Source organism: Gemmobacter aquaticus, assembly GCF_007859075.1.
GTDB classification, from domain to species: domain Bacteria; phylum Pseudomonadota; class Alphaproteobacteria; order Rhodobacterales; family Rhodobacteraceae; genus Gemmobacter; species Gemmobacter aquaticus.
Window position 1 is genome coordinate 1 of sequence record NZ_VOAK01000027.1, and the last position, 56,856, is coordinate 56,856.

Consider the following 56,856-nt stretch of genomic DNA (forward strand, 5'->3'; position numbering starts at 1 on the left):
CCAACACAACGCTGACCGGCGATGACCGCCGCAAGACATGGCTTCTGGCGATCTATCCTTCGCTGCTGATCACGCTGACGCCGGGTTACTTCTGGTATCTGTCGCTGACCCCGGATGGTCCAGGGCATGTGAACGTGCTTTTCGGGATGGGTATGTCTGCCGACTGGATGGCTGACCCTGATGCGCCCGCACATTTGGCCCGCGTGAAGGCGCTGCTCGATGATGTGAACGCCGAGGACAAGGGCTGCACGGAACGTGTCTATCGCGGGCTTCTGTCCGATATGGCAGAGCCGGGCCCCTTGAGCCATCTGGAACGGCCGAACTACGAATTCGCGCAGTATCTCGCGAGCCGTATTCCGGGGTGATCGCGTCGGTGGGGCAGGGCACAACGGCCCGCGATCAAAGGATGCCGGCCGCGCGTATGTCAGTAACCGCAAAGTCGATGAGGGCGCGGATTTTGCGGGGCAGGGTGCGCCCCTCAAGATAGGCGGCGTTGACTGGTCCACTCTCACCGCTAAAGCCGGGTAGAAGCTGGACAAGGCTGCCGCTTTCGATCTCAGCCGTCAGGGCAAATCGTGGGGCGTAGGCAATGCCCTGACCGGCCACTGCCAGCTCAACGGCGGCGCGGGCCGAATTCACGTGGAACCTGCCCTGAACATCGGCCGGAACCTCGGTCCCGGTGTGATAGAACCGCCATCGCCTTGGGGTGCGGCGGTTGGTGTCGATGATGCAGCCATGTGCGTGCAGGTCTTGCGGTGTTGCAGGTGTCCCGAACCTTGCCAGATAGGCGGGGCTCGCCACAGCCAGCGACTGAAACGCGCCCAGCTTTCGGGTCTTGATCGACCGCACCTCGCTGCTGCCAATGCGGAAAGCAAGGTCAATTCCTTCGCCTGCCAGATCGGCGTAGCGGTCGCTTAAGCGAAGATCAAAGGTCAACCCCGGATGCGCGGCGGCAAACCGGCCCAGCATCCCGCCCACATAGATCTCGCCAAAGGTCACCGGCGCCGAAATGCGGATCACCCCGGTCAGCCCGCGCGATCCGGCCGAGGCCTCGGTTATCATCTCGTCCAGATCATCCAGCAAGGCAGGTGCGCGCGCCAGCAGGTCCTGCCCCGCGGGCGTCAGCCCCACTTTGCGCGTTGTGCGCTGAAAAAGCCGGACGCCCAACCGGGCCTCAAGCTCGGCCACGTATTTGGAGGTCAGGCGGTTCGATATGCCAATCTGCGCAGCCCCTGCGGTGAACGAGCCGGTCTGCGCAGTAGCAACGAAGGCGCGAAGTTCGTCGATCAGGTCCATGTGGCCAATTCAGAATGAAGTGTGGATAGTCAATCATCAACTTCGCCATTTTATTCATGGTCGGCAAGTATCATCTTCCGTTCATCAGGCCCGGCTGATCCCATGGGCCCCATCAAAGGATATCGCAGATGACCACTTCCTCCGACTATGCCGCCACGCTGCTGCGCGTCTCGAGCGGCGTTCTCTTCCTCGCCCACGGCCTTCTGAAGGTGAACGTCTTCACCGTCGCAGGCACTGTGGGCTATTTCGAAAGCCTCGGCCTGCCGGGCTTCCTTGCCTATCTGACCATCGCCGCAGAAATCGGCGGCGGCCTTGCGCTGATCCTCGGCGTTGCGACCCGGCTTGTGTCGCTTGGCTTGATCCCGGTGCTGCTTGGTGCAACCTGGGTCCATTCGGGCAATGGCTGGCTCTTTTCGGGCGAGGGCGGTGGCTGGGAATTCCCGCTGTTCTGGGCCGTCGTGCAAGTGGTGATCGCGCTTCTTGGCGCAGGTGCCTATGCTGTCAGGATCCCCGCTCTGCAAAAGGCGCTTGGCCAGTTTGCCTGACTGGCAGAAAGGGGCGGCACCGCGCCGCCCTTTCTCTTACCCCCGGGAGAGTTTGATGATCACCGCCCGCACCTTGGACGACCTGCGCGCCCGTCTGGCCCCCAGTGACCGGATGCCGCTGGTATTTCTGGGCCATGGCAGCCCGATGAACGCGCTGGAGGATACGGCCTACAGCCGGGCCTGGTCTGATCTGGGCCGCAGCCTGCCGCGCCCCAAGGCGATCCTTGTCGTCTCGGCACATTGGATGACACGCGGCACGACGCTGGTCGATGTTTCGGCCCTGCCTCAGACCATCCATGACTTCTACGGCTTCCCCGAGGCGCTGCACCGGGCGCAGTATCCGGCGCCTGGCGATCCCGCCCTTGCGCGAGAGGTTGTCAGCCTTCTGCACAGCCATCACGCGCAAGAGGATGACACCTGGGGGCTGGATCACGGCGCCTGGACGGTTCTGAAGTTCCTCTATCCCGATGCGGATGTGCCGGTCTTTCAGATCTCCATCGATATGACGCGCGGGCTTGCCTACCAGCTTGAGATTGGCCGCACCCTGTCAGAGCTGCGCGACCGGGGTGTGCTGATCCTGGGGTCCGGCAATGTGGTGCACAACCTGCGCGCCATGCGGATGAACGGCCGCCCGCAGGATTTCGCGCTGGAGTTCGATGCCGATTTCACCGACCGGCTTCAGGCCCGCGACTTTGCGGCGCTGGCGGATGCGAACCGTCTGGGTCCGCTGATGCGGATGGCCCACCCGACAGTGGATCACTACATGCCGGCCCTGACCATCGCCGGTGCATCCGACGCATCCGATGCGCTGACCTTCATGACCGATACGATTGACCTCGGGTCGGTGTCGATGCGGTCCTTTGTGTTTCACGCGGCCTGAAAGGAAAGTCAGATGCTTGTCGACGGGAAGTGGGTTGCGAACTGGCAGCCGGTGCAGGCGGCGGATGGCAAGGGGCGGTTCATCCGCCAGACCTCGCAGTTCCGCAACTGGATCACGCCGGATGGCAGCCCCGGACCGACGGGGCAGGGGGGCTTCAAGGCCGAGGCAGGGCGCTATCGGCTCTATGTCGCCCTGATCTGTCCCTGGGCGTCGCGAACCCTGATGGCCCGCAGCCTGAAGGGGCTGGCCGATCTGATCCCGGTGACCGTGGTGAACCCGACGCTGACTGACGAGGGCTGGCAGTTCGGCGGCTATCCCGGCGCGGACGAGGACCCGCTGTTCCAGTCGCGCTACATGCACCAGATCTACACCCGTGCCGACCCGCACTATTCGGGCCGCGCGACGGTTCCGGTACTGTGGGACATGCGGCAGAACGTGATGGTATCGAACGAAAGCGCCGATATCCTGCGGATGCTCGACACCGCTTTCGAACACCTCGCCCCATCGGCAATTCGTCTCTATCCGGCCGAAATCGGGGCCCAGATCGACGCGTTGAACGAGACGATCTACCATCAGCTGAACAATGGCGTCTACAAGGCCGGCTTCGCCTTAAGCCAGCAAGCCTATGACGAGGCGGTGACCGGCGTCTTCCAGATGCTCGACCAGCTTGAGGCGCGCCTGACCGGCGATTTCCTCTTTGGTGCGCGGCTGACCGAGACCGATATCCGCACCTTCGTGACCCTGATCCGCTTTGATGCGGCCTATCACGGGCTCTTCAAGACGAACCTGCGCCAGATTGCCGACTATCCGCGACTCTCGGCCTATATGGCGCGGATTCTGGCCCTGCCGGGTGTGCGCGAGACGGTGAACCTCGACCATATCACGCGAGGCTACTACTCGATCAAGGCTCTGAACCCGACCGGAATCCGGCCAGTGGGGCCTGACCACGTCGCACGGCTTCTGAATGGCCTTCAGGCGGGTTGAACGGACGGGCCGCGAACCGACCACAGGTGCGGATCAGCGTCAAGCCACGTAGCCCGAGAAAGCTATTCTCCGGCAAACGCAGTCTTTGGAAGCATAATCACGACAAACTTGGTAGTGTTATCTCGATGCAGCCCAAGGATGAGGAGCGTGAGAAATGACCAAGACACTGATCGTGCCCGGCCTCGATGGCTCACCTGCGCCGCATTGGCAGCATTGGTGGGCGCAGACCGATCCGAAGGCGCTTATGGTCGATCTGACCGACCCACATCATCCGATGCCCGCCGTTTGGGAGTATGAACTGGCAGGCGTGATCCTGCAGTTTCCCGACAGCATCCTCGTCGGGCACTCGCTGGGCGCGGTGCTGATTGCGCGGCTCTTGACCAACTGGCCGCATCTGCGGGTCGGAGGTGTTCTGTTGGTCGCCCCGGCCGAAACACTCGGCAATGATCGCATTGGCCATTTTGGCCCAATTCCGGAGCAGCCGCTGCATGTGCCGGCGACGGTCGTGGCCAGCCGCAACGATCCCTGGATGCGAATTGAGCGCGCCGCAGAGCTTGCCAACGCCTGGGAGGCCGACCTCGTCGATCTGGGTCATGCGGGTCATATCAACGTTGCTTCGGGCTACGGTCCCTGGCCGCACGGCAAGGCGCTGCGTGATGCATTGGTCCGGCAAGATGTGCCGCAGCTGCCCTTGCGGGAGCCGCGCAGCAAACGTGGGCTCTGGCTGTGATCGCCCGCCTGTTCCGCACCGATGAGCCGCGCCTGTCAGACTATCTCGGCCTTGCCTTGGCCGTGGTGGTCTGGCTGGCCGCAATCGGTCTTTGTCTCGCCCCCTCGCTTGCCCAACCCTGATCCGGCGAAGGAGATCCCCGATGATCGATGGACGTTATGATCCGGACCTGCTGCAGCTCCTCGCCGGGACTGCCGAGGATCGCCCGCCCGCCCGGCCCGGCCGCCTTATGCGTGCGCTGCGAATGTCTTTGGCTTTCGTCTGGCCAGTGTCTCAGGCGACCGGCGACTGATCGGCCTGCGCTAAAGCTCCCGCCTTACGTCGCCAGAACGGCCGCGGGCGTGCCCGTGCGCGCCGTCATTTCGCGTGCCGCGCGCCATGCCCTCAGCCCCGTCGTGCAGGCGAACACCACACGGGCGGCCGCACCCGGCAAAAGGCGCGCCGCCTGATCCGGGGACAGCCGGCACGCACGCGGATGGGCGGGGCAGGGGGCCTCAGCCTCGGCACGCAGGTCGATCACCAGATCGCGGGGCTGAACCTCATCCCGGCCGATCACTGCGGGGCCGGGTGTCTCGGGCTCGGGGGCCGCGTCGAACCGGAAACCCGATTGCCGCCATGTCGCCAGATCGAGCTTCAGGACCTGCCCGAGAGGCGAGGGGTCATGGCCAAGCAGCACTGACAGAGCCATCTGTGCCTGCAGCGCCCCAAGGGCTGCCACGACGGGGCCCATGACGCCTGCCGTGGCGCAGCTTTGCGCGATGGGTGGCAGGTCCGGGAACAGGGCGCGATAGCTGGGCGCCCCGCCGCAGAACCCGCCGACATAGCCTGCCCGCCCCAGAACCGAGGCACTGACCAGCGGCTTCCCCGCCGCATGGCAAAGATCTGACAGGGCATAGGTGACGGCAAAGGCATCGGCCGCATCAACGACCAGATCGCAGCCCGGCAGCTCGACCCGCGCAAGGCCCGGCTCCAGCCGGGCGACACAGGCGCTGACCTGACAGTCAGGGTTCAGCGCGGCCAATTCGCGGGCGGCGACCTCGGCCTTGGGCTGGCCAAGGTCGGCCATACGATAGAGTATCTGGCGGTGCAGGTTCGTCTCTTCGACGCGGTCAGGATCAATGATGCGCAGGTGGCCCACGCCCGCCCCCGCCAGAAGTGGCAGTACGGCGGAGCCAAGCCCGCCCGCGCCGACAACCAGCACGCGTGCGGCGCCAAGGCGTGCCTGACCCTGCGCGCCCACCTCGGGCAGAAGGGTTTGCCGGGCGTATCTCATGCGTGGTTCCGCGTGGCCGCAAGCCATTCCCTGCACCGTGCCTCGGGCGAGGGGGACTGCGCGATATCGGTGACGACAGCGGCGCAATCTGCGCCCGCCGCGAATAGTCCAGGCAGCCGTTCCGGCGTGATGCCCCCGATGCCCACCAGCGGCACGGCGCCCGCGCGCGCCTTCCAGGCGGTGACGCGACCAAGACCCTGCGCCCGCCATTTCATCGGCTTCAGAAGCGTGGGCCAGATCGGCCCAAGCGCGACATAGGCCGGATCGAGCGCCAATGCGCGTTCCAGTTCGGCCTCGTCATGGGTGGATAGGCCAAAAGCCACGCCATGCCGGCGCAGGGCGGCAAAGTCGGCGCTCTCCATGTCTTCCTGCCCCAGATGGACGGCATCGCAGCCCAGATCGATCGCCAGTTGCCAGAAATCATTCACCACAAGCTGCGCGCCGTGGTGGTGGCAGATATCGCGTGCAAGCGTGATCTGACGCCGGGTTTCGGCCTCGGGTTGGTCTTTCAGGCGCAGCTGCACAAGCCGGACGCCAAGCGGTACCAGACGTGCAAGAAGGGGGGCGTCGCCCACGATCAGGTAGAAAGGATCAAAGCGCATCGGCAAGCTCCGCAAGGCCAAACAGGGGGGTTGAGGGCGCGGCCATGTCGCGCGGCGGCATGAGCCCCGCCTTGTGGGCGATCCGTCCGGCGGCGACGGCCTGACCGAAGGCCTGCGCCATGGCCACGGGGTTCAGCGCCTTTGCGACGGCGGTATTGAGCAGAACCGCATCGAAGCCCATCTCCATCGCCTGCAGCGCCTGCGACGGGGCGCCGATGCCGGCATCGATTACCAGCGGCACGTCGGGAAAATGCGCGCGCATCGACCTCAGGCCCTCGATATTCCGCAGACCCTGGCCTGATCCGATCGGGGCGCCCCAAGGCATCAGGACGCGGCACCCGGCCTCGATCAGGCGTTCGCCGACGATCAGGTCCTCGGTGGCATAGGGAAACACCTCGAACCCCTCGGCGCAGAGGATGCGGGCGGCCTCGACCAACGCGAAGGGATCGGGTTGCAGCGTATCGGCATGGCCGATGACCTCCAGCTTGATCCAGCTTGTGCCAAAGACCTCGCGCGCCATCTGCGCGGTGGTCACAGCCTCTCGTGCCGTATGGCAACCGGCGGTATTGGGAAGGATGCGGCAGCCGGATGCGCGCAGGATCTCGCGGAAGGCCGCACCCTCGCCACCCTCGCGGCGCAGCGAGACGGTGATCACCCCGGCGCCCGAGGCGGCAATGGCCTCGCGCAGGATCGCGGGCGAGGGGTAGCCGGCTGTGCCCAGCATTAGGCGGGAGGGAATGTCGATACCGTAGAACATTCAGCCCCCCTGCATCGGCGAAAGCACCTCGACCCGTGCGCCGGGGGTCAAGGGTGTGGCTGCGCGCATCGGGCGCGGGACAAAGGTGCCCTCAAGCGCCGTCGCGACGCTTGAGGGATCGAAGCCCTGTTCCTCGATCAGGTCTTTCAGCGTGGTGGCGCCGGTCGTCAGGGTGTGGCCGTTCAGGTCAATCTGCATGGGCAAACTCGTCTGTCAGGATGTCGGCAAGGTCGGCTGCTAGGGCAGGGGCCATCAGAAACCCGTGCCGGTAGAGGCCGTTCAGATGCAGCCGCGCGCCATCGCGGCGGATCGCGGGGATGTTGTCGGCAAAAGCCGGGCGCAGCCCTGCGCCGGTTGCGATCACCTCGGCCTCGGCAAAGCCGGGGTGGACGGTGTAGGCGGCGGAAAGCAGCTCCATCACCGCCCGCGCCGTGACGCCGCCTGTGCGGGCGCTTTCAACCATCGTGGCGCCGATCATGTAGCGGCCCCCCTCGCGTGGGACGATGTAGCAGGGAAAGCGTGGATGCAGCAGGCGAATGGTCCGCGTCAGGCGCAGATCGGGGACTGACACCTCGATCATCTCGCCCCGCACGGCGCGCAGGTCTGGCAGGTGGGCGGCGGTGCCCATCCCTCGGCAGTCAACGATCCGGCCACGGGGCGGTCCGCCGCGAAAGGGCACGGCGCGCGCTATCAGCGCCCCGCGCAGGGCGCCGAGTGCGGCGCGCGGGTCCATATGCGCCTCGGTCGGGAAATGCAGGCCACGCGCAAAGCGGCCCGCCAATTCAGGCTCTAACACGCCCGGATCTGTGGTGACATGGCCGGCAGTTGCGCGGGCAAAGCGGTCAAGTTCCGCCTGATCGCGCGGCGCGGCCAGAACCAGCGTTCCGCGCCGCACCACGCCCGCAAAGCGCGCCGCCCACCAGTCAGCTGCGCCATGACCACGGGCGACGATCACCGGCGGGGCGCTTTCCCCTTCACAGAACGGCGCAAGCATCCCGCCCGCCAGGTCCGAGGCCGCGGCGGGGGCCGAGGCGGGTGCGATCACCTCGACCGCAAAGCCCCGCTCGGCAAGGGTGGTTGCCGCGCAAAGCCCGGCCACCCCCTGTCCCAGAACCGAGATCATTGCGCAGGTTCCGTGGCCGGTGCGGGGACATAAAGCGCGCCCCCCTCGCGGAACTTCTCGGCCATGCTGGCCATGCCCTGCTGGCGCTCGGCCTCGGCGCGGATGTCATGACTGATCCGCATCGAGCAGAACTTCGGCCCGCACATCGAGCAGAAATGCGCCACCTTATGCGCCTCGGCGGGCATCGTCTCGTCATGCATGGCGCGTGCGGTGTCGGGATCGAGGCCGAGGTTGAACTGATCTTCCCAGCGGAACTCGAACCGCGCGCGGCTTAGCGCATCGTCGCGGCGCTGTGCGCCCGGATGGCCCTTGGCAAGATCGGCGGCATGTGCGGCCAGCTTGTAGGTGATGACCCCGGTTTTCACATCATCGCGGTCGGGCAGGCCAAGGTGTTCCTTCGGCGTGACGTAGCACAGCATCGCCGTGCCGAACCATCCGATCATCGCGGCACCGATGGCGCTGGTGATATGGTCATAGCCCGGCGCGATATCGGTGGTCAGCGGCCCAAGTGTGTAGAAGGGCGCCTCGTGGCAGTGCTTCAGCTGCTCGTCCATATTGGCCTTAATCTTGTGCATCGGCACATGGCCGGGGCCTTCGATCATCACCTGGCAATCTTTGGCCCAGGCGATCCGCGTCAGCTCTCCCAGCGTGCGCAGCTCGGCGAACTGGGCCTCGTCATTGGCATCGGCGATCGAGCCGGGGCGCAGGCCGTCGCCCAGGCTGAAGCTGACGTCATAGGCGCGCATGATGTCGCAGATCTCGTCGAAGCGTTCATAGAGAAAGCTCTCGCGGTGGTGATGCAGGCACCACTTGGCCATGATCGAGCCGCCGCGCGAGACGATCCCGGTGACGCGGCGCGCGGTCATCGGGATCATGTGAAGCCGCACGCCCGCATGGATGGTGAAGTAGTCGACGCCCTGTTCAGCCTGTTCGATCAGCGTGTCGCGGAAGATCTCCCACGTCAGGTCCTCGGCGATGCCGCCGACCTTCTCCAGCGCCTGATAGAGCGGCACGGTACCGATCGGCACGGGCGCGTTGCGGATGATCCAGTCGCGGATGTTGTGGATGTTGCGTCCGGTCGAGAGGTCCATCACCGTATCCGCACCCCAACGGATGGCCCAGACCATCTTCTCTACCTCTTCCTCCATGCTGGAGGTGACGGCCGAGTTGCCAATATTGGCGTTGATCTTCACCTTGAAGTTGCGGCCGATGATCATCGGCTCAAGCTCACGGTGGTTGATGTTGGCCGGGATGATGGCCCGGCCCGCCGCGATTTCGGCCCGCACGAATTCGGGCGTCACAAGATCGGGCAGGGAGGCGCCAAAGGCCTCGCCGTCGCGGATCGGGGCGGCAAGCCGGCCCTCGTTCTCGCGGATGGCCACGAACTCCATCTCAGGCGTGATGATGCCGGCGCGGGCATAGGCAAGCTGGGTGACGGCGCGCCCGCCGGTTGCGCGCAAGGGGTCGCGTTGATGCGGAAACGCGGGTGTCAGCCGCGCGCCGGTGGCAAAGCCGTTGTCGGCGGGCAGAACGGCGCGGCCCGCATAGGGCGCCACATCGCCGCGCGCCAGCGCCCAGGTGCCCCGCACATCGGCCAGACCGCGTGCAATGTCGATGTGCGCCGCAGGATCGGTATAGGGGCCCGAGCTGTCATAGACGGCAAGCGCGGCCTCGTTGGAGACCGCGATCTCGCGCAGGGGCACGCGGATCTCGTGCAGCGTGCCGGGGATGTGGATCTTGCGCGATGCGGGCAGGGCGCCGGTGGTGATCGTGGGGGCGATCTTTTCAGGTTTCGTCATCTGGTCCTTCCTTTCGAAAAGACCCAGAAAGAAACAGAGGCAGAAAGGGGCCAGCGGCCCGCATGATGGGCCGGGTGGCCCGAAAGGACCACCCCATGATCTGGTTGGGGGGAATGCCCTTCGGTCTTCCTACGCCAGTGTCAACTGGGTCAGGTTCAAAGGGTCGCTTCACCGGGGCCTGATTGGATCAGAACCCCTGTCAGCCTCTCAGTCCCCTAGGCGGGACTCCCCTGACGTAGGGGAAGTAGTGCGATATCCGGACGGGCAAAGTCAAGCGCGAAAACACGCCGCGGTTTTGTCGCGGCGGGTTTCGGGCCGAACGGGCGTGCAACGTAAGGGTGCTGCGCGCCATAGGGATCGGCTGGGAGCCTTATCGGGCGACGAGGCTTGCCAGTTCTTCCTTGCGGGTTTCCTGATAGTGGTCAAAGCTGCTTTCAAACCAGGCCGTGCCACGCGTTGCGGCGGCCAGCGCGGCAAAGAGCGCATCCTCGGACGCCATGGGAAGCTGCATCTCGAACACATCCCATCCCGCCGCATCGTCCGACGCCCTGAAGCCCAGAACCTGCCCCTTCAGCCCGGACACCAGAGGCACCAGCGCGCCGGTGAAGATCGATGGCACATGGATGTCGATCTTCATGATCGGCTGCAGCAGGACGGTGCCGACCTCGGCCATGGCCTCGCGCAGGGCGTTCTTGCCTGCGGTACGGAAGGCATGGTCGGAACTGTCGACCGAATGGGCCTTGCCGTCCTTCAGCTCGACCGAAAGGTCAACGACCGGATAGCCCAGCGGGCCTTCCACCAGCGCATCGCGTGCGCCCTCTTCGACCGAGGGGATGTAGTTGCGCGGCACGGCACCGCCCTTCACCGTCTCGGTAAACGAGAACCCCGCCCCCCGTGGTTCGGGTCGCATCGCGATGACCACATCGGCGAACTGACCCGCGCCGCCCGTCTGCTTGCGGTGGCGGTGATGCACCTCGGTCCCGCGCTGAACTGTTTCGCACAGCGTGGGGGGCACCGGGGATTCCGTCACTGCGACGCCGAAATCGGCAGCAATCTTGGACAGGATGCGGCGCAGGTGCAAAGGCCCCTGCGTCGCCAGCACCGGCTGGCCGGTCTTTTCATCGGCGCTGACACGCAGCGCGGGGTCGATCTCTGCCAGACGGTCCAGCGCGGCGAGAAGACGGCTGTCGTCTTTTTCATGCTGGGGCGTGATGATCCGGCGATAGGGGGCGGCGGGCATCTGCGCCCAGTCGGGCAGGGGGGCCGAAGTGTCGCGGCCAAAGACCCGGCCCGCCGATAGATGGTCGGACTTCACCGCCAGTCCGATCTGGCCGGGTGCCAAAGCCGCAATTCCCGTCTTGGCATCCAGATCGGTGATCGAGCCCAGATCGGCCCCACCAAGCCGGGTGCCGCCCGACAGCGACCCGCCCAGCGACCGGATCAGAACGACCTTGCCCAGATGGCGGATCACATCGGCCAGTGCGCCCACCGCCTGTACGTCGGCCCCAAGCCGTTCGCGCGCGCTCTCCACGCCCGGAGCGTCATGGCGCAGCGACTTCATCAGCCGGGTAATGCCATGCACACGGGCCGCCGAGCCAAAGAAGCACGACACCAGATCGTTATGGGCCTGAGTCCGGGCGGCGATTCCATAAACCTCGTCCACCGGGGGTTTCTGATCCTCGATCAGCTCTTCCATCAAGTGTTCATCGAAATCGGCATAGCTTTCCAGAAGCTCGGCCCGCGCCTGTTCCTCACGTTCGCGCACGCTTTCGGGCATCTCGATCAGCACCGAATGCTTGCCCTCTTCAAACTTCCACGCACGCTCGGACACCAGATCGACAAAGCCCACGATGGTGCCACCTTCACGGATCGGCACCTCGCGCAGCACGATGTGGTGGCGCGAATAGGCCTGCAGCGCCGAGACGATTTCAGAGATGCGGTTCTGCGGGCTGTCGATGCGGTTGATGAAGATGACGCACGGCAGGCCCGCCTCCTCGATCTTGCGCAGGAAAGGGGCGGCGAGGACGGCGCCTTCGGCATCGGGCGGCACGCAAAGCACGGCGATATCCGAGGCCGCAAGCGCCGCCCCGACCGAGCCAAGGTTTTCCGCCCCGCCCACGACGTCGATGGCGGCCCAGTCCTGTCCCATGAAGCCAAAGGTGCTGACCGTGGCGACGCCGGGAACCGCGAGCGACTTGCCTCGGCGGTCGTCAAGTCCGACGAGCGCCTGCACAAGGGTGGACTTGCCTGAGTTCGAGGGGCCGAGGACGGTGAAGACACGCATGGCTGTTCTCCTTCACGATGACTGGGTCCAGCTTAGTGCGTTGCTGGCCGCCGGTCTTGCCTGAAATCGTGCCTTCGTGCCCTATTCGGCAGCCTGTGCCACCCGCTCTGCCCGCGCCAGAGGTGCCGGATTGGCCAGCCTGCGCAGTACGTTCAGGTTCTCCAGCCCCGCGCTTACGATGCCGGGGTCCAGCCCGAAATCGACAAGGCTGGCCAGTTCATCGACCCCGATCCGCTCCATCTCCGACACGGTATCGAGGCACTTCTCATACGACCCCATCAGACTGCCCATGTGGAAATACTTCTCGAAACTGGCCTCCAGCGTCGCATCCACCAGATCCGGCGTCAGCGCACCCACGTCGATGCGCGAGGGATCTTTCAGGAAGGGGACCGAGGCCAGATGCGCGGCCGCAAGGCTGAGCGAGGCGCCGAGATAGGTCTTCATCGGATCGCGGGCAATCTCGTGCACCTCGTCGTCGCTGTCGCCGACCAGCGTGTGTAGCATCAAGGTAATGACTCCGCGCCCCTTGTGCCCGGCCCGGGCCCAGGCCTCGCGGTAGAGCACGATCTTGTCGGCCAGTTCATCGACGGTCTGGCCCAGAAGATGGGTCAACACATGGGTGCCCATCTCTCCGGCCTGTCGGAAGGTGTCGGGATTGGCGGCGGCGGTGATCCAGAGCGGCACATCCGCCTGCACCGGGCGGGGCATGATCCGCACATCGACCGGCTCACCCAAGGGGTTCGTCACCTGATGCGGTTCGCCCCGCCACAGCCGTTGCAACGCCAGCGTGTTCTGGTGGAACACGTCCTTGCGGTTGTCGAAATCAGTCTGGTTCTTTGAGATCACGAAGTCATTGGGCACCCAGCCACAGGCGATGCCCAGCCCGACCCGTCCACCCGAGATATTGTCGACCATCGACCATTCTTCGGCCACGCGGATCGGATCGTGCAGCGGCATGACCACGCTGCCGGAACAGATCTGCACCCGTTCGGTGATCGAGGCGATGGCGGCGGCCAGCACCGAGGGGTTGGGCGAGAGCCCGCCAAAGCTGTGGAAATGCCGCTCGGGGATCCAGACGCGTGAAAACCCGTTTCGGTCTGCCCAACGCGCGCCTTTCAGGATCACATCGTATTTCCCATGGTCGCCCGCGGCAGATGCATCATTCGCAAAGAAGAAAAGGCTGAAGTCCATGTCACTCTCCCACACACATGCCCAAACCCATGCCGCCAGCGGCAGGCCGCAGCCATCCTGCGCGCCAGCGCGGTGGCGGCCATGATTCAAGTCAAGTCCGGCGGGAAACAATCGGTGGCAAAAAGACGCCCCCTTGTCGGGGGCGCCTCGGGGGCAGCACTTGGTCCGCCTGTCACAGATCCTTTGTCAGTCTGAGTGCGTCATAGATCGCGGCATGGGTGTTTCTTGCGGCGACGGCGTCGCCGATGCGGAAGAGGCGGAAGCGGCCATTTGGGTTCGGGCTGACCTGTTGGGGCGCGCCGGTGGCCAGCGCCTCGTAATCAACCTCTCCGAGGTTCGACGACTGGGGTTTGAGTTCGAAGTAGAGCTCGTCGAGGGGGCGGGTGCCGTGGTTGACGATCACCTGATCGACCAGCCGCTCGCGCGTGACATCGCCATAATCGCTGCCCAGCGTTGCGCGCAGCCGGTTGCCGTCGCGGGTGACCGAGATCAGCCGCCAGGTGACGGTGAAGGTCGTGTTGCGCTTCTGCAGGTTGCGCATGTAGGGCACGAGGTTCATCGCCATCACCTCGGGCGCGAAACTGCGGTCGGGGGTCACCACCTCGACCGCCGCCCCGGTGGCGCTGATCAGATCGGCCGCCTGCAGCGCCGCGTGGTCGCCCGCATCGTCAAAGATCAGTACGTTTTGCCCCGGCTTCACATCGCCCGACAGGATGTCCCAGGCTGAATGGACCAGATCATTACCAGTGCCCAGCACCTCGGTATGTGGCAGGCCACCGGTTGCGATGATCACCTCATCGGGATCGGTGGCCAGAACATCCGCCGCTTCGGCATAGGTGTTGAAGTTGAAGCTGACGCCGCGCTTTTCGCATTGATCAAAGCGCCAGGCGATGATCGAGCCCATTTCGCGGCGCCGTTCGTCCTGCGCGGTCAGGCGGATCTGGCCGCCGGGCTGGTCGGCGGCCTCGAACACGGTTACCGCATGGCCGCGCTCAGAGGCGACGCGGGCGGCCTCCATGCCCCCGGGGCCCGCGCCGACGATGGTGATGCGCTTCTTCGTGGCGGCGGGCGGGATGCTGTGCGGCATTGTCTCTTCCCGCCCCGTCGCCGCATTGTGCAGGCAGAAGGCCATGCCGCCCTGATAGATCCGGTCGAGGCAGTAGTTCGCGCCGACGCAGGGGCGGATGTCGTCCTCGCGCCCCTCGATGATCTTCCGCACCAGATGCGGGTCGGCCATGTGCGCGCGGGTCATGCCCACCATGTCAAGCTTGCCGCTGGCGATGGCATGGCGCGCGGTCGCCACATCGGGGATCTTGGCCGCGTGGAAGGTTGGAAACCCTGTCGCCGCGCGGATCTCGCCCGCGAAGTCCAGATGCGGGGCGTTCTTCATGCCCTGAATGGGGATCACGTCGGTCAGGCCGGGGTCGGTGTCGATATGGCCGCGCACCACGTTCAGGAAGTCGACAAGCCCGCTGTCCTTCAGCTTGTGGCTGACCTCCATCCCCTCGGCTGGGGTCATGCCACCGGGCAGCACCTGATCGCCGGTATAGCGCAGGCCCACGATGAACTCCGACCCGCAGCGGTCACGGATCGCGCGCAGCACGTCAAAGGTAAAGCGCAGGCGGTTGTCGAGGCTGCCGCCATAGGGCGCCTCAAGATCATTGGTCAGGGGCGACCAAAACTGTTCGAGAAGGTGCCCATAGGCCTCAAGCTCGATCCCGTCGACGCCCGCAGCCTTCATCCGCTCGGCCGCATCGGCGAAGTCGCGGATGATGCGGGTCATGTCCCAGTCTTCCATCCGCTTCGGGAAAGCGCGATGCGCGGCCTCGCGTTCATGACTTGGGGCCAAGACGGGCAGCCAGTCACCCTTGTCCCAGCGGGTGCGGCGGCCAAGATGGGTCAGCTGGATCATCACGGCGGCGCCATGGTCGTGGCATTCGTCGACCATGGCCTTCATCCAGCCCACGACCTCATCCTTCCAGGCGAGGATGTTGTTGAAAACGGGCGGGCTGTCGCGCGCGACCGAGGCGGAACCCGCCGTCATGGTCAGCGCGACCCCGGCCTTGGCGCGTTCGACGTGGTAAGCGCGGTAGCGCCCCTTGGGCATCCCGTCCTCAGGGTAGGCAGGCTCGTGGCTGGTGATCATGATCCGGTTGCGCAGAGTCAGATGCTTCAACCGATAGGGTTGCAGAAGGGGATCATTCGACATCGCGGCCTGCCTGTTGAGGGGGGTGATGCGAAAGGTCTAGGATAAAATGTTCACTTGTGTCAAGTTAAAGGTCTGGGCGGAACATTTTGGGAGCGGCGGTACATGAGGATCGGAATCATCGGGGCCATGGGCTGGATCGGGTCCGCGCTTGGCGCAGCGCTGATCGAAAGCGGCACGGTTGCCCCGCAGAACCTGACGGTGCTCGTGCGGCAGGGGCGGCTGGCCGACTATCTGGGCCATGCGGGGGTGCATTGGGCGGGAACGGTTGCCGAACTGGTCGAGCGGTCGGATATCGTCATCGTCTCGGTCCGGCCGCAGGACTGGCCCGCACTTGAGTTGCGCGCGCCGGGGCGACTGGTCATCTCGGTCATGGCGATGGTGCCGCTGGCGGCGCTGGCCGCGACCGGGGCGCGGATCGTGCGGGTGATGCCCAACGCGCTGGCCGAACAGCGCAGATCTTATTCGCCATGGATGGCCGGTCCGGGTGTCACGCCCGAAGACAAGGCAGCGGTCGCGCGGATACTGCAAAGCATCGGCACGACGGATGAGTTGACCGAGGAGCGCCACCTTGACGTAATGACCGTGCTGCCCGGATCAGGCCCTGCCTATCCTGCACTGATGGCCATGGCGATGTTGGGTTTTGCACGTGCGCAAGGTCTGCCCGAACCCATCGCGCGCCGCGCGGTTGAGGCCGTGATCGTGGATGGTGCAGGCCAGTTGCAGGGCCGGATCGACACGGCGGCCGAGACGGTTGCAGCCTTTCGCGACTACAGGGGTGTCACGGCTGCCGGATTGAACGGCGCGGATGCGGCGGGTTTTTCCCATGCGGTCCAAGCCGGACTTGCTGCGGCATTGCGGGCCTGCGATCCGTCGGGCAAGGAAAGCTGAGGGCGGTTGCGGCGCGGGGAATCTGGGCTATGACGGGTGCGATGAAAAGCGATGAACCGCAAGAAACCGGCTGGCGCGGCTCGCGCGAGGTCTGGCTCGATGGCGCCCTTGCCTTGCTGGTCGAAGGCGGGATCGATGCTGTGCGCATTCAGCCTCTGTCAAAACGGCTCAGGATCGCGCGAACCAGCTTTTACTGGCACTTCAGCGACCGCGAGACGCTTTTGGCCGCGCTGTCCGACCGCTGGGTTGCGCGCACCTCCGATCCGATGATCACGGCCTGCGCCGCCTTTGCCGAGACCGAAACCGAAGCGATGCTGAATCTTATCAGCTGCTTTCTTTCGGATGCCAGCTTTGACAGCCGACTGGAATTCGCGATCCGGTCCTGGGCGCTGCAGGATCCGGCGATGATGGCGCGGCTGAATGACGAAGATGAACGTCGCCTTGCCGCGCTGATTGCGATGTTCCACCGCTGGGGTCATGCCGCGCTCGATGCCGAGACCCGCGCCCGCGCCGTCTATCTGACGCAGATCGGCTATATCGCGATGCAACAGCGCGAGGATCTGGCGATCCGGATGGCGCGCATTCCGGCCTATGTGCAGATCTTTACCGGCACCGCCCCCGAGGCGAGGGAGCTTGCGCGCTTTCACGCCCGCCATGACTTTGTGCCGGGCTGACCGCCATGGAGCCGCTGCGCCGCCTGCTGCCCTCGATCAACAGCCTTGTCGTCTTTGAGGTGGCAGGCCGGCTTTCCAGCTTCAGCGGCGCCGCGCGCGAATTGGGGATGACGCAGGCGGCGGTCTCCTATGCGATCCACAGGCTGGAAAACCAGCTCGGCACCGCGCTCTTTCTGCGCGAACACCGCCGCGTGAGGCTGAGCGAGGCAGGACAGAAGTTCCACGCCGATGTGGCCATCGGGCTTTCGCATATCCAGCGCTCGGCACAGGGGTTGCGGGCGGTGGCGACGGGCGGGCATGTGACGCTGTCCTGTTCAACCGCCTTCGCGGCATTCTGGATGGTGCCCCGCATGGCGCGGTTCCGCGAGGATCTGCCGCAGGTCGATCTGCGGATCCAGACCGCCGACCGTGACCTTGATCTGGTGGGCGAGGGTATTCCCCTTGGCATACGCGGCGGCAATCCGCAGGACTGGCCGCAGTATCATGCCGAAGCGCTGGCGCCGGAAGAGATCTATCCGGTCTGCGCCGCAGCCTGGCAGCCCCCCGCCGGTCGCCCCGGAACAGTGCGCGCGTTGCTGGCCCATCCGCTGATCCATCTGGAAGAGCCGTTCCGGCAGGCCACGACCTGGGCCGAATGGTTCGCCCCCGCCGGGGTCAGCGCCCGCGAGGTCCCCAAGGGGTTGCAGATCAACGACTATGTGCTGGTCGTGCAGTCGGTGCTGGAAAGGCAGGGCATCGCCCTCGGCTGGCGCCACCTGATCGAGGGGCTGGTCCAGAAGGGCGTCCTTGTCCGGCTGACCGATCATGTGCTGACGACAGGCAAGAGCTTTCATGTTGTCTGGCCGAAGGATGCAACATTGTCGCGCGCGGCACAGGACGTGCGCAACTGGCTGCTCGATCAACGGGCGGCGGGCGGCTGACATCCCCGTACTGCCGCGAGGTGGAATTGATTTTGAGGGAATCGCCCAAGAGAGTAGCCTTGGCCAAGGTCATTTATTGGATCGATGGCCATGCACATTTTAGTCTTATTGGTTTTCGCACTCATTCTGGCACCTTCGATCGCCCTTGCGCAGCGTTTTGCGCTGGTCATCGGCATAGACGCCTACACCGCACTTCCCGATCTGCGGAAGGCCACGAACGACGCAAGGTCGGTCGCCGCCTCGCTTGAGGGTCTGGGGCTGGAGGTTTCGCTTCTGGTCGATGCCGACAGGCGACAGATCTCGCGCGCGATGTCGGACATGGTGTCACGCACCGGGCCGGGGGACGAGGTTCTGTTCTACTTCGCCGGCCATGGTATCCAGATCGACGGGCGCAACTTCCTGATCCCGGCCGATGCGCCTGCCGCGGGGCCAGGAGACGAGGCCTTTCTCATGGCCGAAAGCATCGCCGTGGATCAGGTGATGGAGACGCTGAAGTCGCGCGGCGCCGAAACGGCGGTGCTGATCCTTGATGCCTGCCGCGACAACCCGTTTCCGCGCAATGGCACCCGGTCGGTCGGCAGTGGCCGGGGTCTTGCGCCGGTGGCCGCCGTGCAGGGCAGCTTCATCTTATATTCCGCAGGCACCGGGCAAACCGCGCTGGACCGGCTGAGCGATGCGGACGCCGACCCCAACTCGGTCTTTACCCGCAACCTGCTGCCCTACCTGCGCGACCCCGACCGCCCGCTGCAAGAGATTGCGCGTGACCTGCGCGCGCGGGTGGAGGCGCAGGCCGCCTCGATCGGGCACAGCCAGCGACCGGCCTATTACGACGAGCTGACCGGCGACTATCTGCTTGCAGCCGCCAAGCCGCCCGGGGCCGAGGCCGCGCCCGCCGCAGCCGACCCCTGCGCCGCCGCCGCGCGGGATTGGGAGGGGGTTGCCTCGCTGAATGATGCGGGCCTGCTCCGCGCCTTTGCGGTCGCGCATTTCCCCTGTGCCGAGCTGCGCAATGCGGCGCTGGAGCAGGTGGCGCTGCTTGAGAAGGGCACGGTCCAACCCCCGCCTGCCACCCGAGATCCGCCCGCGCCACTGGCGAGCGAAACCGCCACGACTGCGCCGGTGTCGCCTGCGACGACACCGGAACCCGCGCCGCCGCTGGTAACGCCGCCCGCCCTGCTGCCCCCGGTTCCAGAAGGGCCCGACCCCGAAGTTATTCTGGCGGCACAGACCGAGCTGAAGCGGCTTGGCTGCTATCGCGGGGTGATCGATGGGGATTGGGGCAAGGGCTCACGCGCGGCCCTCGCGCGGTTCCGCGAGATTGCCCGCCTGCCAGCGCCCCCTGAGGTCGAGGAGCCCACGCCAGAGACCGTGGCCCTGCTGAGGCGACCGGAGAACGCGAAATGCCCAGCCCCGCCCGCCCCGGTGGCCAAGGCCCGGCCCGCCGCCCGCACGACAACCGGGGCCGCAGCCAAACCTGCAGCCACTGCACCGGGCGAGGCCCCGGCTCCCAAGAAGAAATGCGGCAAGCTGATCCTCTTGCCGTTCCCCGCGCCGATCGACATGTGCTGACCCCCTGAAAGGAACGCGGCATGCGAGCCCTTATCTGCCTGATCTGGACCGGGGTGTTTCTGGCCCACGCGGCCCTTGCGCAAGAACCGTCCGAGCCGCGACACGCGCTGGTCGTTGGCAACGCCGATTACGCCATCGGCAACCTGCGCAACCCGTTGAACGATGCGCGGTCAATGGCGGCGGTTCTGCTGGAGACGGGCTTCAAGGTCACGGTAGTAGAAAATGCCGGGAATGAAGTCTTCGAACAGGCCGTCGAGCAGTTTGCCGCCGGCCTGACCGAAGGATCGGTCGCACTTTTCTACTACGCGGGCCATGCGGTGCAGCGTGACGGGCGCAACTATCTGCTGCCGGTCGATACCAAAGCGGGCAAGGCCGATGCGGTCATCGCGCAGGGCATCAACACGTCCGACATCATTGACCGCATTCACGCACGCGGGGTGGATTTCGGCATCTTCATTCTGGATGCCTGCCGCGACAATCCCTTTGTCACCGATGACAGCGAGCGGGGCAGGGGCCTTGCCTCGATGGAAAGCGAGGGTGGCGAGACGCTGATCGGTTTCGCCACGCAGGCAGGCGAAGTGGCCTTTGACGGCACCGGCGCCAACAGCCCCTACACCGGCGCGCTGGTGACCGAGATGGACAAGCCCGGCCGCGACATCCTCGATGTGTTCCGCGCGGTGCGCCGGTCGGTCCGCATCTGGACCAATGGCCAGCAACGCCCCTTCATCTCGGCCTCGATCGAGCGGAGCTTTGTCTTTCGCCCGGCGAGTTCCGGCGCGGCGCCGGTTCAGGTTGACGCGGGCGAGCTGACGGTTGACCGCGTCCGCCCCGTGGTCGAGCAGATCTGGTGGGCCGCCATCGAAGGCAGTCGCCTGCCCGAAGACTTCCGTGCCTTCGTCAACCGCTTTCCCGAAAGTGCGCGCGTCGCCGATGCGCGCGGCCTTGCCCTGACGCTTGAGCAGGAAGGGGCGCAGGTGCGGGGGCTTGACCTTGTGCAATTCTCGGTGCCCGAGGATCAACGTGATCCGAACGGCCTTTCGGTGGTGATCACCGATTGCGACATCCTGGGCGGTGACCCGGATGACCCCCGGCGGATCACCGATGGCGTGCCATGGGGGTTGGTCAACGTGAAGCGCGCGCTGATTGCCTGTGCGGCGGCGCTTGCCGATGATCCGGCCAACCCGCGCCTTCAGCATCAGATGGGCCGGCTTCTGGATATCCAAGGCCGCTATGACGAGGCGGAATCGTTCTACAAGCTGGCAGGCGGCGCCGATTACAGCGCGGCGCTGGTGAACCTCGGCTTTCTCAGCGTGACGGCGCGCGGGCGCGAGCGCGACTATGCCACGGCGATGAAATTCTATCGCCGCGCCGCCGATCTGGGCAATCTGCGCGCCCGCACCAATATCGGCGAGATGTTCGAGCGGGGTTGGTCGGTCACGCCGAACCTCGACGAGGCGGTGCTCTGGTATCGGCTGGCTGCCCGCAACGGCTGGCCCAATGCGCTGGATACGCTGGGCAACCTTTATCGCAAGGGTCGCGACGACCAGGGGCGGGGACTTGACCGCAACCCGGCCGAGGCGATCCGGCTGTACCGTATCGCCGCCGAGCTCGACAGCACCAATGCGATGAACAACCTGGGCCAGATTTACCTCTCGGACGAGGCCGGACCGCCGCAGGTAGAAGAGGGTCTGCGCTGGCTGACGCTGGCGTCCGAGCGTGGCAACCGTTTTGCCGCCTACAACCTTGGCCGCCATTACCGCGATGGCAAGATCATCAAGGCCGACCCCGCCCTTGCGCTTTTGCTGTTTGAGCGCGCCGCCGATCTGGGCTTTGCGCCCGCGCGCATCGCGATGGGCGATCTTTACCGCACGGGGCAGGGGGTCAAGCGGGATGCGGGCGAGGCTGCGTTCCAATATCTGCTGGCCGAGGCGACCGCCGATGACAAGCGCCCTGAGCAAAAGGAAGAAGCCACCGAAAAGCTGGCCGCGCTAAAGCTGCCCGATGCCGATCTTGCCGCCGCCCGCGCCCGCGCCGAGGAGTGGCTGCGCCTGAACGGCGGCTAGCTTGTCGCCTGAAACTCTACCCGCCGGTTGGCGGCAGATTTCGGGTCTGCCGCATCGGCGGGGAAGCTCTCGCCCAGGCCGATCGCCTCGAGCCGAGTCGGGGCGATGCCGCAATCGGTGGTGAAAAAGCGCACCACCTCATCCGCCCGCAATTGCGACAGCTTCTGGTTATAGGCCGAACTGCCCGAGGTGTCGGTATGGCCGACAATGCGGAACATCTGGATGTCGCTTGCCTTCATCACCTTGCAAAGCTGTTGCAGGCGGGGCTTCTGATCCTCGCGCAGCGCGGCCGAGTCGAAATCAAAGGCGATGCGCATATTGACCTGCATTTCCGGGTCAAGCTTGCCAAAGGATACCGGCTGCGGGGCGGTGTCCGCCGCTGTGCTGGCGGCGATGGCGGTGCCGGGTGCGTCGGCGGGGGTGCTTCCCTCGGGCGTTGCGGTGACCTGCGTGCCTGCGCCCAACGGATCAGGTGTGCCAAGACCGGGGGACGCGCTGTCAACCGCCGGGGGCTGGCCCACCTCATCCACGGTGACCAGTGTCAGGCCGCGGGTCTGGCCGTTCTCAGACATGCGGGCCGCGCGAAAGGCGTCGCGCTGTGCCTGAAAGCGTTGCAGCAACTCGTCATCCGTCAGGTCCTGCGCATGGGCAGGCGATGTAAAGGCAAGACCGGACAGCAAAAGAATGGTGAATGGGCGAAGCATGGGGCGCCCTCCAAAAAGGTCATTAAACGTAGGGTCAGTTTAGGCTATGCTACCCTTGTTTTCAATTCACGCTGTTGGATGGATGCCATTATGCGCGGCCCTTGCGACTTGGGGGGCAGGTCTGGCCGGGGCGCTTTGCGCCCGGTTTCGGCAGGCCCGCGATGACGGCCCCGATTACCGTCGTGCCGATGCCGCGCCCGGCCGCCCCGGTGCCGCAGGGCGCAGGTCTGACCCATCGTGGCCGGGTACGTGATAGAAACGAGGATTCCATCCTGACCGATCCATCGGGCGTGCTTTGGGCGGTGGCCGACGGCATGGGCGGCTATGGCCATGGCGATGTCGCCTCCGATCTGGTGATCGACAGCCTTGCCGCGCTGACCGATGACACCGACCCCGCCGCCGCCCTGATCCGACATCTGGCTCTGGCCAACGATCTGGTGCGCGCCCGCGCGGCCGAGGTTGGCCAGATGGGCGCCACGGTGGTTGCGGCCATCGTGCAGCGCGCCATGGCGCATGTCGTCTGGGCCGGGGATTGCCGGGCCTATCTGATGCGGGGCGGGCGGCTGCGGTTGCTGACCCGCGACCATAGCCTTGTGCAGGACCTGATCGAGCGCGGCGAGATCACCGAGGCCGAGGCCGCCACCCACCCGGAATCGCATGTAGTGACCCGCGCCATCGGCGGCACCCCAAGCCTTGAGGCGGAAAGTGTCAGCGTGCCGCTGCTGGTCGGAGACCGGGTCCTGATGTGTTCCGACGGTCTGCCGCGCTGTGTCTATGATGGCACGATTGCCGCCATTCTGGCGCAGGCCGCCACCCCGTCCGAGACCTGCGAGGCGCTAGTGCGCGAGGCGCTGGAGGCCGGGGCGCCCGACAATGTCTCGGTCATCGTGATCGACATGGGGCAGGGCTAGGCCATGCAGCAGGGCAACCTTGCCGGGCCGATCATCGTTGCCATCGGGGTCGTCGTGGGCGCTATGGCATTCGCGGTGGTGACAACGCTTCTGAATAGCGCCGACAGCGGCACCGAGCTGCGCCTGTCGCGGCTGGAGACCACGCTCAGGGCGGAAAGCGAGGCCCGGATACGCCTGCAGGCCGAGGTGGCGCAGGCCAAGGCCGATCTCGCCCGCCTGCGCGAGGATCTGAGCCTGCTTGCCAACCGCGCCCCTGTGGTAGCAGCGCCCGATCTTGATGCGCCTCCGGTGGACATGCCCACCGCAATGCCCGACGAGGATTTCGAGAACCCCCCGACCGAGGGGCTGACCGAAGAAATGCTGCTGGCCAAGACGCGCTTCAACAAGAACATCACCCAACCCCGCAACCGCGTGATGATGGAGCTTCTCGGTCCGCCGCGTGACAGCTATTCGACCGATTGTCAGCCCGTCACCAACCCGCGCCTCAAGTCGCTGATGGAGACGCGGCAGATCGGCCCGATCAAGGTCACCATGCTGAAGCCCGCGCTCGACAGTCTGGAACGGATTCTGGCGCGGCTGAAGGAAACCGATCCTGATATCCACGCCAAGGTCGGCACCGCCGGGGCGATCTGCGCGCGCTTCATCCGGGGCTCCAACACCTCGGTCTCGAACCATTCCTGGGGTACGGCGATCGACCTGACGCTGGAAGGCCAGCTTGATCCCTTTGCCGATGGTGGAACGCAGTTCGGCCTGTTGATCCTCGCCGAGTACTTCAACGATGAGGGCTGGTATTGGGGCGCGGCCTATAACCGGGAAGACTCGATGCATTTCGAGGTGGGGGAAGAGACGCTGCGTGCCTGGCTGGCCGAAGGGCGGCTTTAGTCATGGCCGCCGCGGGACAGGCGACCTATGCCCGCGCTGCGGAACCCGCCCTTGCCTATGCCGCGCGCCTTGCCGGGGTGCGGGACGAGGATCAGGCGGCGCTCATCCGGCAGGCGGGGGTGCTTCTCGACCGATTTGCCGCCGATCTGGGTCGCGCCGGGGTGCCTGCTGCAGCCATCCCGCCCGCGCGGCTGGCGCTCGGGCTGGTCATCGATCACCGCGCGCGGCAGAACCGGGGACTCGATCCCGGTCTCTGGGCGGCGGGGGCGAACCGGCATCTGTTTGACGGGCGCGAGATGTCACCGGCACAACTGGACGACTTCATCCGCCGCGCCGAAACGGCAGGCACGGACTTTGCGGGGCTTGCGGGTTTTCTGACCACTTGCCGGGCGCAGCTTGAAGGCGGACGCCAGCGGTTCGACCGGCAAACCGAAGGCGGATGGCTGGGCATCGTCGCGGTGCTGGTCGCAGGCTTTGGCCTCGCGGCGCTGGCATGGGCGGGTTGGGTCGAATGGCGCTTTCACCGCGATCTGTCGCGCGTCTTTGCCGCCGAGGCGCTGGAGATCGGCCTTGATCGCCCGACCCCGCCCCCCGATCTTGCCGCCCGGCTGGACCGGTTGCAGGCCGCAGCCGCGCGGGTTGAATCCGAGGGCGCGCGCGTGCCCCTGCGGATGGCTGCGGGGCCGCTTGGCTATGACGCGGCAGAGCTTGCCCGCACAACCTATGCCAGCGCCGTGAACGCCCATTTGCCAGTCGTCCTTGCGGCGGCTCTGGACGAGGCGCTGGCGACCGAGGGCGATCCGGTCGCGGCATGGGATTCGCTGCGCGCGGTCGATGTGCTGAATGGGGGCGGGGGGTGGTCGCGGGCCTGGCTGACGGGGTGGGTCGCCGACCGGCCCGCGCTTCTGCCGAGCCTCGCCCCGCATGTCGCCGTGTTGGACCCGCCGCTGCAGCCCTTGCCAGCCGACCCCGAATTGATCGCGCAGGCGCGCGACATCGCCGCCGAGGCATCCGAGGCTGATCTGGCGTTTCTCGAACTTCGCCGCTCTGATCTGGCAGCCGGGCTTGTCCCCTGGCAGGCCGAGACGCAGGTGCCGGGCCTCTCGGATATCCTGCGCCGCAAGTCGGGTCGGGATATGGCCGATCCTCTGCCGGGCCTCTTCACCCAGGCGGGCTGGACCATGGCCCGCGATACCGGCGCAGGTCTTGCCGTGCAGTCGGCGCGGGAACAGGCTGCGCGGCTGCTGAAAACCCCTCCTAAGAGGCAGAATGATGCGCCCGACCGGGTGATGGTGCAGTTGCAGGCTGAGACGCTGGCCACATGGCGCGACTATCTGGCTGATCTGCGCGTGCGTCCCTTTGCCGACCCCGAAGAGGCGGTGCGAATATCGGGCGCCCTGGCGCGGCGGGATTCAGCCCTGGTCGCGCTGCTGACCGAGGTTTGGCATCAGGCGGGCGGCACCGACCGGCGCCGCAGCCATGCCCAGCAGATTGCGGTCGCGGCCGAATTCGCGCCGATGATCCAGTATGTCGAACAGGGGCGCATGTCCGAGATTGCCGCGCTCTTTGCCGGGCTGAACGTGGCGCTTGGTGCGATGGATCGCGATGCGCCCACGGGGATGCAGCGCCTGATGGGGGTGCAGGGGCGGGCGGCCAGTGTCGCGGCGCTGCGGCAGGCGCCGCTTGTCGTGGTGCAGATCGTCGAGGATGTGCTGGCCCAGACCGGCGCGGCGCAGGCCGATCTCATGTCCAACCCCCTGACCCGCGCCTGGCAGGCCGAGGTTCTGGGCGCCTGTCGCGGCGCGATCGAGGGGCGCTTTCCCTTTGCCGCCGGGCCGGACGCCGATCCCGCGGTCGTCCTGCGCCTGCTTGGCCCCGGCGGGGTGGCGGACCGTTTCATCATGGGGCGGGCGGCGGCCTATCTCGACATGACGACGCAGCCCTGGCGCTGGAAGCCCGAGGCGCGTTTTGCCGGCCTCTCGCCCGACAGCGCCGAGTTCCTGCAGCGTCTGGCGGGGCTGTCGGATCTCTTTGCCAGCGGGCCGGAAACGCGGCTGACCTTCTCGGCGCTGGCTGAACGTGGTGCCGCGACCATCGCCATTGGCGGCGCGGGCGGCCCGGTCGAAACCCGCAGCGCGCCGCTGTCGCTGGCATGGCCCGGCCCCGATCCCGCGCGCGGTGTCGAGGTCAGCTTTCGCACCCCTACGGGCGAGGCCCGCCTGTCCGAGGCCGGTCCCTGGGGCCTTTTGCGCCTGCTTGGCCCGCTGCGCCTGCGCGAGCGCGACGGGGGCAGGCGTTTCCTCGTCGACCTCAGGACCGAGGGCGCACGCCTCTTTGTCGAGATCGAGGTGGACCGGCCCGCGAACCTTCTGTCCCGGCGGATGCTTCTGCGCGATCTGACGTGTGCGCAGGTGCTGTAACCCCCGCCTTGGGCGCGACCAGGCGGGCAAAACCTGCTATGCTGATCCTGTTGTTGAAGGTCATTTCCACACCATTGCCTTGGTTCGCCCCCGAAGGATGCACCCATGCCCCAGGATCGCGAGATTTCCGTTTCCGTGCCCGCGTTTGGCGACGATGTCCGCTTTGCCCAGCTTGAGGGCGAAGACGAGATCAGCCAGCCCTTTCGCTTTGATCTGCTGCTCAGCAGCGACAAGACCGACCTTGCCGCCGATCGGGTGCTTGGCACCGCGCTGACTGTGACAGTCTCGGGCACAGTCTCGGGCGAGCCGAAGCGCCACTTTCATGGCATCGTCGCGGCCTTTGGTCTGGCTGAACTTCGCGACGATCAAGCGATCTACCGGGTGACCGTGGTGCCCTGGCTGTGGCTTTTATCGCTGCACACCGACAACCGCATCTTCCAGAATCTCAGCGTGGTCGAGATCGTGAAGAAGGTGTTTTCGGCCTATCCTGACGCCGCCTTCGAGATGCGCCTGCGCAAGTCCTATCCGCCGCGCGAATACTGCGTGCAGTATGGCGAGAGCGATCTGAACTTTGTGCAGCGCTTGCTGGAGCATGAGGGCATCTTCTATTTGTTCGAACATGAGGACGGCGCCCATCGCATGATCCTTGTCGATGGCAATGCCGCGCTGAAACCAGTGCCGGGGGACGGAAAGCTGCCCTATGAGGGCGACAACCGCATCAGTTTTCGCGAGGGCGATTTCATCACCGGCTGGCGCCCCCTTGCGCATGTGCGACCGGGCGCCTTTACCCAGACCGACTATGATTTCGAGAAACCCTCGGCCGACCTTATGACCAAGGCGGTCGCGCCGATCGGGCACAAGGCCGACCGGGCCGAGCAATATCACTACCCCGGAACCTATGTTGACCTTGGCCGGGGTGACCGCCTGACCGCGATCCGGCTGGAGGAACAGCAGGCCCCCCATATCCGCATCGAGGCGACCGGCACGGCCCGCACGCTCTGGTCCGGGCGCACCTTCGGGCTGGAGCTGTTCCCGCGCGAGGCCGAGAATGACGACTATCTGGTGCTGCGCACGGCCTATCGGCTGTGGGATGACCAGTATCGCAGCGGGCAGGAACGCGCCGATCTGGGCTATGAGGTGTCGGTGACACTCGCCCCCGCCCGCATCGCCTATCGCCCGGAACGGCGCACGCCGCGCCCGGTGATGCGCGGGCCGCAGACAGCGCAGGTGGTGGGGCCAGCCGGAGAAGAGATCTTCACCGACAAATATGCCCGCGTGAAGGTGCAGTTCCACTGGGACCGCGAAGGCAGGCGGGACGAAAACACCACCTGTTTCATCCGCGTCAGCCAGACCTGGGCCGGCGCCGGATGGGGCTTCATCCAGATCCCCCGCATCGGGCAAGAGGTGATCGTCGATTTCCTCGAAGGCGATCCCGATCAGCCGATCATCACCGGCCGTGTCTATAACGCCGCGCAGATGCCGCCCTATGGCCTGCCGGGCAATGCGACGCAATCGGGGTGGAAGTCGAATTCCTCGCCCGGTGGCGGCGGCTGGAACGAGTTGCGCTTCGAGGACAAGGCCGGCTCGGAAGAGGTCTATTTCCAGGCCGAGAAGGACCACAACGAGCTGGTCAAGAACAACGAAAGCCGCACCATCGGCAATGATTTCGCCGAGGATGTCGGCCATGATGCGCAACAATCCGTGGGCAATGACCGCACCGAAAGTGTCGGGCGTGACAAGTCCACGAGTGTCGGCCAGCACCGCACCGTCCAGATCGGGGTCAATGATACCGAAACCGTGGGCGCTGACCGGTCGCTGACGGTGGGTGCCAACGAGACGATCTCCATCGGGTCAAACTCGACCGAGACCATAGGGGCGAACCACACCCAGACCGTCGCCATTGCGCAGGCGGTGACGGTGGGGGCGGCGCGGGTCGATACGGTGGGGGCGTCTGAGACGCGCAGCGTGGGGGCAGTGCAGACGAACACGATCGGCGCCAGTCGCAGCGTGACCGTGGGCGCGGGCCAGACCCATTCCATTGGCGCCGATGATGGCTGGACAGTCGGGGGCGGGCAAACCGTCTCGGTGGGGTCGGATCAGTCGGTCACCATCGGCGCGAAGCAGACGCTGAACGTAGGCGCCGATCAGGCCAATACCATCGGCGGTGCGCAGGCCACCACGGTTGCCAAGGATGCGATGATGCAGGTCGATGGCAATATGGGCGTGAAGGTCGGCAAAAGCCTCGCCTTCGACGTGACTGACGAGATTACCCTGAAATGCGGCTCAGCCCAGATCACCATGAAGAAGGATGGCACGATCATCCTGAAGGGCAAGGACATCACCATTGACGGGTCGGGCAAGATCAACCTCAAGGCCGGGGGGGATATCACGGCCAAGGGGTCGAAGATCAATATGAACTGACGTTCGCCCTAAACCGGCAGAAACTGGTCGAGCGCCGCATCCGGAGCGGCGGGATCAAGGGGCAGGGGCGGCTGGCCCCGCGCCCAGATCAGGAAGGGCGCATCCGTGCCCGCGCCCTCGGGCACCGGCAGCGCCTCAAGCGCATCCCACAGGGTATCTGCGCCCAGGTTTGGGTCCAGTGTGCCCGCGGCATCGCACCAGCCCTCCAACCCCTCAGGGTCCGGCAGCGCCGGGGCAATCAGGATCAGGCTTAGCGGGAAGGCGCGACCCACCCGATCAGCCCCGGGCAGGATCACCCCCGCCGCGATCCGCCCGCCCGAAACCAGACGGAAGCGCAGACCGCCGTCTGGCCATCTGCGGTTCAGCCGCGGTGCGAGATGGCGGGCAACCCATGGGTCCCATTTCAGGCGGAAGCCATCGGGCAGACCCCGCGCGACGAAATCACCCGTGGTCGGCAGCTTGCCGAAGAACCCGGCGAAGGGGGCGGTCAGAACCCCTCGGGGCATCGGAAATTGCCAAACATGCGCAGGTCAAACGGGTTCTCGACCGAGGCCGCCCGCAACTCGAAATCGGCGCTGAAGCCGCCGAAAGCCAGGCGCAGGCGGAACAGTTCGGGCAGATCGGTCCGGCTGAGGCGACCCTTGCGGATCAGCCGCAGGAAGGCCCAGGACCCGGTTTCCGACATCACGGCCTCGGCACTGCCATCCACGGGGGCGAAAGAAAGCGCGATGAGGTTCGTGCCGTCCTTGCCCGGCCAGGTCATCGGTGTCGGACGCACGGCCGAGTTGAAGTAGACGAGGTTCTGCCCATCGAGATTCAGCGTCACCCTCGCGGCATTGGGTGAAAGGTCCTTGGGCTCCAGCGTGAAGGCCATGATCGGACCGGCCCCGCCCGGAAACAGCCCGTCGCGGATGGATCTGGCCTGTTCAAAGGGTTGCAGCCGCGCGGGATCAAGTCCGAAGTCCGCACGCCAGACCCATGGCCGGACGGTCGTATCGACATAGGCCAGCAGATTGTCGGTCACGAACTTGTCGATCATCCCGCCGGGGCCGAAGAGGCGCTGGAAATCCGCCACATTCACGTCGATCGCGCTGTCGGCGACAAAGGGATAGCGCCCTGCGGTGGCCTGCGTGCAGAAGGGCATTACATCGGCCTTCCAGCGCGCATTCAACTGGGCGATCACCGCCTCACGCGTGACGGTGATCGTATCGCCCGCAACGCCGCCCACCCAGTCATCCACCGGGTCGGGCAGGGCCTGCGCCACCACGGCCAGCGCCCCGGTCAGTTGCGGCAGGCCCCCACGCGCCAGAAGTGCGGCCTGCGGATCGGGGCTGGCCGCGACGGTCTGCAACTCGTTTGCCAGCGCGCCGAGCGCAAGTTCGGCGTCTGCGATGCGCGGCGGCACACCGTCAACCTCGTCAATGACCGATTTCAGCGGCGCGAAGTGGCTGGCGATATCGGTGCCCGGCGGATCGGCAGGTGCGCCGCCGCCGTCCTGCCCGGCAAGCTTGGTTCCCTTCTTGATCAGCTTGCCCACCTTGCCCAGCTTCTTGGTGGCCGCATTGATCACGCCCTTCGGCACCTCGCCCCCTTCGGCGCCCGCCTCGGCCGGGCGCGTCAGATCAGTCTCATCGACAATCGCGCGCAAGAGGCGCTTGAGTGTGCTGTCCGGGCTTGCCAGATCCTTGAGGTTCGCCGTCGCCAGTGTCAGGTCGTTCAAGGGCGCAAGCCGCACGTCACGCAGGAAGCCATCCCACTGGGCGATGAAATCGTCGCCGTAGAGCTTCAGGATATCAGCCTCGAGCGTCGCGACCGAGGCGTCAGAGCTTTCGGCGCAGCCCCCCGCAAACACCGCCCGGTCAAGTGCGGCCTGCGCGGCGATCTCGGGGATCAGGGGAAGGACGACATCGTGGAAGCCCGCATAGGTATAGGCGCCGGGCAGCCCCACGCGCAGCGTCTTGCCCGACAGCCGCGTCAGAACGCGGGTGCCGTTGGGCCCCGCCTTTTCTGCCGGAATCCATTCCGGCAGGTCGGTGATCGCCGCCTCTTGCCGCAGCGCGCCATAGGCACGCACGGCAAGGGGGATGGTGCAGATGCTTTCCAGCGCGGTTGCCACAAGGGTCTGGTCAGGGGCGATGCGATCGGGATCGCGTGACATCCGGTCGATCGCGGCCAATTGATGCGCCAGCGCCGCCTCGGTCGGGAAGGGATCGACGGGGGCCTCTGCGGGCAGCGCCTCTTGCCACCAGCGAGCTAGGAAATCACGGTCCGATGGCGCAAGCCCCGTCAGCATGAAATAGGCCTTGAGACCGCCCAGCAGGAAATCGGGGTCACGGATGCTGCGCCAGAGCGTGGCCTCCAGCAGCGCCACCATGCGCGGCTCCAGCACGTTTTTCAGCGTGCGCTCATAGGCGACGGTCTGGGCGCGGGCGATCTCGGCGCTGGCGGTGGGGCCCAGAAGCGTCAGCGCGTTCTGCGGCACTTCGGTTCGCGCGGCCTCGACCGTGGTGGCCGCCTCAAGCGCGAGATCGAGGTCCAGCGGATCGGTCGGTGCCTGACGCGCCGCGACATTTGAGAGCCGCCCCGACAGGTCGGCAAGCAAACGCTCCTGATCGGCGATGCCGCCCGACCAGCGCAGAAAGGCATAGAGGAATGCAAGGCCAAGGGCCGCGGTCAGGAACACCGCCCCCGCCAGCGAGCCGCGCCAGATCCAGCGCCGCCGCCGCTCGGTTGCGGGGTCAAAGACGCCAAGCCCCGCCTCGGGGAAGATCACATCGGTGATCAGGTTGCGCAGAAAATAGGACCGCGTATCCGCATGGGCACGGCGCGGCGGGGGCTCGGCCATCATGCCAAAGGCCGAAGACAACTCGCTCACCAGCCGGTCGATGGGCGAGCCTTCCTGCGTGGCCGAGGTGAGGTAGAAGCCCCTCAGCCAGGGGCTCTCCTCATAGCGGCTTTCCCCGAATACCACGTCGATCAACAGCTTCAGCGGCGCCTCCAGCCGGGCGGTCTGCGCGGGAAAGCGGAAGATCTCGGCGCGGCGGGGCAGGGCTGCATCCTCGGCCATGCGCCCGGCGAGCCGCGCCTCCAGCTGTGCCAGAAGCGTCTGCATCTCATGTTCGATGCTCTGGCCGTCAACGCGGCCGCCGGTTGGCAGTGTGGCGCCCCAGACCTGTTCGCGATCGCGCGAGGTGAGATCGGCGAAGAATGCCTCGAAACCGGGGATCAGGTCGGCCTTGGTGATCAGCAGATAGACAGGCAGATGGATGCCCAGTCTTTCGCGCAACTCGGTCAGCCGCTTGCGGATCTCGCGTCCATGGGCGCGCAACTCGGCCTCTGGCCCCAGCAACTCGCGCGAGGACAGCGCGACGATCACCCCGTTCAACGCGCGCCGCCCCCGGTGCCGTTTCAGCAAGTCCAGAAAGCCGCCCCATTCGCGGGCATCGGCCTCGGGGTCGCTGGCCTGCTGCACATAGCGCCCGGCGGTGTCGATCAGCACGGCGGTTTCCGTAAAGAACCAGTCGCAGTTGCGTGTGCCGCCAACGCCTTGCAGGTCGTCGGTCAGGTCGATGTGGAAATGCAGCCCCGACTGGCGCAGTGCGGTGGTCTTGCCGGTGCCCGGTGGGCCAATCATCAGATACCACGGCATATCGCGCAGAAAGCGGCGGTTGCCGATCTTGGCACGCTTCATCTCGGCCAGCACGTTCTGGAACTTTGACGTGACCTCGGCCATCTGGGCATCGCCGGGCCGTGCCGTGGGGGCTGCAGTGGGTTGGGCAAGCTCGGTCACGAACAGCTGGTTGCGCCGCGCCGCGCGCAGTTGCGTCAGAAGAAGCGAGAACAGCCACAGGATCAGCAGCGCGCCGATGGTGATCCCGCGCGCAAACTCGGACTCCAGCGGAACCAGATCACCGATGGCGAGCAGGGGCCCGAACAGCCAGATCAGTGCGCACAGCAGCAAAAGCCCGATGGCGGTCCATAGCCGCCTCGAAAACAGAAACCGCAGGATCGCCTTCAGGATGCGCATTAAAGCCTCTTCTCGATCCGGATTTCGACGCGACGGTTGCGGGCGCGGCCCTCCTTTGTGTCATTGCCGGCAATCGGCTCGGCGTCGGCATGGCCTTCGTGACGCAGCTTCGCCTCGGGCACGCCGCTTGCGGCCAGCAGGGCCGCGATCCGTTCTGCCCGCGCCTCTGACAGGCCCTGGTTCGAGGCGAAGGGGTTGGAACGCTGCACCGGCACGTTGTCGGTATGGCCGATGACGGTGACGCCGCCGATCAGCTCGTCATTCTCTTTCAGAACCCCGGCGATGGCCGCGATCAGCGGCTGGTATTCGGGGTTCAGATCCGCCTTGGCCGACCGGAACAGCTCGGGTGCGCTGCCTTGCAGGCGAAGGACGACCAGCGCCGGATCTTCGTTCCCGTCGATTGCCTTGGCGGTCTCGGGCGGGGCAGCCGCGGTGATGGCGGGTAGAAGCTCAAAGCTTGTGGGGGCAAGCTCTATCTGCGGCGGCTCGGCGGCGGTATCGCGCACCGGGCGAAAGAGTTCCGCACGCTGTGTCGGGGGCAGGGCGTTTGCAAGGGTGAAAAGCTGCTCGCTTCGGGTGGAAAGCTGCAGGCCAAGCCCTGCATATATCCCGGTGACAAGCGCGGCTGCCGCCACTGCGACCGCCCAGAGGGGGAGGGCAAAACGGCGGGGCTGATCGGGGGCGGCCACGCCCTGCCAATGCGGCGAAAGGGGGGCCTGCTCGCGATCGGGGTTGCGCAACAAACGGGCGGCCTGTCCGCGCAGCGCGAGGATCGCACCATCGGCGGCGGTGCCCTGCACACGGTACTTGCCCCGAAACCCAAGACCCAGACAGAGATAGGCCAGTTCAAGAAGATGCGGATCGCGGTTGGGGTGGCGCAGCAGATCCTCGAAACGCTCAAAGAACCGGGTCCCGGCATCGACCTCACCCGACAGTTGCGTGACAAGGGGCTGGCGCGGCCAGTCGCTGTGCCCGCCCCATGGGGTGTTCAGCGCCAGATCGTCGATCAGCGCGGCCACGCACCACGCCCCCTGATCGGCACGGGCCAGCGGCACCCCCTGGCCCACGGCTGCATCGCGCGCGTCGATCAGCGCATCGAATAGCCGCACGCGCAGGCTTTCGGCCTGTGGCGGGGCGGTCGCCCGCTCAAGCTCGGGGGCGAACTCCATCAGGGGGGCAAAGGCCGCGACCAATGGATTGGCGCCCGCCCGGCTGTGGCGCAACCGGGCGCGGACCCCCGATGCGGCGGGAGCGGGTGCAAAAGCGGCAGGCGGTCCGGACGATGCCCCTTGGGTGACTGCAGGCCGGTCGCTGCGGACCGGGCGAATGCGGGTGCGCCCTGCGTCATTGGAAAGGCCAAAGGGATCGTCGTTTTCGCCCATCACCGGCTCACTGCGTAACAGTCGATCTGCGGCTCGCGCTCAAGCACGCCCGAGACGCCGATGACAAATCCGGGCGCGTCCTGCAGATGCGCCCAATGTTCTGATTTCTGGTCCAGCTCAAGGCAGAGCCTCTCGCCATCAAACGGGATCTCGCGCGGCTGCGAGTAAAGCGGCTTCAGCGGAATGCCTGGCAGGCGCGATTTCCAGAGCTGCTCGAACACATCCGCCGCACCGACCGTCGCCTGATCGACAAAGATCCGGCGCAAGCTTTCGTCCGACATCTCGGACCCCACGCGGATCACGATGCGGCATGTGCGCAGGATTTCCGGGTTGTCGATCCGCACCTTCCAGATGTTCTGGGCGTGGCGCGCGACGGCCATCACCCGCGACTTTGGCTCGACATGGCGCAGCGACAGGATCAGCGAGCGCAAGGTATCGGCGAGTGCGGCATAGGCGGGTTGCGGGTCGGTGTGATCATAGCCGGGCAGTTCGCTCAGCCGGCGCAGGGATGAACCAAAGGTCGCCATCTGCCCGGCAAGGCCCGCCAGCTCCTCATAAAGCTCTGACGGGTGATGCAGGTTCTGCGCCAGAACATGCGCGAGGCGCGGCCGCGCCGAATTGGCCAGATGCAGGATCATCAGGTTCTCGACCGAGGCGCCGCTGCCGCTGACCACCAGACGACCATGCGCATCGGCAATCCGGTCCAGACCTGCGACGATCTCTTGCAAGAGGCTGGCATACCACGCCACCGCCCCCATGGTCAGCGCGGGCGGCAGATGCCCGTCATCCAGTGCCACGGCCCCGTCGGCACGCAACCCCTCCAGCCGCGCGACGGGCAGTGTCACATAGCCTGCGGCCTGTTCGCCGGGCAGAAGAAACCGGGCCGAAAGCCGGGCGGTCTCGATCTCTTCGGCCTCGGCCCCGCCGCGCAGCGCATCGCGTGCCACCTGATAGGTGCCGCGCCAGCGCGCGCCCGACGGTTCGGCATGGGCGGGGTCAATACTGGGGTTTCCGGCCTGTTCGGCAGGGATCGCAAGGCAGGCAAGGCCAGCGGCATTGGCCGCGACCGGAACGGGCGGCGGGGGCAGCATCGTGCCGGGCAGGGTAAAGGGCGTGCCGTCTGGAAATATCCCCTGCGCATCCGAGATCGCCAGACGGCCCCCATCAAGTGCCGCTCGATCAAGCGTCAGCCGGGTGAAACCAAAGCTCTGCCGGGGCAGTGCGGCCAGACCTGCCCGCAAGAGCGCCTCGGCATGGCGATCCTGCTGCTGGAAATGCTGCGCGCGCAGGAACAGCCCTTCGCTCCAGACCACCTTGTTGCTGTCGCTCATCGGGTTCTCCGTTCGTCAGGCAGGCATCAGGCTGATGCCCGAGGGGCCGACATCCACCAGAAAGCCGGGCGAGGAGGTGGGATCGACCCCGACCTTGGCCCGGAACACCTTGCCGCCCGGATCGCGGAAACCCGCGATCACGCCCAGAACACTTGTCGCGGCATCAAAGGCGATCACCTTGGACACGTCGCCGCCCGGCGGCAGGGTGATCACGTCGGCGCGGATGAAATCGACGCCAAGGGCTGCCTGCGGCGATTGCAGCGCAAAGGCATCGGCGCTGTCAAAGGCGCCGCTGCCGCGCATCTGCACCACCTGCAGCGTCACCGGACGGTCGGCGCCATCGGGGCCGGGGTTCATGCCGGCGCGGGCGGTGGCGCGCACCGTGGCGGCGCCGGGGCCTGCGGGGGTGCAGGCGGCAACCGGCAGGGCGGCGGCTGCCAGCAGGAACATGCGTCGGTCGATCATGGGTCTGTCCTCCGGTCTGTTGTGCCTTCATATGCCTCGCGGAAATCGGCGCCGATCTCGCCCAGAAAGCGGCCCTCGGCGGCACGGGCCATCTCGCGATAGCGCGTCTCGTAAAGCTGCCACAGCCGGGCTCCGCGCCCGCCCGAGAGCAGCGACTTCAGAAGTCCGGCCTCGGTCACCTCGGCCTCGAAGGTCGCGGGGTCGAAGCGGTCGATCATCTGGCGCAGCGCGGCCTGCACGCCCATCCATGTGCGGCGCTGATGGTCGGACAGGTCATGGAAAGCGGCCCCGATCGCGGCATCGGGGTCAAGATAGCCCGGCCCGCGCGGGCGTATCAGCGCGGCCAGAATCTCGTCCCGCGTGGCGAGGAACTTTAACGGGTTCACATCGGCGGCGCCGATCACCGTCTGGGCCACGCGGGCGCTGCCCTTTTCCGCTGCGCGGCTGCGCAGAAGCTGCACAAGCCCCTCGACCAGCAGGGCAAAGCGGCGGCCAAGCGCCTCCATCTCGGCCTCGGTCACTGGGGTATCGCCCAGGCCAAGCCCCCGCAGGAAGGCTGCAGTCAGCGCGTCGGATGCGGGCGCTGCCATGGGAGGTGGCGCCACCTGAGGAGGCCGTTCGCGTATCCGCACAGGCTCGGGCTCGGCAGGCGCAACCACGGGCGGCGCGGCGGGTTCAGGGATAGGATCGGGCGTCACCTGACCGAAAAAACTGTCGGCGCCGAAACCCTCGGCCGCTGGCGCGCGCGCGGTCTCCAGTGCGAAGTGGCTGTCCAGCCGCTGCGGCGCGGCTTGCGGGGCGGGGCGGTTGCCAAAGGGTTGGGGCAGGCTTTCGGGGCGGGGCGGGGGCGGCGCGGCCTCGGCCACGGGCCGGGTAAAGAAATCGTCGCGGGAGAAGAAGCCCCCCTCGGTCCGGGCCGGCGGGGTGGGTTCGGTGCGCTGCGCCTCGACAAGCTCGATGCGGATCACCACATCGCCCAGCCGAAGCCGCGTGCCATGTTGCAGCGGCGCCGAGTTGCCCGCACCAAGTGGCCGGTCGGCGCCATCGATGAAGACCCCGCCTCGGCTGGCGTCGGTGACACTGTAGCGGCCATCGCGCACGGTGACGATGCAATGGCGGCGCGAGACATACATCTCGGGGTCGTCAATCTGCCAATCGCAATCCGCCCCCCGCCCGATCGAGAGATCGCCGCCAAGATGGACGCGCTCGGTCTGGGGCTGCGGGCAGGGTGAATGTTCGATCACCAGACGCAGGCTCATGTCGTGCCCTCCGTCATCGCGGTAAAGCTACGCAAGCGCAGGTCGTCGCCCTCGCGCCGCCCTGATGGCGCGATCCAGGCGGTGCGGCCAAGCCGGCTGGCACCGATGCGGGCGGCAGGCACTTCGGGCGCGGCAAGTACCGGGCGCAGGTCGAAGTCGATCTCGCGCCCGGCGGCAAAAACCACCAGATCAGCCAGACGGGCGCGGAACGGCAGATCATCGGCCAGACGCAGAAAGCCGGGCAGATCGATCGGCCCGATGCGCAGCTCGGCGCGGGTCTGGCGCTGATAGCTGCGCGCGCCCGCGACCGCACCCTGGCCAAGGAGGGAATGCGCCTGCCCAAGACGGGTCTGAAGGGGCGCGGGGATCGGCATCCAGTGGCCCACGAACTCGATCAGCCGAACCGGGGAACCGATGAAATCGGCCAGAAGCCGGGTCAGCCGCTCTACCCCCTGAACCGCCTGCCCCAGCGAGGTCGCGTGGCGGCGCTTCAGCGCGGGCGAGGCGCCCTCGATCTGCATACCGGGCATGCCGATCCCGGCAAGGGCGTCGGTCAGCGCCAGCGTCATGCCGCCTTGACCGAAAGGCAGTTGCACCTCGGGCCGCGCCTCGGCCCAGGCCCGCCAGAAAAGGGCAAGCTGGCGATGCTGCAGCATGTTGCAGAAATCAAGAAAGGTCGTATCGGCCGAGGCGGTATCCCGGCCACCCGCGAACCAGCGCTCGGACAGGCGCGCCATGATCCAGCGGGTCATGTGCAGCGGCATGGCGCCTTCGGGGCCTAGAAGGCCCAGCACCTCGACCTCGACCTCGGCCGGGCGATGGGGCGTTGCCGGGCGCATCCCGGCAATGTCGCGCGTGGCCACTGAAAGGCGCGCACGCTGACCCAGTCGGGCAGGCTCATCGCCCGGACGACCGGCACGACCAAAGCGGCGTCCCGGCCCCTCCAGCCCGGCGAGTAGCCGGAAGAACCCGGCCTCGACCGTTTCCGTCGGCGGTGCCGTCAGATCGGCGCGCGTATGCCCGGCGTCATCGGCCATGCCACCTCCTGTTGTCTGTGCGAAAGGCGCGTCTTGCAGCGCACAAAGCTGTTGATCCCGGCATGGCGTGCGAAAAGCTGCGACAGCAGCGCGGGCAGCAGCAGCTCGGCGCCGCCGGACAGCACCGCCTCATCCAGCGTCAGCGTGATCTCGACCCCGCGGCCGAAACAGAGCGGCCCCGGCAGGCCCAACCGTTCGGTGATCGTGCGCGCGCTGACGCGGGTGATCGCGCGGGCATGGCGCGTCAAGGCCGGGTCGCCGCGGTCGGCGTAGAGGTCCAGCAGCGCGCGCAAGGGCTCGGCGTTGCGGTTCTCTTCGGCCAGCGACAGATGGTTGAGCGCAAGCTGCCCCACCAGACGCCATGCCAGATCATCCTGCACGGCCTCACCCTCTTGCCCCACGCGCGGAAGCCCCGCCTGCAACGCCGGTCGCGGGCGGCGCAGGGGCGCGATCAACTCGATCCGGGCCAGCGGATCGCCGGTCTCGGGGGTCAGGCGCGGCTGGTCATCAAGGATCGGCAGGTCGCGATTGGTGCAGAGCGCGCGGATATCCAGCCGGCGTACTGCGCGCGGCTCGGCGCCGCCGGGAAGGCGCGCGACCGAGATATAGAGGTCAGATCCGGCATGGCTGGTGCGGGTCTGGCCGCGACGCAGTTCATCCTCGGTTGGCCGACGCGAGCGGCGTTCAGTGGTATAGACCAGCCCCGATCCGCGCATCTGGTCCATCGCATGCAACTGGTGCAGGCGCGCCTCTGGCCCCTCGGCCTCGGCATCCTCGACGTTGAGCAGCCGGTAGATCTCGAAATCCAGAGGGCGGGCGCGGTCGGCATGCACCACATGCGCAGTCCTGCGTGGATCAAGCTCGACGAGGCCACATTCCTTTTCAAAGAGGTTCACCACCGGCGTGGCGAACAGCCGGAAGGCCGATGCAGAAAGATCAGCCAGACCGGGCGCAGGCCGGGTCAAGGGAAGCAGGATCTCCACCTTGCCCGAGGCAGCCCGCAGGGCGGGGTTCAGCCCGGACAGGCGCAGAAAGTGAAAGCGTTCCGGCATCAGGAAGTATTCACGCAGCAGCCGGTAGCCTTCAAAGGCCGGGCGCAGGCGGGGCAACAGCGCCTCGGTATCGGCAAGGCCCAGCATGGCGGCAGGGGAGGCCATGTGCCAGGCACCGCCCTCGGGTCGGGCGCAGACCCCGCCGCCTGCACCGAAGACCGCATCGAAGATCGCGCCCGAGGCCGCACCTCCTGCAAAGTTGACATCCAGCCGGTCAAGCGACAGCTCGGCCAGCGCGCCGGGACCGGCACGGCGCAAGACCAGCCGGATGGCCGCCTCGGCTTCTGCGGTCTGCGCATCGGGCAGGCGCAGCGCCTTGATCGCGCCACGGTCCGGCAGATAGTCGGCACTGTCGATCGCCACGGGCCAGAGTGTCACGTCCTGCGCGGTCGCATAGGTCGCGCGGGTGGCAAGCCCTTCGCGGAAGGCCGCCGTCATCTGCGTTCCGCGCCGCACGACATGGCCCTGCGGCATGGTCTGGACCTGCGGCCCCGGATGCAGGACCACGGTGGACATGGCAGGCGCGGGGCCTACGAGGTCAGGGTAAAGCGCATCAAGCAGGTTGCGCACCTGCAGGGTCGATTCCGCCTCGACCTTGTAGCGCGTCCGGGCGGCGAGCCATGCGACGCCCTCCAGCAGCCGCTCGACATAAGGGTCGGGGCAGGGGACCGAAGTCAGCGACAGGTTTTGCGCCACCACCGGATGCAGCGCGGCAAATTCAACCGCCAGCTCGCGGATATGGGCGAGTTCGGACTCGTAGTAGCTGAGGAAATGCCTGTCCATCAGCGATCCTCGCGCGCGGTCATGGCCCGGCCGCTGTCCAGGTCAATGGTGGTGGCAAGGCGCAGGCGTTCCGGTGTGGGGGTCAGCATCAGCACCCCCTCGATCACCACGCGCAAACCGGTCTTGGCGCCCGTCTCGACCTTTACCCGCAGGCTGTCACGCTTGAGGCGGGGCTCGAAGGTTGCCACCACCTCGCGCAGTTCGCGGGCCAGTGCCTCGGGGTCAAAGTCACGGGCGCGCCGGCCAGAAAAGCAGGGCACGCCATAGTTGAGGACCGAGCGGCGCACATGGGGAAAATCGGCTAGCACATCGGCCGGGTCCAGCGCCGTCCCGCGTTCGGTGGGCGTGACCAGCAGCCGCGACTCCATGCGTTCGACGTTGAACAACGCCTCGATGTCGCGCCGGACCGCTTCGCGCAGCACCTCAGGCGTGACGACGATGCCGCGTTCCTGCAGGAAGCTGTGCCGCTCCAGCCGGTTGAACAGCAGGACCAGCGCGCGGCGCTGGTCGTCCGTCAGGGTGCTGTCCTGATCAAGTCCCCGGCGGCCCCGGTCGATCAGGGCCGCCAGGCGGGTCTCGCCAATGTCGCGCGCCAGTTCCGCCCGCGCCCGCGCGATCTCGGCAGCCAATCCGGGCAAGTCATCCACAAGCCGGTCCCAGAGGCTGGGCTGGACCGCCTCTTGTCGAGACTGCATCGGGACATTGGCATCGATCATCGGGCAGGTCTCCGGGCTGGCCGGCAGTCAGGCTGCCGATTGCAAGGGCGCGGGTGTCAGACGCGCGGCGTTACTTGCCGGCAACCAGATCGTATTCGACCTCATGCTCGTCGCCGGCCGAATGGTCGTCGGCCTGCACGACATATTTGTATTTGACCTCCTCGAACGAGATGTTGATCTCTTCCTTGATCATGTCATTGCCCTCGACCTCTTCGCTGGTCTGGGACATCTGGTAGCTGGTGATGATGCACTTCTTCAGCGTGACCTCGAGATAATCGAGATGCGCCTCGCCCGAGTCCTTGCGGGCCATGAAGACGATCTCCTCAAAGGCCTTGCCCTGCATGCAGGCCAGCGCCAGATAGGGCGAGGCCGCGTCCATCCACTTGTAAAATGTGAAATCGTTGATCTTGGCCCGCCCGCGGGTGCGGCCGCTGCCGGTGGCTGCGGACGAGGATTGCACCACGCTCCAGCCCACGCCAAAGCAGTCGATCTCGCCCTCGTGGTCCGCGCGTTTGGACTCGCCGTCGATTCCTTCGATCTTCAGATAACCGGTAAATGCCATTGTCTCATTCCTTTCGGTTCAGTCGCATCTGCACTAAATAAACAAGCGATCCTCCGGGAATGGCGCAGGGCGCGCGCGTCAGGCGCCCTTCACCGAAGGCAGTTCTGAGACCAGCCGCAGGCTCGCGTTGATGCCTTCCAGCTGGTAGTGCGGCCGCAAGTAGAAGCGCGCGGCGTAATAGCCGGGCCGTCCCTCTACGCTGTCGACCTGCACCTCGGCGGCCGCGAGCGGGCGCTTGGCCTTTTGCTTGTCATCGGCCATCGCCGTATTGGCCAGCACGTAACGGTTGATCCATTCGCTGAGCCAAACCTGCATGTCGGCCCGTTCCTTGAAGGTGCCGATCTTGTCGCGGGCGATGGCCTTCAGGTAATGGGCAAAGCGGCACACCGGGAAAAGGTAAGGCAGGTTTGCCGAAAGCCGTTCGTTGGCCTGCGCATCGGTATCGACCAGCCGGCCCGCGCGGGTTTCGTCATCCTGCAGAGAATGGGCGCCGATGAAGGCCGCGATATCGGTGTTCTTGCGGTGCAGGATCGGCATCATGCCGAGCTTGGCCAGTTCAGCCTCGCGTCGGTCATCGATGGCGATTTCGGTGGGGCACTTCATCGCAACGCTGCCGTCATCCGTGGGGAAGGTATGGACCGGCAGGTTCAGCACGGCACCACCCGATTCCACGCCTCGGATCTGGGTGCCCCAGCCAAAAAGCTTGTGGCTGCGGTTGATGTTCACGCCCATGACGAAGGCTGCGTTCATCCAGACGTAATGGTCATGCTTGCCGTCGAGCTCTTCCTCAAAGGCAAAGCCCTTGACCGGAACGGTGGCCGCCCCATAGGGCAGGCGGGCCAGCACGCGCGGCATGGTCAGGCCGATGTATCGGCTGTCCTCGCTTTCACGCAAGGATTGCCAGCTTGCATAGTCGGGGGACGACACGATCTGCTGCAGGTCCTGCGGGTTGGGCAGTTCCTGCCAGCTTTCCATGCGGAACAACTGTGGCGCAGCGGCGGCGATGAAGGGGGCATGGGCGCTGGCACAGATGCCCGAGAGGTTGCGCAGAAGCCCCACATCGCGGGGGTGGTGGCTGAACTCATAGGCGCCGACGATGGCGCCGAAGGGCTCGCCCCCGAACATCGAGTATTCCTCGGTGTAGAGCTTCTTGAAGGCGGGCGACTGGTCCCACATCTGGCCTTCGAAATCCTCCAGCTGGTCGGCCAACTGGTCCTTGGTGATGTTCAGCACCCGGATCTTCAGCTTCTGGTCGGTCTCTGTGTTGTTCACAAGGTAATAGAGCCCGCGCCATGTGCCTTCGATCTGGCGCACCTCGGGGGCGTGCAGGATCTCGTTCATCTGCTGGGTCAGAAGGCTGTCGATGCCCGCGATCAGTGACTTGATAGACTTGACTGCATTGCCGGAAATCGTGGCCGTGCCGGACCGCTCGGTCGCGGCGATGGCAAGGTTCTGAACCAGTTTCTGCAGCTTCGCGCTCTCATCATCACGGACGCGGAAGTCCTTCTCCAGCAGGTCGCTGAATTCGCCCAGATCGATGGCCTGGGCTTCGGATGCGGCGGGGGCGGTGCCCTGTTTTTCCTGTTCGGCCATGGCTCACTCTCCGGTCTTGGTGGCCTTGATCGCCTCTTCGGCGACCTGGGCCAGCAGCGGCTCATTGGTCAGCAGTTGCGCGATGCGCTTTTCGGCACTGACCTTGCCGTCCATGTAGCCGAGCAGCTCTTCCAGTTGCCGGCGCATCCTCAGCAACTCGGCCAGCGCGGGCACCTGTTCGGCGATCTTGTCGGGGGCGAAATCGCCCATCGACTTGAAACTGAGGTCGACGAACATCTCCTCATCCGGGGCGTCCTCGCCGCTGCCGGGCAGGCGGTTGGGCACGCGGGCCTTCACGCGTGGCGAAAGTGCCTCCATGAACTTGCCAAAGCGCCCCGCGTCGACCTCGACAAAGGCGCGCTCGGCGGCGGGCTTCATCGCCTCGCGGGTTTCCGACTTGCCGGCCAGATCGGCCATCACGCCCATGACGAAGGGCAATTCGATGGTGGTCGGGCTGCCGTAATGTTCGACGTCATAGGCGATCTGCACACGCGGGGCGCGGTTGCGTTCGATTACCTTTGCCTTACTTTCGCTCATCTCCCGGCTCTCCTGTCACTTTGATTTCTCGTCGATCACACCAGCCACGGCGCGGAATTCCTTCATCCCCGAGGGCGCGATTTCTTCCATCAGCTGCATGAAGGTCATGGGCACCATCTTGCGCATCCGCCGCGCCAGATGCGGCAAGGGCGAGGACGGTTCGGTCCGTTCGTAAAAGTCGATGATCAGGTCGAGGCAGCGCTCGACCTCGCGGCGCGAGGTGATCTGGCCGGGGATGGCCGCGCCGCCCTCGGGTGCCGGCATGACCGGCGCGGGTGCTCCATCGGCCTGTGGTGCGGCGGTGTCCGCAGGGGCAGCCTCGGCCCCGGCAAGGCTTTGCGCGATACGGCCGATCAAGGTGCCAAGGGCGGCAAAGCGCACGCCCACGCCGTTTTCGGCGACACGGGCGTCAAGAGCAGCCTCCAGCGCCGAAAGGGCGGCGCGCGCCCGGCCTGCGGCGGCGGCCAGGGCTGCCAGTTCCTCGGGCCGCTCTGTGGCAAGGGCCTTGAGCGCGGTCGAGGTTCTTGCCACCTGTGCCTCATGCGCGGCGGCAAGAGCGGCCTTTTCCTTCTCGCCCAGACCATCGGCCGCCTCGGAAATGACGGTGGCCCGGTTGATTGCGACGGCGGCCAGATCGCTGCCCGTCACCGCGCCGATCCCGCGCAGGGTAAAGACGGTGTTCAACGCAAGGTCGGTCATCAAGCCGTTGTCGGTGTTCTCCAGCTGATAGAGCGCATTGATGCGCCGCAGCGCCGCCTCACGCCGCGACGGCGCGTCGCGCAGGGCAGGGTGCAAGTGGTCCCAGCATTGCTCTACGGTTGCTGTCAGCATCGAAAGCGCGTCGCCCAGCCCTTCGAGCCCGCGCTGATGGGTCGCCATGCGGGTCACCATCGCCAGAAGCCGCAGATCGCGGCCCGAGCGGGCCATTTCGGCCGCATCTTTCAACAGGCCGTCCCAGTCGATGGGCGGCGTGCGCGGCGTGGCAGAGTCGCCCACAACCCTTGCGCTGCGCGCCGCAGGTTCAAGGCTGCGCTCTAGCGCATGGAAGCGTGCATCGTTGCGTAACTCGACCCCGGAGGGATTGGAATGGTCCACCGGGGCGAGGAACTCCTCAAGTTCCCCCATCGCCCGACTGCCTTTCAATAAGTAAACTGGAACTTTAACAAATCTGGTTCAAATCGTGTCAGAGGAGACTGATTCGCGCAACGTTCTCGGTGAGGGTCAAGGGCGCGAGTCAAGAAGGCGCGTGGCCACGGCCCGCAGGTTGCCCGGATCGGCCGCGCGGGTTTCGGACAGCGCCGCGACAAAGGATGCAACGGATTCCTCGGTCGGGCGCCGGGTCGGAAACAGCGGCCGGTCGGACAGGATCGCGACCACCATGCTCTTGCCGAAATCGGCATCGGTGACGCGCATCGCCATCAGGTTCGGATCGTTTGCCAGATCTGCAAGACGGTGCAGCACACGCACGCGCCGCAGGCCCCCCTCGACCACGCCAAGTGCGCCGAGCGCCTGTTCCTCGTTGTGGATGTTGGGCAGGATGTTGAAGACCTTTCCGGTCGTGTCGACAATCGCCACCCACAGCATGCCACGGGCGGCATCTGCAGGCGCCTGCACCTCGGCAATCGGGTTCTGTCCGGCGTGGAAGACGCCCGAGAGATTGGCCTGCCCGGTCATGCCGTCACCCAGCCAGATCGATAGCCCGTTCGCGGGCAGCTCGGGCAGGGCCGCCTGCACCGCGCACAGGTTGGGGTCGAGGACGGAGGCATCTATCTGCAGGCGCCGGTCACCGATCGCAGGCAGCAGCGCCGCGCGCAGACGGTCGGTGGTCTGGGCGCTGGCCACCGTACCGGTGACGGTGATCGTGTCGCCAAGCGCATAACTTCCCTCTGCCGCCGCCTGCGCCAGTGGCCCGCAATCAGCCAGCGCCGCCAGCGCATCGGCAACGGTGGCGACCGGCAACGCGCGCGGTCCGGCTGCGATGCGGCGGGTCAGCGTCATGCCCGACGCGGCCGCCCAACTGTCAAGCCGCGTAACGGCCGCGTCACGCAAGGTGGCATCGGGGGCAAGTGCCGACACCTCGGCCGTGGTGCCCGAGAGGGTGATCGACCAGTCGGCCAGCCCCTGCATCTCGTCCAGAATGTCGGATGCGGCCTTTGGCCAGCCGGGGCCGGGCATCCCGGTCGCCAGTGTGAGCGCCCCTTCAGGCGGCATGACCCCGCTTGCCGTGCCATAGGCGCGGGCCAGTGCCACGGCGGTATCGGTGTCGGGCGCATTGCCCGAAAGGCGGGCCGCGCCATCCTGCGGGGCCGCAGCCTCCAGCCGCCAGGGATCGGCACGCGGCAGGGGTGTCTCGGTCAGTCCAGGGACCAGCCCCATCTGCCATGCGGCCCCGCCCGCCACGGCCAGCAGGACCGCCGCAAGGCCCGCCCACAGCCAGCCGCCGCGCCGTCCCGGCGCACCTTCGGCCTGTCGCCTCTCACGGGCCGAGGTAGGGCGCAGGATCTGGTCAAGCCGCGCCACCACGGATGCGGCATCGCGGGGCCGGTCGGTCAGGCGCGGGGCGCACAGCGCCTCGATCACACCCTTCAGCGGCTCAGGCACGCCGGTCGTATCGAGCGGGCTTTGCTTACGCCGGATCATCTCGCCTGGCGTGGCCCCGGCAAAGGGCACCTGTCCGCGAAAGCCCGCAAGAAGCAGCGCGCCAAGGGCATAAAGATCGGAGCGCGGCTCTGCCTTGCCCTCAAGCTGTTCGGGGGCAGCATATTCGTACTTTCCGGCGAAATCGTTGCCCACGATGGTGCGCGCGCCTGCCGCCGTGTCCTTGGCGATGCCGAAGTCGATGATCGTCGCTCGTTCCGGGCTGCTGTCGCGCAGAATGATGTTGTCGGGCGACAGGTCACGATGGACGATCCCGCGCCCGTGCGCGGCCACCAGCCCCTCGGCCACGCGATGGGCGATGATCAGAAGCTCGCGCGGCTCAAGCCGTCGCCGGGCCATCACATCGCTGATCGACGGACCCGCGACATAGTCCATGACCAGAAACACCTGCCCCTGATCCGAGCGCGAGCATTCGGAATAGCGCACCACGGCATCATGCACGATATCGCGCATCTGCTCTTCGCGCCGCATGAGCGCGATATAGTCATCATTGCCTGAGAACTGCCGGTTCAGCGCCTTGATCGCTACCGTCCGGCCCGAGATCTGATTGCGCGCACGATAGGCCTCGCCCGTGCCGCCCCGTCCGATCACGCCCTCGATCTCATAGGTGTTGTTCAGCACCTGACCGGGGCGGAAAATGTCGCCCGGCATGGGGTCCAGCATCGCAGCCCTCCGCGTTCAGGCAAAAGTCACTTCGTGCAAAACAGTCGCTTTATCGATCATTCCAGAATAGACTGAACCGCAGTCAGGTGACGAATTTATTTTTCGGGTTTTTGACACACGCGCCGCTGCGGGCGCATTGGCAGGGAGGCGGCGACGACATGGCGCGGCAAGGTTCCCCCGAGACGATCAAACGCAAGGAATTGGTAGGCAAGCTCAATCCGCTGTGCCTTCAGGCCTTCTCGGCTGCGGCACAGGCGGCCAAGACGCGCGGCAATCCTTATGTGGAGCTGGTGCATTTCATCGCCGGCCTGCTGGATATGCCGCGTTCGGATGCGGCGATCCTTTGCCAGGCGGCGGGGGTTGATCCGGCCCGGCTCGAGGGTGATCTGGCCCGCGCCATGGATGCGCTGCCCCGCGGCGCAAGCGCGGTCGAGGAGTTTTCCGACCACATCTTTCATGCGATCCGCGAGGCTTGGGCGCTTGGCGGGCTGGAGTTCGGGGATGATCGCGTGCGGTCGGCCTATATCTTGCTGGGCGCGCTGCGCGTGCCGGTGCTGGAAGGGCTGCTCTTCAAGATCAGTCTGGAGTTCGACAAGCTCGACCCCGCTACGATGTTGGCGCAATTGCCCGATCTTCTGGCCGACTCGGCCGAAGGGACTGACGATGCGCCCGCGCAGCAAACCCGCGCCGCCCCCGCCGGGGGGCAATCGCCGCTGGATCTTTATGCGACCAACCTGACCGAACGCGCCCGCGCCGGGAAAATCGACCCGGTGATCGGCCGCGATGGCGAGATCCGCCAGATCATCGACATCCTGCTACGCCGCCGCCAGAACAATCCGATCCTGACGGGCGAGGCCGGGGTGGGCAAGACCGCCGTGGTAGAGGGGTTTGCCCAGCGTCTGGCGCGCGGCGACGTGCCGCCCAGCCTGCGCGGGGTCGAGTTGCACATGCTGGACATCGGGTTGATGCAGGCCGGGGCCAGCGTGAAGGGCGAGTTTGAAAAGCGCCTGAAGTCGGTGATCGATGCGGTGCAATCGTCGGATGTGCCGATCATCCTGTTTATCGACGAGGCGCATACCCTGATCGGGGCCGGGGGCGCGGCTGGCACCGGCGATGCCGCGAACCTTCTGAAGCCTGCGCTTGCACGGGGCGAGTTGCGCACCATCGCCGCGACAACCTGGGCCGAATACAAGGAGCATATCGAGAAGGACCCCGCCCTGACCCGCCGCTTTCAGGTGGTCAAGGTCGAGGAGCCCGCCGAGGAGATCGCCATCCGCATGCTGCGCGGCATTGCAGGCGTGCTGGAGACCCACCATCAGGTCGAGATCCTCGACGAAGCGCTGGAGGCTGCGGTCCGCCTCTCGCATCGCTATATTCCCTCGCGCCAGTTGCCCGACAAGGCGATCAGCCTGCTTGATACCGCCTGCGCCCGCGTGGCCGTCAGCCAGCACGCCACCCCCGCCGAGGTCGAGGACATCACCCGCCGCCAGCAGGCGCTGGAGATCGAATCCGCGATCATCGAACGCGAGGGGCAGGTGGGGATCGACGTGACCGCCCGCCGCGCCGAGGTCGAGGCCGCCCGCGCCACCGCCGACGCCGAACTGGCAGAGGCGACGACCCGCTGGGAGGCAGAGAAGGCGCTGGTTGCCGATATCCTGTCGATGCGGTCCTCTCTGCGCGGCGCGGGTGCAGCGGTGGATGAAACCAGCAGCGCAGGCGACCTGCCGCCTGCCGAGGAGGAAACGCCCGCGCCCACGCCCGAGGATCGGGCTGCGATGCTGTCGGACCTGCGCGCCCGCATGGCGGAACTGGCATCGGTGCAGGGTGAGCGCCCGCTGATCCTGCCTTCGGTTGATCGGGGCGCGGTGGCGTCGGTCGTGCAGGACTGGACCGGCATCCCCACAGGCCGGATGCTGGCCAGCCAGACCGAGCGTGCGCTTGGGCTTGCCTCGCTGCTGTCCGAGCGGGTGGTCGGGCAGGATCACGCGATGGAGATGATCGCCGCACGCATCCAGACCTCATACGCGGGGCTTGGCGCGCCGGAAAAACCCATTGGGGTGTTCCTGCTCTGCGGCCCGTCGGGCGTGGGCAAGACCGAAACCGCGCTTGCACTGGCCGATGCGCTTTACGGCGGCGAGCAAAACCTCATCTCCATCAACATGAGCGAGTTTCAAGAGGCCCATACCGTCAGCACGCTGAAGGGCGCCCCCCCCGGCTATGTGGGCTACGGCAAGGGTGGCATCCTGACCGAGGCGGTGCGCCGCAGACCCTATTCCGTCATCCTGCTCGACGAGGTCGAGAAGGCCCATCCCGACGTGCACGAGATCTTTTTTCAGGTCTTTGACAAGGGGATGATGGACGACAGCGAAGGGCGGCGGATCGATTTTCTGAACACGCTGATCCTGCTGACCTCGAATGTGGGTTCGGACGAGATCATGGCCATGACCGATGCGGGACGCGCGCCCGCCGAGCAGGACGACCTGACTGCGGCCCTGCGCGCGCCGCTGCTGCGGGTCTTTCCGGCGGCCCTATTGGGCCGTGTCGTGACGATCCCGTATTATCCCCTTTCGGACGCGATGATCGAGGCGATCGCCGGGCACAAGCTGCGCGGTATCGCCCGGCGCCTGCGCGCAGGCCACGGGGCGGAACTGGAGATCGGCGAGGGCGTGATGGAGACGATCAAGTCGCGTTGCACCGAAGTTGAATCCGGCGGGCGCATGATCGATGCGATCCTGACCAACACGCTTCTGCCCGAACTCAGCCGGCAGGTGCTGAACCGCAAGCTTGACGGAAGCACCCTTGGTCGGGTGCGCGTCACCGGCGGGCCGGGCGGCTTTGGCTATGACTTCATCGACGAGGAGGAGGGCGGCAATGGATGACGGCTTTCCGCGCCTGCTGGCGCAAGCCATGTCGGCAACGCTTGTGGGCTTTGATGCTGAGGGCCAGCCGCTTGTCTCCCGCGCGGGCGGCCCGGTCGAGCCTGCGGCGTCGCTGATCCCGGTCAGCCCGGCGATGACCGGCCGGGAGGTCGCGGTGCTGCCCTTTGGCGGAACCGGCGCCCGGCTTTTGCTGATCGGCCTGTTGCAGCCCCCCGCCGTGATGGTCGAGGCCGATGGCGCGACACAGGTGATCAACGCCCGCGACGCACTGACGCTCCGCTGCGGCAAGGCCTCTATCACGCTGACCGCCGAGGGCCGCGTCACGATCCGCGGCACCGATATTCTGACCCGCGCCGAGGGCGCCAACCGCGTTCAGGGCGCAAGCGTGCAGTTGAACTGAAGGGGGGTCACAGCCGCTCGACCAGCGGATTCTCGGCCTCCAGCCCATTGGCGAAGGCCGCCACCCTTGCGCGCTCGCGCGCCTCATCATACCGGCCAAGGTCACCCAGAAAAAGCCGCGACACTGGCGGGCGATAGACCATCCTTGGATCCAGCGGATCAAAGTCGGGATCGTCGCCCTGTGTACTCGGCACGGTGGCAAGCGCGACCAGCGCCCGTTCGAACCAATCGGCAAAGGGGTCGCGGTCGGCGAAGATGATCTGGCAATACATCAACAGCCAGTCCGGACGCATACCCACCACCGGGCTTTCGTGAAGGCAGAAGATCGCGTCGTTCAGCAGGGTGATGACCATGGACAGAACGCCCCGGTAAGGGCCAGCCCATTCCTCGGCATCGACTTCCCAGTAGATCGGGAAATGCGTCTCCGAGAATGTGGTCCAAGCGGCGCCAAGCTGCTGCTCGGTCGAGTGGTCAATATCATGGTGGTGCAGCGCCGCGAAAAGCCATTCGCCAAGGCCAATCGCCAGTGCGAGCTTCGCCGCATCACTCAGCGCCTCGATGTCGTCCTCTCGACCGGTGGCATAGTCCTGATAGGCATCGAACACGTTCCAGTCGTCCCACGGATAATCCAGCCGTGCAATGGCCGGAGCCTGTGCCAGAAGGGCGTCAAAGTTCATCGCAGCACCCCATAGGCTTCGTCGGGGTCGGGCGCGCGGGAGACATAGGGGTTGGCAGCCCAGTCGATTGCCGCGATTTCTGCCCTGAAGCGTATGGCGGCCTCACCCGCATCCAAGGTCGAAACCAGCGCCGCGCGTGGTACCGGATGGCCCCAATAGGGCGCGACATAGGCGCGGATTTCCGCGGCGGTCGGCTCGTCGTTGTCCAGCCTGGTCAGCCCCTCGCGCGGGCGGGGGGCCAGATAGCGGACGTTGTGGCAGGCCTCATCCAGCCAGAGGTCGAAGGCCGGGCGATGGGCCTTGTCCAGCAGGTGCCGCAGCAGATGCGCCAAGTGATAGAGGTCGCGCATCGGCGGCACCTTGTTGTCGGCCCAGCGACCGGGAAGCACGCAGACCATCGACAGCCAGCGGAACTTGCGAAAGGCTGAGAGGACCTTGGGCGCCTCTGGTACCTTTTCTTCAAGGATTGGTCCGAAGTCCACGCTTTGTGGGGCGCACATGAAGGCCAGTGCAGCATCGGAAACGTGGCCCAGAGTGGAGATATCCATCAGATGGGAAAACCGTGCTGCGCCCCAGAGAGCCAGACCCGACGCCAACGCGAAGCAGCCGCAGGAATTGATGTCGCCAAACTTTGCCATCAAGCGCGTTGCACCTTCAAGCTGACCAACGTGGTCAAGAGTTCCGTTCCAGACAAAGCGGTCGCCCGCCAGCGGCACTTCGCGGGGAATATAGTCGGGAAACTCCAACTCGGCCTCCTATGTGGATCAGTCGCAGTAACCCAGATCCTTGGGACTTTTGGGTTTGGCGGGATCGCCATGGCAGATCTTGATTTCGATACAGCCAGAGCCGGGATTGCTGGCGGAATCCACCTTGCACAGCAGCTTCTTGCAGGCATCACAGGCGTCCTGTGAAGTTTCGGGTGGTCTTGGTGTCGTCCAGTCGATCGCCAGCAGCAACTTACCCCCAGCCGGATTGGGCGCACCGGGCTTGAAGAGATCCTCGATGATCCGCGACTCCGTATGGGTCGGATGCGCCCCTCCCCGTTTGTCGGAACGCGATTCCGCATAGGTATGGCCGCCACAGGCCTTGCTCGGCTTGCGTCCCCCCGCGGCGGTCGGCTTCTTCAGCGGCATCCCCTTCGACATGCCGGAATAGCGCCGGTTCACCAGACTGCGTGAGCAGGCACGTACGACGGATGATCCGCCGCCCGGTGCAGTGAATACTCCATGCGTGATCGTCGCCTTGGCGGCTGCGTCTTTGTAGTTTTCACGTGTGCTTGGCGCGCGGTCCTTGTCTCGGCTACGCTTGCGCAGGTCCTTGCGCACGGCCTCGTTCGCGGTCTGCAGTCTTTCGCATTTTGCCTGACCTGCGCGCGCACCAATTGCGGCTGAGGCAATGCTCATGCCAACCGCCCCGTTCGTCGTGTTCATATGGTTGGTGGTGGTCAGGTCCATCAGCCTTTCCGCCCCGCTGCCCTCGAACATCACGTCAAAGGAATAGGCCGCGAACTTCAGCGGGCCGGTGATCTTGTGGCTAACCACGCCCGCGCCAAGGCCGTTGGTCGCGGGCTCATCCCCGGTGATCTTGCTGTATTTCGAGGCGTTCTTCTTGCCCGCCTCCTTGCCGCCCACGAAAACCGACGAACATCCGTCGGTCGTATCTGACGCCATGCCGAAGTTCGGATATGGGATCGGCACCGGCCCCGCAGGTGGTGGGGGAGGTGAGAGGCAGACATCAGGGAAAGCCGCGATCGTCTTGTTGGGAGTGGCCTTGCCCGAAACCTCGCGACCATTGGCGAAAACATTGCTCATACCGGGCCCCCGCGCATCTCCAGCGTCATGGCGACGCGCGCGCCGTCATCTTCGCCGGCGAAGGCCAGTGCCCGGCCCTGGGGCAGGCGCCCCTGCCGTCCGGCCTCGAACGCCCAGCCCAATTGGACGGGCATCAGCGCGGCACCGATCTCTCCCAGGCCCTCGATGACGTTCCAGTGCTCGGCGTAGCCGCGCGGGCGGCGGCTTGCGCCTTCAGGCGGGGCGCGGTCGATGCGCATGGTGGCGATGGCGGCCTCCTTGAACTTGAAATGTTCCCCGTTCAGATCGCCGAGCAGACAGGGAATGTCGAAGAAGTCACGCCCGGAGGCGGTGACAGCTGCGCGCATCGCGGTGGTCAGGCCCGCGCCGGTGACTGCCGCCTCGCGCGATCCGCCGTCGCGGCCGGGTTCTTGCCCCGCCCCCATGCCGGTGATCGCAAGTTCGGGGCCATTGCGCGCGCCACTGCGCATCACGAGAAGCGCCGCCGCCGCCTCTCCGGGGATGAAGCCCGAGCTGTTGGCGGCGCAGAACAGCCGTCCCTGCGCCAGATAGGTGTCAACCAGCCCTTGCCGGATGAAGCTTTCGACCCCCACGAGGATCTGCAGGGGATAGCGGTCGATCTGGGCGCTCGCGCGTGCCACCAGATGCGGCAGGCCGACGCGCCCTGCGGCGATGACGCCGCTGCCCGGTGGCAGGGGGCGACCCAAGCGCCGCTCGATCCCGGCCAGAAGCCGTGCCTCGGGATCGGGCGGGCTGGTCGGGCGATGGCGGGGCGGGGCCGCGACAAGGATCGGCACCTCGGCCGTCCTGCGACGCAGGGCGGGGGGCAGGGCGCCGACTTGCGCCAGACATTCCTCGATCACCGGCACGGCAAGTTCGGGCAGGAAGTCCGGCCCGGTCCACCATTGATGCGCGGCCACCCGGAACAAGGGCAGCCCCGCGTCGCCCGTCGCATCCCACAGCGCCCCGGTTTCCGAGGCGATCATCCGCGTGCGCAGCCCTGCGACGGTTGATGGCCCATCGGGGCCAAGCGCGCTCCAGATCCCGTAGCCGATGACCGACAGGCCGGGGCAGGTGCCGATGGCGGGGGCGGCGTCAGCCATGGCTGGCCTCCGCTGCCGTGATGGCGATGCGGGTGAACTCGAACAGGTCCCGTTCTGCCGTCAGGCGGGCGCGGTAGGTCAGGGTCACGCGGTCCTGTTCCGGCAGGAAAAGCACGGTATCGAGATCGGCGATACGCGGCGTGATGCGGCCCGACCTACGCTCATATCCCGCGACGACCTGCAGATGCGGCAGGTGGGTCGCGATGCGCCCGCGCGGCGAGAGGTTCACCAGCTCGACCGGCTCGCCGCCGCGCGGTGCGGTGACCTGCTGGTCCAGCGCTGCCGACTGGAAATAGCGGTCGTCGAAATCATCGGGCAGAAAGGGCATCCGCTCGGCCGTCCAGCGGTCGTCATAGGTGCCCGCGAACTGCCGACGGGGCAGCCAGGTTCGCCCGACCGGTCCAAAGGCCATCGGACGGCAAGGGCCGGTCGGCGTTGCGGCCTCATCCCCCCATTCGGCGGTCAGGGCCAGCGGCTTGCCCTCAAGGTCGCTCTGCAACGGGTAGAACCCGGTGCCACAGGGGTTTTCGGGGTGGTACTCGACCCGCTCGGGGTCCGAAGGTGCCCGGTCGATGCCGCCGAAAGCCACGTTATAGCCGATGGGCTGGCTGGTGAAGGGCCGCTTGTCCGAGGGGCGGAACCCCGTGGGCCGGCGCAGCCAGATCCTTGCGCCATGCACCATGAAGCGCTTGGACCACTGCCCGAGGCGGATGCCGACGCCAAGTTCGGTCACCGGGCGTCCGCCGGGCGCATGGGCGCGGCCGTGGCAGAGCACATCGCAAAAGGGTTTTCGCGCCGCAAAATCGGTCTCGAACACGGGCGCATCGGTGGCGGGATCGGGGCCAAACACATCCGCCTCGGTAAGGGGCAGCGGCTCCTCGGCGGGCAGGCAGGGCGCGCCGGGCTCGGTGGGCAGCACAAAGGTCGCCTTCACCACCGTCACGGCCTGTTCATGCCCCTTGCGGTCGAAGGCGAGGATGAATTGCGCGGGCCAGGGGGTGCGGTTGTCCAGCATCATGCCCCCGCCTATGGTCGCGCGAAGCCGCGCGGGGCCAGCCGCACGGGGGCACGGTGGTTGGGCAGCGGCGCCTCGGGGCTTCGGCAAGCGATCTCCAGCGCCCATGCGCGCAGATCAAGCTGGCTGCGATGGGCGGCATCATTCGGCAGGTCCGGCGGTGCGGGATGGGTCCAGGCGGCAAGGCCCAGAAGCAGACGTTCCCCTGACGCCATCCGCGTGGCGCGCGGTGCCAGCCAGTCGCGGATACGGTCGGGGTCTGGCCAGTAGAGGTGGCTGTCAATGAACCGCTCCACCGGATCGGCGGGGCCATCCTCTGGCTCTTCAGGGAACTGCGTAAGCTCAAGATTCTCGGCCCCCATGCGCGCACCGGTGATCTGGCAAAAGGCGGCACCGGCAATCCGGGCCTGCACCGGGTCGGACATGAGGGTGATCAGCCCGTTCAGCAATTCGACGTCGCCAAGGGCGGCACATGCGACGATGCTCCACCGTCGCATGCGGGGGTCGCGCGACAGGGCGGCAATCAGGGCGCGCGCCTCCGATCTGGGCAGGATCAGCGGCAGCAGTTCCGCAGCCTGCCGGGCCTGATCGGCGGGACAGGCGGGCGTCAGCCTTTCAGCCAGTGCCGCGGGCGCAGCCCCCCGGTCGCCCAACAGGGCTGCGGCCCGTGCGGCGGCAATTCCCACCTCGGATGCGATCCGGCGTTGCAGATGGGGCAACAGGTCCACGCGGCCCAACTCTCCGGCCAGATTGGCGGCATGGGCCGCAACCTGCGGGTCGGGATGGGTGATCAACGGGGCCAGCGCCGCGCCTGGATCGGCACGCAACTGGCGGCATGCCACCAACCCTGCCGCCACGGCAACGGGATCGGCTGTGTCAAGCCAGCGGTGCAGCCTGGGCGCAATCAGAGCGGGTGGCAGCATGGCGGCGGCAAGGCCGAGGGGTTCTGCCGCCGCCATGGTCAACGCGGGATCGGGCAGAAGCTGCGCAAGCTCTGCCCCGGCACGCAGGCGAAGGGCAAGCGCGGCCGCGACATGCAACTCGCCCCGATTTGCACCGGCATCCGCAGTGACAAGCCCCTCCAGCGCAAGGTCCAGCCCCACGGGACCGGCCAGCGCCAGCGCCTCAAGATGCGCGGACAGGCGATCCTCAAGATCATAGAGGTCGACCATCCGATGCGCGGGCGAATCCTGCGCCAGCGGCCATTGCGCCGCCAGAAAGGCCGCATTCTCGCAGTGCAGACGCAGAACCCGAAGGTTCAGGATCGGTGCGTTCACGGTCATTTCCGGCATCCTTGCGCAGGAAGCGGGCCAAATCGGGCAGATGGGTCAAGTGGCGCTGCGGGCCGGATGGCCCGGCGGCATCAGTAATTGTCGGCGCGTGCAGACCGGGTTGTCGGGACCTTGGTGGGCGCGGGCGCGGCAGATGGCTTGCTGCCATAGCTTTGCGAGGGTTCGGGCACACATCCCGCAGCCATAGAAATCAGTGCCAGGGTCAAGCCAGTCTTCAAAAGGATCAGTCGTCTCTTCATTGGTGGACTCCTGAAAGAATGCCACAAAACGACACGTTTAAAACACTTAAAGCCTAGACCCATTGCCCGATCGGATCAAGTATTCGCCAAAGGCCGGGCCATAGTTCACCGTCCAGCGCGGCACCCATTTCTGATGCACCCGGCGCCAGCGTTCGCGCAGGTAGGCCGGCCAGTCGCAGCCGGTCAGGCTGGTGGCAACCATCGCGGGGCCGGGCAGATGTTCCACCGGACTGCCCGTGGCAAAGAGCGCA

At 66.3% G+C, this 56,856-nt stretch carries 51 protein-coding genes (1 of these 51 only partly in view); 18 read left to right on the forward strand and 33 right to left on the reverse strand.

The features are described 5' to 3' along the window. Positions 1-365 (forward strand): SRPBCC family protein (locus FQU74_RS18550; protein ID WP_277752293.1); only part of this gene is annotated, 365 nt, incomplete at its 5' end. A gap of 34 nt (positions 366-399) precedes the next feature. Here the strand turns inward: FQU74_RS18550 and FQU74_RS18555 are convergent. Then, positions 400-1,296: a LysR family transcriptional regulator gene (locus FQU74_RS18555; protein WP_146287974.1), complete on the reverse strand. Its 897-nt coding sequence runs from the start codon at positions 1,294-1,296 to the stop codon at positions 400-402. A gap of 128 nt (positions 1,297-1,424) precedes the next feature. On the opposite strand from FQU74_RS18555, the gene FQU74_RS18560 reads away from it, so the two are divergent. The 6 genes from FQU74_RS18560 to FQU74_RS19355 all read left to right on the forward strand — a co-directional run bounded on the left by FQU74_RS18560 (position 1,425) and on the right by FQU74_RS19355 (position 4,727). Beyond that, entirely contained in the window at positions 1,425-1,841 is a 417-nt protein-coding gene (locus tag FQU74_RS18560; protein WP_146287975.1) for a DoxX family protein, read from the forward strand. A 55-nt stretch (positions 1,842-1,896) separates the two neighbouring features. Continuing rightward, positions 1,897-2,721, forward strand: coding sequence for a 4,5-DOPA-extradiol-dioxygenase (gene ygiD / locus FQU74_RS18565; RefSeq protein ID WP_146287976.1), 825 nt, complete (start codon positions 1,897-1,899; stop codon positions 2,719-2,721). A 12-nt stretch (positions 2,722-2,733) separates the two neighbouring features. Further along, positions 2,734-3,705: a glutathione S-transferase family protein gene (locus FQU74_RS18570; RefSeq protein WP_146287977.1), complete on the forward strand. Its 972-nt coding sequence runs from the start codon at positions 2,734-2,736 to the stop codon at positions 3,703-3,705. A 154-nt stretch (positions 3,706-3,859) separates the two neighbouring features. Beyond that, positions 3,860-4,435 (forward strand): RBBP9/YdeN family alpha/beta hydrolase, encoded by a 576-nt coding sequence (locus FQU74_RS18575; RefSeq protein WP_146287978.1) that lies wholly within the window; start codon positions 3,860-3,862, stop codon positions 4,433-4,435. Next, positions 4,432-4,557, forward strand: coding sequence for a hypothetical protein (locus tag FQU74_RS19730; RefSeq protein WP_268236791.1), 126 nt, complete (start codon positions 4,432-4,434; stop codon positions 4,555-4,557). Before FQU74_RS18575 ends, FQU74_RS19730 begins: the two co-directional genes overlap by 4 nt. Before the next feature lie 20 nt (positions 4,558-4,577). Beyond that, on the forward strand, positions 4,578-4,727 hold the full coding sequence (locus FQU74_RS19355) for a hypothetical protein (protein ID WP_158635639.1): 150 nt from the start codon (positions 4,578-4,580) through the stop codon (positions 4,725-4,727). A gap of 24 nt (positions 4,728-4,751) precedes the next feature. On the opposite strand, the gene FQU74_RS18580 is transcribed toward FQU74_RS19355, so the two are convergent. The 9 genes from FQU74_RS18580 to hpbA form a co-directional block, all read right to left on the reverse strand. Then, entirely contained in the window at positions 4,752-5,708 is a 957-nt protein-coding gene (locus FQU74_RS18580) for a HesA/MoeB/ThiF family protein (protein WP_146287979.1), read from the reverse strand. Then, the gene (locus FQU74_RS18585) at positions 5,705-6,310 is read right to left on the reverse strand and encodes a thiamine phosphate synthase (RefSeq protein WP_146287980.1); all 606 of its coding nucleotides are present in this window, start codon (positions 6,308-6,310) and stop codon (positions 5,705-5,707) included. The genes FQU74_RS18580 and FQU74_RS18585 overlap by 4 nt, the downstream gene beginning before the upstream one ends. Continuing rightward, on the reverse strand, positions 6,300-7,067 hold the full coding sequence (locus FQU74_RS18590) for a thiazole synthase (protein WP_146287981.1): 768 nt from the start codon (positions 7,065-7,067) through the stop codon (positions 6,300-6,302). The genes FQU74_RS18585 and FQU74_RS18590 overlap by 11 nt, the downstream gene beginning before the upstream one ends. Then, entirely contained in the window at positions 7,068-7,265 is a 198-nt protein-coding gene (thiS, locus tag FQU74_RS18595; protein ID WP_146287982.1) for a sulfur carrier protein ThiS, read from the reverse strand. It abuts the gene before it with no gap. After that, entirely contained in the window at positions 7,255-8,190 is a 936-nt protein-coding gene (locus tag FQU74_RS18600) for an FAD-dependent oxidoreductase (protein WP_146287983.1), read from the reverse strand. Before FQU74_RS18600 ends, thiS begins: the two co-directional genes overlap by 11 nt. Next, positions 8,187-9,989 (reverse strand): phosphomethylpyrimidine synthase ThiC, encoded by a 1,803-nt coding sequence (thiC, locus tag FQU74_RS18605; RefSeq protein WP_146287984.1) that lies wholly within the window; start codon positions 9,987-9,989, stop codon positions 8,187-8,189. Before thiC ends, FQU74_RS18600 begins: the two co-directional genes overlap by 4 nt. A 370-nt stretch (positions 9,990-10,359) precedes the next feature. Continuing rightward, the gene (locus FQU74_RS18610; RefSeq protein WP_146287985.1) at positions 10,360-12,273 is read right to left on the reverse strand and encodes an elongation factor G; all 1,914 of its coding nucleotides are present in this window, start codon (positions 12,271-12,273) and stop codon (positions 10,360-10,362) included. A gap of 81 nt (positions 12,274-12,354) precedes the next feature. Continuing rightward, positions 12,355-13,464, reverse strand: a complete 1,110-nt coding sequence (locus FQU74_RS18615) for a MupA/Atu3671 family FMN-dependent luciferase-like monooxygenase (RefSeq protein WP_146287986.1) — start codon at positions 13,462-13,464, stop codon at positions 12,355-12,357. 172 nt (positions 13,465-13,636) lie between these two features. Further along, the gene (gene hpbA, locus FQU74_RS18620) at positions 13,637-15,673 is read right to left on the reverse strand and encodes an N-methyl-L-proline N-demethylase HpbA (protein WP_146287987.1); all 2,037 of its coding nucleotides are present in this window, start codon (positions 15,671-15,673) and stop codon (positions 13,637-13,639) included. 102 nt (positions 15,674-15,775) lie between these two features. Between hpbA and FQU74_RS18625 the strand changes: the two genes are divergently transcribed. From FQU74_RS18625 to FQU74_RS18645, 5 genes are all read left to right on the forward strand, one after another. Further along, positions 15,776-16,561, forward strand: coding sequence for a pyrroline-5-carboxylate reductase family protein (locus FQU74_RS18625; protein ID WP_146287988.1), 786 nt, complete (start codon positions 15,776-15,778; stop codon positions 16,559-16,561). Positions 16,562-16,602: 41 nt separating this feature from the next. Then, complete coding sequence (locus FQU74_RS18630; RefSeq protein ID WP_146287989.1) at positions 16,603-17,235, forward strand: TetR/AcrR family transcriptional regulator; 633 nt, start codon at positions 16,603-16,605, stop codon at positions 17,233-17,235. Positions 17,236-17,240: 5 nt separating this feature from the next. Further along, positions 17,241-18,155 (forward strand): LysR substrate-binding domain-containing protein, encoded by a 915-nt coding sequence (locus FQU74_RS18635; RefSeq protein ID WP_146287990.1) that lies wholly within the window; start codon positions 17,241-17,243, stop codon positions 18,153-18,155. A 108-nt stretch (positions 18,156-18,263) separates the two neighbouring features. Further along, positions 18,264-19,724: a caspase family protein gene (locus tag FQU74_RS18640; RefSeq protein WP_158635640.1), complete on the forward strand. Its 1,461-nt coding sequence runs from the start codon at positions 18,264-18,266 to the stop codon at positions 19,722-19,724. Positions 19,725-19,744: 20 nt separating this feature from the next. After that, complete coding sequence (locus tag FQU74_RS18645; RefSeq protein ID WP_146287992.1) at positions 19,745-21,787, forward strand: caspase family protein; 2,043 nt, start codon at positions 19,745-19,747, stop codon at positions 21,785-21,787. Here the strand turns inward: FQU74_RS18645 and FQU74_RS18650 are convergent. Beyond that, positions 21,784-22,491: an OmpA family protein gene (locus tag FQU74_RS18650; RefSeq protein WP_146287993.1), complete on the reverse strand. Its 708-nt coding sequence runs from the start codon at positions 22,489-22,491 to the stop codon at positions 21,784-21,786. The genes FQU74_RS18645 and FQU74_RS18650 overlap by 4 nt on opposite strands. A 161-nt stretch (positions 22,492-22,652) precedes the next feature. Here FQU74_RS18650 and FQU74_RS18655 point away from each other — a divergent pair, with 161 nt between their 5' ends. From FQU74_RS18655 to FQU74_RS18670, 4 genes are all read left to right on the forward strand, one after another. Continuing rightward, positions 22,653-23,402, forward strand: coding sequence for a PP2C family protein-serine/threonine phosphatase (locus FQU74_RS18655; RefSeq protein WP_146287994.1), 750 nt, complete (start codon positions 22,653-22,655; stop codon positions 23,400-23,402). A 3-nt stretch (positions 23,403-23,405) separates the two neighbouring features. Beyond that, on the forward strand, positions 23,406-24,284 hold the full coding sequence (locus FQU74_RS18660; protein ID WP_146287995.1) for a M15 family metallopeptidase: 879 nt from the start codon (positions 23,406-23,408) through the stop codon (positions 24,282-24,284). A 2-nt stretch (positions 24,285-24,286) separates the two neighbouring features. Continuing rightward, positions 24,287-26,704: an ImcF-related family protein gene (locus FQU74_RS18665; protein ID WP_146287996.1), complete on the forward strand. Its 2,418-nt coding sequence runs from the start codon at positions 24,287-24,289 to the stop codon at positions 26,702-26,704. A gap of 105 nt (positions 26,705-26,809) precedes the next feature. After that, positions 26,810-29,125: a type VI secretion system Vgr family protein gene (locus tag FQU74_RS18670; RefSeq protein ID WP_146287997.1), complete on the forward strand. Its 2,316-nt coding sequence runs from the start codon at positions 26,810-26,812 to the stop codon at positions 29,123-29,125. A gap of 8 nt (positions 29,126-29,133) precedes the next feature. Here FQU74_RS18670 and tagF read toward each other — a convergent pair whose 3' ends face one another. The 14 genes from tagF to FQU74_RS18740 form a co-directional block, all read right to left on the reverse strand. Further along, entirely contained in the window at positions 29,134-29,631 is a 498-nt protein-coding gene (gene tagF / locus FQU74_RS18675) for a type VI secretion system-associated protein TagF (protein ID WP_146287998.1), read from the reverse strand. Further along, positions 29,613-33,152, reverse strand: coding sequence for a type VI secretion system membrane subunit TssM (gene tssM, locus FQU74_RS18680; RefSeq protein WP_146287999.1), 3,540 nt, complete (start codon positions 33,150-33,152; stop codon positions 29,613-29,615). The genes tagF and tssM overlap by 19 nt, the downstream gene beginning before the upstream one ends. Then, entirely contained in the window at positions 33,152-34,534 is a 1,383-nt protein-coding gene (gene tssL / locus FQU74_RS18685) for a type VI secretion system protein TssL, long form (RefSeq protein ID WP_146288000.1), read from the reverse strand. The genes tssM and tssL overlap by 1 nt, the downstream gene beginning before the upstream one ends. After that, positions 34,534-35,865, reverse strand: a complete 1,332-nt coding sequence (gene tssK, locus FQU74_RS18690) for a type VI secretion system baseplate subunit TssK (RefSeq protein WP_146288001.1) — start codon at positions 35,863-35,865, stop codon at positions 34,534-34,536. The genes tssL and tssK overlap by 1 nt, the downstream gene beginning before the upstream one ends. A 15-nt stretch (positions 35,866-35,880) precedes the next feature. Beyond that, positions 35,881-36,330, reverse strand: a complete 450-nt coding sequence (gene tssJ, locus FQU74_RS18695; protein WP_146288002.1) for a type VI secretion system lipoprotein TssJ — start codon at positions 36,328-36,330, stop codon at positions 35,881-35,883. Then, complete coding sequence (tagH, locus tag FQU74_RS18700; RefSeq protein ID WP_146288003.1) at positions 36,327-37,589, reverse strand: type VI secretion system-associated FHA domain protein TagH; 1,263 nt, start codon at positions 37,587-37,589, stop codon at positions 36,327-36,329. Before tagH ends, tssJ begins: the two co-directional genes overlap by 4 nt. Further along, complete coding sequence (gene tssG, locus FQU74_RS18705; RefSeq protein WP_146288004.1) at positions 37,586-38,626, reverse strand: type VI secretion system baseplate subunit TssG; 1,041 nt, start codon at positions 38,624-38,626, stop codon at positions 37,586-37,588. Before tssG ends, tagH begins: the two co-directional genes overlap by 4 nt. Then, entirely contained in the window at positions 38,590-40,461 is a 1,872-nt protein-coding gene (gene tssF / locus FQU74_RS18710) for a type VI secretion system baseplate subunit TssF (RefSeq protein WP_146288005.1), read from the reverse strand. Before tssF ends, tssG begins: the two co-directional genes overlap by 37 nt. After that, positions 40,461-41,177, reverse strand: coding sequence for a type VI secretion system baseplate subunit TssE (gene tssE / locus FQU74_RS18715; RefSeq protein ID WP_146288006.1), 717 nt, complete (start codon positions 41,175-41,177; stop codon positions 40,461-40,463). The genes tssF and tssE overlap by 1 nt, the downstream gene beginning before the upstream one ends. A 70-nt stretch (positions 41,178-41,247) precedes the next feature. Then, a complete protein-coding gene (locus FQU74_RS18720; protein WP_146288007.1) occupies positions 41,248-41,739 on the reverse strand; it encodes an Hcp family type VI secretion system effector in 492 nt (163 codons plus the stop codon). Positions 41,740-41,817: 78 nt separating this feature from the next. Then, positions 41,818-43,332 carry a type VI secretion system contractile sheath large subunit gene (gene tssC / locus FQU74_RS18725; RefSeq protein ID WP_146288008.1) on the reverse strand — a complete coding sequence of 505 codons (1,515 nt, stop codon included), beginning with the start codon at positions 43,330-43,332 and terminating at the stop codon, positions 41,818-41,820. A 3-nt stretch (positions 43,333-43,335) separates the two neighbouring features. Next, positions 43,336-43,869, reverse strand: a complete 534-nt coding sequence (gene tssB, locus FQU74_RS18730) for a type VI secretion system contractile sheath small subunit (protein ID WP_146288009.1) — start codon at positions 43,867-43,869, stop codon at positions 43,336-43,338. A gap of 15 nt (positions 43,870-43,884) precedes the next feature. Then, positions 43,885-44,994 (reverse strand): type VI secretion system protein TssA, encoded by a 1,110-nt coding sequence (locus FQU74_RS18735; RefSeq protein ID WP_146288010.1) that lies wholly within the window; start codon positions 44,992-44,994, stop codon positions 43,885-43,887. 96 nt (positions 44,995-45,090) lie between these two features. Next, on the reverse strand, positions 45,091-47,178 hold the full coding sequence (locus FQU74_RS18740; RefSeq protein WP_241659884.1) for a serine/threonine-protein kinase: 2,088 nt from the start codon (positions 47,176-47,178) through the stop codon (positions 45,091-45,093). 170 nt (positions 47,179-47,348) lie between these two features. On the opposite strand from FQU74_RS18740, the gene tssH reads away from it, so the two are divergent. Beyond that, positions 47,349-50,069, forward strand: coding sequence for a type VI secretion system ATPase TssH (tssH, locus tag FQU74_RS18745; RefSeq protein WP_146288012.1), 2,721 nt, complete (start codon positions 47,349-47,351; stop codon positions 50,067-50,069). Continuing rightward, positions 50,062-50,469 (forward strand): DUF6484 domain-containing protein, encoded by a 408-nt coding sequence (locus FQU74_RS18750; RefSeq protein ID WP_146288013.1) that lies wholly within the window; start codon positions 50,062-50,064, stop codon positions 50,467-50,469. The genes tssH and FQU74_RS18750 overlap by 8 nt, the downstream gene beginning before the upstream one ends. 7 nt (positions 50,470-50,476) lie before the next feature. Here FQU74_RS18750 and FQU74_RS18755 read toward each other — a convergent pair whose 3' ends face one another. The 8 genes from FQU74_RS18755 to FQU74_RS18785 all read right to left on the reverse strand — a co-directional run. Then, a complete protein-coding gene (locus FQU74_RS18755) occupies positions 50,477-51,145 on the reverse strand; it encodes a hypothetical protein (protein ID WP_146288014.1) in 669 nt (222 codons plus the stop codon). After that, entirely contained in the window at positions 51,142-51,891 is a 750-nt protein-coding gene (locus FQU74_RS18760) for a hypothetical protein (protein WP_146288015.1), read from the reverse strand. The genes FQU74_RS18755 and FQU74_RS18760 overlap by 4 nt, the downstream gene beginning before the upstream one ends. Positions 51,892-51,909: 18 nt before the next feature. Then, a complete protein-coding gene (locus FQU74_RS19665) occupies positions 51,910-52,956 on the reverse strand; it encodes a DUF4150 domain-containing protein (protein WP_229704435.1) in 1,047 nt (348 codons plus the stop codon). Further along, a complete protein-coding gene (locus FQU74_RS18770; protein WP_146288016.1) occupies positions 52,953-54,059 on the reverse strand; it encodes a 3-oxoacyl-ACP synthase in 1,107 nt (368 codons plus the stop codon). Before FQU74_RS18770 ends, FQU74_RS19665 begins: the two co-directional genes overlap by 4 nt. Next, positions 54,052-55,077, reverse strand: coding sequence for a DUF2169 family type VI secretion system accessory protein (locus tag FQU74_RS18775; RefSeq protein WP_146288017.1), 1,026 nt, complete (start codon positions 55,075-55,077; stop codon positions 54,052-54,054). The genes FQU74_RS18770 and FQU74_RS18775 overlap by 8 nt, the downstream gene beginning before the upstream one ends. 8 nt (positions 55,078-55,085) lie before the next feature. After that, positions 55,086-56,357, reverse strand: a complete 1,272-nt coding sequence (locus FQU74_RS18780) for a hypothetical protein (RefSeq protein ID WP_229704434.1) — start codon at positions 56,355-56,357, stop codon at positions 55,086-55,088. Positions 56,358-56,437: 80 nt separating this feature from the next. After that, entirely contained in the window at positions 56,438-56,605 is a 168-nt protein-coding gene (locus tag FQU74_RS19360) for a hypothetical protein (RefSeq protein ID WP_158635641.1), read from the reverse strand. 46 nt (positions 56,606-56,651) lie between these two features. Next, positions 56,652-56,856 carry the 3' portion of a hypothetical protein gene (locus FQU74_RS18785; RefSeq protein ID WP_146288019.1) on the reverse strand. It continues 200 nt past the right edge of the window, so 205 of the gene's 405 nt are visible here — the last part of the coding sequence; its start codon lies beyond the right edge, outside the window; its stop codon occupies positions 56,652-56,654.

Bases quoted from the DNA above. Each gene is read 5' to 3' on its own strand.
- FQU74_RS18555 (WP_146287974.1), bottom strand. From the start codon at position 1,296: ATGGACCTGATCGACGAACTTCGCGCCTTCGTTGCTACTGCGCAGACC.
- FQU74_RS18560 (WP_146287975.1), top strand. From the start codon at position 1,425: ATGACCACTTCCTCCGACTATGCCGCCACGCTGCTGCGCGTCTCGAGC.
- ygiD (WP_146287976.1), top strand. From the start codon at position 1,897: ATGATCACCGCCCGCACCTTGGACGACCTGCGCGCCCGTCTGGCCCCC.
- FQU74_RS18570 (WP_146287977.1), top strand. From the start codon at position 2,734: ATGCTTGTCGACGGGAAGTGGGTTGCGAACTGGCAGCCGGTGCAGGCG.
- FQU74_RS18575 (WP_146287978.1), top strand. From the start codon at position 3,860: ATGACCAAGACACTGATCGTGCCCGGCCTCGATGGCTCACCTGCGCCG.
- FQU74_RS19355 (WP_158635639.1), top strand. From the start codon at position 4,578: ATGATCGATGGACGTTATGATCCGGACCTGCTGCAGCTCCTCGCCGGG.
- FQU74_RS18580 (WP_146287979.1), bottom strand. From the start codon at position 5,708: ATGAGATACGCCCGGCAAACCCTTCTGCCCGAGGTGGGCGCGCAGGGT.
- FQU74_RS18585 (WP_146287980.1), bottom strand. From the start codon at position 6,310: ATGCGCTTTGATCCTTTCTACCTGATCGTGGGCGACGCCCCCCTTCTT.
- FQU74_RS18590 (WP_146287981.1), bottom strand. From the start codon at position 7,067: ATGTTCTACGGTATCGACATTCCCTCCCGCCTAATGCTGGGCACAGCC.
- thiS (WP_146287982.1), bottom strand. From the start codon at position 7,265: ATGCAGATTGACCTGAACGGCCACACCCTGACGACCGGCGCCACCACG.
- FQU74_RS18600 (WP_146287983.1), bottom strand. From the start codon at position 8,190: ATGATCTCGGTTCTGGGACAGGGGGTGGCCGGGCTTTGCGCGGCAACC.
- thiC (WP_146287984.1), bottom strand. From the start codon at position 9,989: ATGACGAAACCTGAAAAGATCGCCCCCACGATCACCACCGGCGCCCTG.
- FQU74_RS18610 (WP_146287985.1), bottom strand. From the start codon at position 12,273: ATGCGTGTCTTCACCGTCCTCGGCCCCTCGAACTCAGGCAAGTCCACC.
- FQU74_RS18615 (WP_146287986.1), bottom strand. From the start codon at position 13,464: ATGGACTTCAGCCTTTTCTTCTTTGCGAATGATGCATCTGCCGCGGGC.
- hpbA (WP_146287987.1), bottom strand. From the start codon at position 15,673: ATGTCGAATGATCCCCTTCTGCAACCCTATCGGTTGAAGCATCTGACT.
- FQU74_RS18625 (WP_146287988.1), top strand. From the start codon at position 15,776: ATGAGGATCGGAATCATCGGGGCCATGGGCTGGATCGGGTCCGCGCTT.
- FQU74_RS18630 (WP_146287989.1), top strand. From the start codon at position 16,603: ATGAAAAGCGATGAACCGCAAGAAACCGGCTGGCGCGGCTCGCGCGAG.
- FQU74_RS18635 (WP_146287990.1), top strand. From the start codon at position 17,241: ATGGAGCCGCTGCGCCGCCTGCTGCCCTCGATCAACAGCCTTGTCGTC.
- FQU74_RS18645 (WP_146287992.1), top strand. From the start codon at position 19,745: ATGCGAGCCCTTATCTGCCTGATCTGGACCGGGGTGTTTCTGGCCCAC.
- FQU74_RS18650 (WP_146287993.1), bottom strand. From the start codon at position 22,491: ATGCTTCGCCCATTCACCATTCTTTTGCTGTCCGGTCTTGCCTTTACA.
- FQU74_RS18655 (WP_146287994.1), top strand. From the start codon at position 22,653: ATGACGGCCCCGATTACCGTCGTGCCGATGCCGCGCCCGGCCGCCCCG.
- FQU74_RS18660 (WP_146287995.1), top strand. From the start codon at position 23,406: ATGCAGCAGGGCAACCTTGCCGGGCCGATCATCGTTGCCATCGGGGTC.
- FQU74_RS18665 (WP_146287996.1), top strand. From the start codon at position 24,287: ATGGCCGCCGCGGGACAGGCGACCTATGCCCGCGCTGCGGAACCCGCC.
- FQU74_RS18670 (WP_146287997.1), top strand. From the start codon at position 26,810: ATGCCCCAGGATCGCGAGATTTCCGTTTCCGTGCCCGCGTTTGGCGAC.
- tagF (WP_146287998.1), bottom strand. From the start codon at position 29,631: ATGCCCCGAGGGGTTCTGACCGCCCCCTTCGCCGGGTTCTTCGGCAAG.
- tssM (WP_146287999.1), bottom strand. From the start codon at position 33,152: ATGCGCATCCTGAAGGCGATCCTGCGGTTTCTGTTTTCGAGGCGGCTA.
- tssL (WP_146288000.1), bottom strand. From the start codon at position 34,534: ATGGGCGAAAACGACGATCCCTTTGGCCTTTCCAATGACGCAGGGCGC.
- tssK (WP_146288001.1), bottom strand. From the start codon at position 35,865: ATGAGCGACAGCAACAAGGTGGTCTGGAGCGAAGGGCTGTTCCTGCGC.
- tssJ (WP_146288002.1), bottom strand. From the start codon at position 36,330: ATGATCGACCGACGCATGTTCCTGCTGGCAGCCGCCGCCCTGCCGGTT.
- tagH (WP_146288003.1), bottom strand. From the start codon at position 37,589: ATGAGCCTGCGTCTGGTGATCGAACATTCACCCTGCCCGCAGCCCCAG.
- tssG (WP_146288004.1), bottom strand. From the start codon at position 38,626: ATGGCCGATGACGCCGGGCATACGCGCGCCGATCTGACGGCACCGCCG.
- tssF (WP_146288005.1), bottom strand. From the start codon at position 40,461: ATGGACAGGCATTTCCTCAGCTACTACGAGTCCGAACTCGCCCATATC.
- tssE (WP_146288006.1), bottom strand. From the start codon at position 41,177: ATGATCGATGCCAATGTCCCGATGCAGTCTCGACAAGAGGCGGTCCAG.
- FQU74_RS18720 (WP_146288007.1), bottom strand. From the start codon at position 41,739: ATGGCATTTACCGGTTATCTGAAGATCGAAGGAATCGACGGCGAGTCC.
- tssC (WP_146288008.1), bottom strand. From the start codon at position 43,332: ATGGCCGAACAGGAAAAACAGGGCACCGCCCCCGCCGCATCCGAAGCC.
- tssB (WP_146288009.1), bottom strand. From the start codon at position 43,869: ATGAGCGAAAGTAAGGCAAAGGTAATCGAACGCAACCGCGCCCCGCGT.
- FQU74_RS18735 (WP_146288010.1), bottom strand. From the start codon at position 44,994: ATGGGGGAACTTGAGGAGTTCCTCGCCCCGGTGGACCATTCCAATCCC.
- FQU74_RS18740 (WP_241659884.1), bottom strand. From the start codon at position 47,178: ATGCCGGGCGACATTTTCCGCCCCGGTCAGGTGCTGAACAACACCTAT.
- tssH (WP_146288012.1), top strand. From the start codon at position 47,349: ATGGCGCGGCAAGGTTCCCCCGAGACGATCAAACGCAAGGAATTGGTA.
- FQU74_RS18750 (WP_146288013.1), top strand. From the start codon at position 50,062: ATGGATGACGGCTTTCCGCGCCTGCTGGCGCAAGCCATGTCGGCAACG.
- FQU74_RS18755 (WP_146288014.1), bottom strand. From the start codon at position 51,145: ATGAACTTTGACGCCCTTCTGGCACAGGCTCCGGCCATTGCACGGCTG.
- FQU74_RS19665 (WP_229704435.1), bottom strand. From the start codon at position 52,956: ATGAGCAATGTTTTCGCCAATGGTCGCGAGGTTTCGGGCAAGGCCACT.
- FQU74_RS18770 (WP_146288016.1), bottom strand. From the start codon at position 54,059: ATGGCTGACGCCGCCCCCGCCATCGGCACCTGCCCCGGCCTGTCGGTC.
- FQU74_RS18775 (WP_146288017.1), bottom strand. From the start codon at position 55,077: ATGATGCTGGACAACCGCACCCCCTGGCCCGCGCAATTCATCCTCGCC.
- FQU74_RS18780 (WP_229704434.1), bottom strand. From the start codon at position 56,357: ATGACCGTGAACGCACCGATCCTGAACCTTCGGGTTCTGCGTCTGCAC.
- FQU74_RS19360 (WP_158635641.1), bottom strand. From the start codon at position 56,605: ATGAAGAGACGACTGATCCTTTTGAAGACTGGCTTGACCCTGGCACTG.